General features: G+C 69.9%; 37 protein-coding genes and 5 pseudogenes (1 of these 42 running past the window's edge). 21 read left to right on the top strand and 21 right to left on the bottom strand.

What is annotated here, in order from left to right; translation table 11 throughout:
- Together ACFU95_RS39820 and ACFU95_RS39815 are read right to left on the bottom strand one after the other, a co-directional pair.
- On the bottom strand, positions 1-1,685 hold the 5' portion of the coding sequence (locus tag ACFU95_RS39820; protein ID WP_383838930.1) for an alpha-1,4-glucan--maltose-1-phosphate maltosyltransferase. It extends 436 nt beyond the left edge of the window; the window shows 1,685 of its 2,121 coding nt (coding positions 1-1,685); the start codon lies at positions 1,683-1,685; the stop codon falls past the left edge of the window.
- A gap of 264 nt (positions 1,686-1,949) precedes the next feature.
- Positions 1,950-3,152, bottom strand: a complete 1,203-nt coding sequence (locus tag ACFU95_RS39815; RefSeq protein WP_383838927.1) for a S8 family peptidase — start codon at positions 3,150-3,152, stop codon at positions 1,950-1,952.
- Positions 3,153-3,494: 342 nt separating this feature from the next.
- Between ACFU95_RS39815 and ACFU95_RS39810 the strand changes: the two genes are divergently transcribed.
- The 4 genes from ACFU95_RS39810 to ACFU95_RS39795 all read left to right on the top strand — a co-directional run bounded on the left by ACFU95_RS39810 (position 3,495) and on the right by ACFU95_RS39795 (position 17,366).
- Positions 3,495-6,113, top strand: coding sequence for a glycosyltransferase family 1 protein (locus tag ACFU95_RS39810; RefSeq protein ID WP_383838924.1), 2,619 nt, complete (start codon positions 3,495-3,497; stop codon positions 6,111-6,113).
- Between the two features lie 448 nt (positions 6,114-6,561).
- Complete coding sequence (locus ACFU95_RS39805; RefSeq protein WP_383838938.1) at positions 6,562-10,278, top strand: LamG domain-containing protein; 3,717 nt, start codon at positions 6,562-6,564, stop codon at positions 10,276-10,278.
- A gap of 101 nt (positions 10,279-10,379) precedes the next feature.
- Positions 10,380-16,910: a deaminase domain-containing protein gene (locus ACFU95_RS39800; protein ID WP_383838921.1), complete on the top strand. Its 6,531-nt coding sequence runs from the start codon at positions 10,380-10,382 to the stop codon at positions 16,908-16,910.
- 114 nt (positions 16,911-17,024) lie between these two features.
- Positions 17,025-17,366: an ankyrin repeat domain-containing protein gene (locus tag ACFU95_RS39795; RefSeq protein WP_383838918.1), complete on the top strand. Its 342-nt coding sequence runs from the start codon at positions 17,025-17,027 to the stop codon at positions 17,364-17,366.
- Positions 17,367-17,446: 80 nt separating this feature from the next.
- Here ACFU95_RS39795 and ACFU95_RS39790 read toward each other — a convergent pair whose 3' ends face one another.
- The 3 genes from ACFU95_RS39790 to ACFU95_RS39780 form a co-directional block, all read right to left on the bottom strand.
- Positions 17,447-17,830: a hypothetical protein gene (locus tag ACFU95_RS39790; RefSeq protein WP_383838915.1), complete on the bottom strand. Its 384-nt coding sequence runs from the start codon at positions 17,828-17,830 to the stop codon at positions 17,447-17,449.
- Between the two features lie 181 nt (positions 17,831-18,011).
- Positions 18,012-18,212, bottom strand: a complete 201-nt coding sequence (locus ACFU95_RS39785) for a DUF397 domain-containing protein (protein ID WP_383838912.1) — start codon at positions 18,210-18,212, stop codon at positions 18,012-18,014.
- A gap of 3 nt (positions 18,213-18,215) precedes the next feature.
- Positions 18,216-19,103, bottom strand: a complete 888-nt coding sequence (locus ACFU95_RS39780; protein ID WP_383838910.1) for a helix-turn-helix domain-containing protein — start codon at positions 19,101-19,103, stop codon at positions 18,216-18,218.
- A 194-nt stretch (positions 19,104-19,297) separates the two neighbouring features.
- On the opposite strand from ACFU95_RS39780, the pseudogene ACFU95_RS39775 reads away from it, so the two are divergent.
- The 3 genes and pseudogenes from ACFU95_RS39775 to ACFU95_RS39765 all read left to right on the top strand — a co-directional run.
- A pseudogene (locus ACFU95_RS39775) lies at positions 19,298-19,654 on the top strand (ATP-binding protein); the annotation flags it as partial.
- A 117-nt stretch (positions 19,655-19,771) separates the two neighbouring features.
- Positions 19,772-20,020: a hypothetical protein gene (locus ACFU95_RS39770; RefSeq protein WP_383838935.1), complete on the top strand. Its 249-nt coding sequence runs from the start codon at positions 19,772-19,774 to the stop codon at positions 20,018-20,020.
- Positions 20,017-20,261, top strand: a pseudogene (locus ACFU95_RS39765) (hypothetical protein). Before ACFU95_RS39770 ends, ACFU95_RS39765 begins: the two are co-directional and overlap by 4 nt.
- 22 nt (positions 20,262-20,283) lie before the next feature.
- On the opposite strand, the gene ACFU95_RS39760 reads toward ACFU95_RS39765, so the two are convergent.
- The 8 genes from ACFU95_RS39760 to ACFU95_RS39725 all read right to left on the bottom strand — a co-directional run bounded on the left by ACFU95_RS39760 (position 20,284) and on the right by ACFU95_RS39725 (position 34,569).
- Positions 20,284-20,793 carry a DUF1990 family protein gene (locus ACFU95_RS39760; RefSeq protein ID WP_383838907.1) on the bottom strand — a complete coding sequence of 170 codons (510 nt, stop codon included), beginning with the start codon at positions 20,791-20,793 and terminating at the stop codon, positions 20,284-20,286.
- A 71-nt stretch (positions 20,794-20,864) separates the two neighbouring features.
- Complete coding sequence (locus ACFU95_RS39755; RefSeq protein ID WP_383838904.1) at positions 20,865-22,520, bottom strand: M4 family metallopeptidase; 1,656 nt, start codon at positions 22,518-22,520, stop codon at positions 20,865-20,867.
- Positions 22,521-22,730: 210 nt separating this feature from the next.
- The gene (locus tag ACFU95_RS39750; protein WP_383838902.1) at positions 22,731-24,776 is read right to left on the bottom strand and encodes a M4 family metallopeptidase; all 2,046 of its coding nucleotides are present in this window, start codon (positions 24,774-24,776) and stop codon (positions 22,731-22,733) included.
- A 360-nt stretch (positions 24,777-25,136) separates the two neighbouring features.
- Positions 25,137-27,182, bottom strand: coding sequence for an NAD(+) synthase (locus tag ACFU95_RS39745; protein ID WP_383838898.1), 2,046 nt, complete (start codon positions 27,180-27,182; stop codon positions 25,137-25,139).
- 53 nt (positions 27,183-27,235) lie between these two features.
- Positions 27,236-28,948: an ABC transporter ATP-binding protein gene (locus tag ACFU95_RS39740; protein ID WP_383838933.1), complete on the bottom strand. Its 1,713-nt coding sequence runs from the start codon at positions 28,946-28,948 to the stop codon at positions 27,236-27,238.
- A 173-nt stretch (positions 28,949-29,121) separates the two neighbouring features.
- Positions 29,122-30,834 carry an ABC transporter ATP-binding protein gene (locus tag ACFU95_RS39735; protein WP_383838896.1) on the bottom strand — a complete coding sequence of 571 codons (1,713 nt, stop codon included), beginning with the start codon at positions 30,832-30,834 and terminating at the stop codon, positions 29,122-29,124.
- Between the two features lie 40 nt (positions 30,835-30,874).
- Entirely contained in the window at positions 30,875-32,728 is a 1,854-nt protein-coding gene (locus ACFU95_RS39730) for an ABC transporter ATP-binding protein (RefSeq protein WP_383838893.1), read from the bottom strand.
- A complete protein-coding gene (locus ACFU95_RS39725; RefSeq protein ID WP_383838890.1) occupies positions 32,725-34,569 on the bottom strand; it encodes an ABC transporter ATP-binding protein in 1,845 nt (614 codons plus the stop codon). The genes ACFU95_RS39730 and ACFU95_RS39725 overlap by 4 nt, the downstream gene beginning before the upstream one ends.
- 207 nt (positions 34,570-34,776) lie before the next feature.
- On the opposite strand from ACFU95_RS39725, the gene ACFU95_RS39720 reads away from it, so the two are divergent.
- From ACFU95_RS39720 to ACFU95_RS39705, 4 genes are read left to right on the top strand one after another with little or no spacing between them, the layout of a single operon-like run.
- Positions 34,777-35,694 carry an ABC transporter ATP-binding protein gene (locus ACFU95_RS39720; RefSeq protein WP_383838887.1) on the top strand — a complete coding sequence of 306 codons (918 nt, stop codon included), beginning with the start codon at positions 34,777-34,779 and terminating at the stop codon, positions 35,692-35,694.
- Positions 35,691-36,440, top strand: a complete 750-nt coding sequence (locus ACFU95_RS39715; protein ID WP_383838884.1) for an ABC transporter permease — start codon at positions 35,691-35,693, stop codon at positions 36,438-36,440. The genes ACFU95_RS39720 and ACFU95_RS39715 overlap by 4 nt, the downstream gene beginning before the upstream one ends.
- A 25-nt stretch (positions 36,441-36,465) precedes the next feature.
- Positions 36,466-37,728: a sensor histidine kinase gene (locus ACFU95_RS39710; protein ID WP_383838881.1), complete on the top strand. Its 1,263-nt coding sequence runs from the start codon at positions 36,466-36,468 to the stop codon at positions 37,726-37,728.
- Positions 37,721-38,368 (top strand): response regulator, encoded by a 648-nt coding sequence (locus ACFU95_RS39705; RefSeq protein WP_383838878.1) that lies wholly within the window; start codon positions 37,721-37,723, stop codon positions 38,366-38,368. Before ACFU95_RS39710 ends, ACFU95_RS39705 begins: the two co-directional genes overlap by 8 nt.
- Here the strand turns inward: ACFU95_RS39705 and ACFU95_RS39700 are convergent.
- Positions 38,365-39,791: pseudogene (locus ACFU95_RS39700) on the bottom strand (sulfatase). The gene ACFU95_RS39705 and the pseudogene ACFU95_RS39700 overlap by 4 nt on opposite strands.
- Before the next feature lie 89 nt (positions 39,792-39,880).
- Positions 39,881-42,136 (bottom strand): glycogen debranching protein GlgX, encoded by a 2,256-nt coding sequence (gene glgX, locus ACFU95_RS39695; RefSeq protein ID WP_383838875.1) that lies wholly within the window; start codon positions 42,134-42,136, stop codon positions 39,881-39,883.
- Between the two features lie 245 nt (positions 42,137-42,381).
- Here glgX and ACFU95_RS39690 point away from each other — a divergent pair, with 245 nt between their 5' ends.
- The 6 genes from ACFU95_RS39690 (at position 42,382) to ACFU95_RS39665 (ending at position 49,119) form a co-directional block, all read left to right on the top strand.
- Entirely contained in the window at positions 42,382-43,620 is a 1,239-nt protein-coding gene (locus ACFU95_RS39690) for an Ig-like domain-containing protein (protein ID WP_383838872.1), read from the top strand.
- Positions 43,621-43,790: 170 nt separating this feature from the next.
- The gene (locus ACFU95_RS39685) at positions 43,791-45,041 is read left to right on the top strand and encodes an Ig-like domain-containing protein (RefSeq protein WP_383838870.1); all 1,251 of its coding nucleotides are present in this window, start codon (positions 43,791-43,793) and stop codon (positions 45,039-45,041) included.
- Positions 45,042-45,296: 255 nt separating this feature from the next.
- The gene (locus tag ACFU95_RS39680; RefSeq protein ID WP_383838867.1) at positions 45,297-46,064 is read left to right on the top strand and encodes an enoyl-CoA hydratase/isomerase family protein; all 768 of its coding nucleotides are present in this window, start codon (positions 45,297-45,299) and stop codon (positions 46,062-46,064) included.
- Between the two features lie 308 nt (positions 46,065-46,372).
- Positions 46,373-46,879, top strand: coding sequence for an ATP-binding protein (locus tag ACFU95_RS39675; protein WP_048583319.1), 507 nt, complete (start codon positions 46,373-46,375; stop codon positions 46,877-46,879).
- 298 nt (positions 46,880-47,177) lie between these two features.
- Positions 47,178-48,359, top strand: a complete 1,182-nt coding sequence (locus ACFU95_RS39670; protein ID WP_383838863.1) for a YncE family protein — start codon at positions 47,178-47,180, stop codon at positions 48,357-48,359.
- Positions 48,360-48,477: 118 nt separating this feature from the next.
- Complete coding sequence (locus ACFU95_RS39665; protein WP_383838860.1) at positions 48,478-49,119, top strand: ADP-ribosyltransferase; 642 nt, start codon at positions 48,478-48,480, stop codon at positions 49,117-49,119.
- On the opposite strand, the pseudogene ACFU95_RS39660 reads toward ACFU95_RS39665, so the two are convergent.
- Positions 49,073-49,417 (bottom strand): annotated as a pseudogene (locus tag ACFU95_RS39660) (GNAT family N-acetyltransferase); the annotation flags it as partial. The gene ACFU95_RS39665 and the pseudogene ACFU95_RS39660 overlap by 47 nt on opposite strands.
- 163 nt (positions 49,418-49,580) lie before the next feature.
- On the opposite strand from ACFU95_RS39660, the gene ACFU95_RS39655 reads away from it, so the two are divergent.
- On the top strand, positions 49,581-50,495 hold the full coding sequence (locus tag ACFU95_RS39655; protein ID WP_383838858.1) for a MerR family transcriptional regulator: 915 nt from the start codon (positions 49,581-49,583) through the stop codon (positions 50,493-50,495).
- Positions 50,496-50,553: 58 nt separating this feature from the next.
- A complete protein-coding gene (locus ACFU95_RS39650; RefSeq protein ID WP_048583324.1) occupies positions 50,554-50,772 on the top strand; it encodes an EF-hand domain-containing protein in 219 nt (72 codons plus the stop codon).
- Positions 50,773-50,822: 50 nt separating this feature from the next.
- On the opposite strand, the gene ACFU95_RS39645 is transcribed toward ACFU95_RS39650, so the two are convergent.
- Together ACFU95_RS39645 and ACFU95_RS39640 are read right to left on the bottom strand one after the other, a co-directional pair.
- On the bottom strand, positions 50,823-51,611 hold the full coding sequence (locus ACFU95_RS39645) for an ABC transporter ATP-binding protein (protein ID WP_383838854.1): 789 nt from the start codon (positions 51,609-51,611) through the stop codon (positions 50,823-50,825).
- Positions 51,608-53,299: a 2-isopropylmalate synthase gene (locus ACFU95_RS39640; protein ID WP_383838851.1), complete on the bottom strand. Its 1,692-nt coding sequence runs from the start codon at positions 53,297-53,299 to the stop codon at positions 51,608-51,610. Before ACFU95_RS39640 ends, ACFU95_RS39645 begins: the two co-directional genes overlap by 4 nt.
- Before the next feature lie 238 nt (positions 53,300-53,537).
- Between ACFU95_RS39640 and ACFU95_RS39635 the strand changes: the two genes are divergently transcribed.
- On the top strand, positions 53,538-54,215 hold the full coding sequence (locus ACFU95_RS39635) for a FadR/GntR family transcriptional regulator (RefSeq protein WP_383838849.1): 678 nt from the start codon (positions 53,538-53,540) through the stop codon (positions 54,213-54,215).
- A 29-nt stretch (positions 54,216-54,244) separates the two neighbouring features.
- Here the strand turns inward: ACFU95_RS39635 and ACFU95_RS39630 are convergent, their stop codons facing one another.
- Positions 54,245-54,802 carry a glycoside hydrolase family 25 protein gene (locus ACFU95_RS39630; RefSeq protein WP_383838846.1) on the bottom strand — a complete coding sequence of 186 codons (558 nt, stop codon included), beginning with the start codon at positions 54,800-54,802 and terminating at the stop codon, positions 54,245-54,247.
- A 118-nt stretch (positions 54,803-54,920) separates the two neighbouring features.
- Here ACFU95_RS39630 and ACFU95_RS39625 point away from each other — a divergent pair, with 118 nt between their 5' ends.
- Positions 54,921-56,030: a serine hydrolase domain-containing protein gene (locus tag ACFU95_RS39625; protein WP_383838843.1), complete on the top strand. Its 1,110-nt coding sequence runs from the start codon at positions 54,921-54,923 to the stop codon at positions 56,028-56,030.
- Here the strand turns inward: ACFU95_RS39625 and ACFU95_RS39620 are convergent.
- Positions 56,017-57,384 (bottom strand): L-serine ammonia-lyase, encoded by a 1,368-nt coding sequence (locus ACFU95_RS39620; RefSeq protein WP_383838840.1) that lies wholly within the window; start codon positions 57,382-57,384, stop codon positions 56,017-56,019. The two genes, ACFU95_RS39625 and ACFU95_RS39620, sit on opposite strands and share 14 nt — an antisense overlap.
- Positions 57,385-57,467: 83 nt before the next feature.
- Positions 57,468-57,671 (bottom strand): annotated as a pseudogene (locus ACFU95_RS39615) (serine hydroxymethyltransferase); the annotation flags it as partial.

The raw sequence follows: 57,671 nt of genomic DNA, 5'->3' as shown, positions 1-57,671 counted from the left end.
TGGAGGTACTCCTCGCTGCCCTTGCGCAGGGGGGTGTTCTCGCAGAGTTCGTAGCCGCTGTAGATGCCCCAGGCGGGGGAGAGGGTGGCGGCCAGGACGGCGCGCAGCTCGAAGGCGGGGCGGCCGCCCTGCTGGAGGAACTCGTGCAGGATGTCGGGGGTGTTGGCGAAGAAGTTCGGCCGCATGTAGGAGGCAGCCTCGCCGGAGAGTTCGGTGAGGTAGTCGGTGAGTTCCTGCTTGCCGTTGCGCCAGGTGAAGTAGGTGTAGGACTGCTGGAAGCCGATCTGGGCCAGGGTGTGCATCATCGCGGGACGGGTGAACGCCTCCGCCAGGAAGATCACGTCCGGGTCGGTGCGGTTGATGTCCGCGATGACCCGCTGCCAGAACACGACCGGCTTGGTGTGCGGGTTGTCCACCCGGAAGATCCGCACGCCGTGGCCCATCCAGTGCCGCAGCACCCGCAGCGTCTCGGCGATCAGGCCGTCCAGGTCGGCGTCGAAGGCGATGGGGTAGATGTCCTGGTACTTCTTCGGCGGGTTCTCCGCGTAGGCGATCGTGCCGTCCGGGCGGTGGTGGAACCACTCGGGGTGCTTCTGTACCCAGGGGTGGTCGGGGGAGCACTGGAGGGCGAAGTCGAGGGCGATCTCCAGGTCCAGCTCGCGGGCCGTCGCCACGAAGTGGTCGAAGTCCTCGATGGTGCCCAGGTCCGGGTGGATCGCGTCGTGGCCGCCCTCCGGGGAGCCGATCGCCCACGGCACACCGACGTCGTCCGGACCGGCCGAGAGGGTGTTGTCCGGGCCCTTGCGGAAGGTCGTGCCGATCGGGTGGACCGGCGGCAGGTAGACCACGTCGAAGCCCATCGCCGCGATCGCCGGCAACCGCCGCGCCGCCGTACGGAACGTGCCGTGGGGCTGCCGCGGCGTGCCCTCCGAGCGCGGGAAGAACTCGTACCAGGAGCCGTGCAGCGCCCGCTCCCGCTCCACCAGCAGCGGCAGCGCGTCCGACGCCGTCACCAGATCCCGTACCGGATACCGGTCCAGCACCGCGTCGACCTCGGGTGTCAGCGCGGCGGCCAACCGCCAGGCGGCCGGCCGGTTCTCGTCCCGCAGCGCCCCGACGGCCGCCAGGATCACCGGCCGTCCCTCGCTCTCGGGCACTTCGGCGGCCGCGCGCTCGTACAGCCGCGCGCCCTCCTCCAGAACCAGTTCCGTGTCCATCCCGGCCGGGATCTTGATCTGGGCGTGGTGCCGCCAGGTGGTGACCGGATCGCCCCAGGCCTCGACCCGGTAGGTCCAGTGGCCGGGCTCGCCGGCGGTGACGTCGGCGCCCCAGCGGTCGGTACCCGGCGCCAGCTCCCGCATCGGCGTCCAGGGGCCGGGACGGCCGTCCGGGTCGGTCAGCACGACATTGGCGGCCACGGCGTCGTGTCCCTCGCGGAACACGGTCGCCGAGACCTCGAAGGTCTCGCCGGTCACGGCCTTCGCGGGCCTGCGCCCGTGCTGGACGACCGGGCGGACGTCGAGGACGGGTATGCGCCCGACACCGCCGGCCGTGTCGCTCGCGGAGGGTCGCTCCGGGGCCGGCGGTCCTGGGTCGGCGGTGACGGCGCGGGGGGCTGTGCGGGCTGGGGGTGCCGCGGTGCGCGACGTCGGGGGTGAGGACGACTGGTGGTGCATGGCGGGCATGACCGCTCCTGTCCGCGTCAACTTGGGTGGGCGGATGGCTGTGGGGAGGTGGGTCCTGCGTGGTGACTTGTGTAGCTGTTGCGACTTCGCCGCGTGCGGGCGCGCCCGGGGGCGCACAAGCGGGGTGTACCGGAGGAGCCTTCCCACCCTATTCGGGTACGCAATCCGGCACTTTGTTAACTACTCACGCGTATGTCTACACACAAGACCGGCCCCGTTCCTCAGGAACGGGGCCGGTGCCCGCACTTGGCCGGTAAGTGGCCGCTACGAGCCCGGTACCTGGAGGAGTTTGTTCGGCGAACCGAGCCCCCGCCCGGAGACCTTGCCGGACACGGCTTGTGCCACGACCGCCTTGGACACCTGTGCGGGCCGGGCCTTGGGATGGTCGGCCAGATAGAGCGCGGCCGCGCCCGCCGCGTGCGGCGACGCCATCGACGTACCGGAGTAGGTAGCCCTGCCGGTGTCGTTCGCGTACGACGCGGAAGTGATCCCGACGCCCGGGGCGAACACGTCCAGGACCGGGCCGAAGTTGGAGAAGCCCGCCCGTGCGTCCTTCTTGTCGGTGGCGCCCACGGTGATGGCCTCCTTCACCGCCGCGGGGGAGTACAGGCCGGCGGGCAGTCCGTCGTTGCCCGCCGCGACCGTGTAGGTGACGCCGGACGCGATGGAGTTGCGCACGGCGGCGTCCAGCTGCGCGTTGCGGTAGCCGCCGAGGCTGACGTTGGCGACCGCCGGCTTCCTCGCGTTCCTGGTCACCCAGTCGATGCCCGCGATGACCTGGGCGGTGGTGCCGCCGCCGGCGTCGTCGAGGACGCGTACGGCGACGACCTCGGCGTTCTTGGCGACGCCGTACCGCTTGCCCGCGATCGTGCCGGCGACATGGGTGCCGTGGCCGTTGCCGTCGCTCGCGGTCCGGTCGCCGCCGACGAAGTCCCAGCCGTAGCTCGCCCGGCCGCCGAAGTCCTTGTGCGAGACGCGGATGCCGGTGTCGATCACGTACACCGTCACTCCGGCGCCCGCGGACTCGGGCCAGGTGTAGCTCCTGTCCAGCGGCAGGTTGGCCTGGTCGATGCGGTCCAGCCCCCAGGACTGCGGGCTCTTCTGGTGGTGCTCCAGGGTCACGCGGGTGTCCTGGACGACCGAGGCCACCCGGGAGTCCGCCGCGAGCCGCCTGGCCTGTCTCTCGTTGGCCCGGACGGCATAGCCGTTGAGGACCGTGCCGTAGGTGTGGCTGATTTTCGCCCCGTACTTGTCGGCGAGGCTCTTTCCGGCCGCCGACGGTGCCTTCGTTCCCCCCTTGAGCGTCACCAGGTAACTGCCGCTGACGGAGCCGGGGTCCCCGGCGCCGAGTATCTGCCCCTCCGGTACGGCGTGCGCGGGCATGGTGGTGGCCGACAGCGCGGCGACACAGGTCACCGCGGTCAGACCACCTGCCCGGCGCAGACGCCGTGTGCGCGTCCGTGCCATGGTGTGAGTTCCCCTCCTCAACTCGGCGTGCGCGGCCCTGGAGCACGGGGGGCACCCCGCTCGGGCCGGTGCGCCACAGTCACCCTCTCGTGAGGTGAGAAGTCGTCACAAGGACGCCTACGGGGGCGGAATCGGCCATATCGTCCATGGGGGGCGTGTAAAGGTTGCGGCGTATTTCGGACGGAGCGTGCGCCTTCGTCTCCGCTTGATGCCTGCTGACACCCCCTGACACACACAAAAACGCACGGTGGTTACGAAGCCCCGCATACCGATACCGTCGGGGACGATGACGGGACCCACACCGCCGTGTGTCCCCTGCCACGCGCTGCCCGAGGTGGAACCGTGAAGGCGATCCGTCGATTCACCGTCCGTCCTGTCCTCCCCGCACCCCTCCGGCCTCTGAGCGATCTCGCACGCAATCTGCGCTGGTCCTGGCATGCGGAGACCCGCGACCTCTTCCAGTCCGTCGACCCCGAGGGATGGGCCGCCTCGGGCAACGACCCCGTACGGCTGCTGGGCAGCGTGTCGCCCGGACGGCTCGCGGAGCTGGCGGAGGACCGCGACTTCCTGAGCCGGCTGACTGCCGTGGCCGGTGACCTGGGCGACTACGTCACCGGCGCCCGCTGGTACCAGGAGCAGTCCGCCGAACTGCCCGCCGCCGTCGCCTACTTCTCGCCCGAGTTCGGCATCACGGCCGCCCTGCCCCAGTACTCCGGCGGCCTCGGCATCCTCGCCGGCGACCACCTCAAGGCGGCCAGCGACCTCGGCGTGCCCCTGGTCGGGGTCGGGCTCCTCTACCGGCACGGCTACTTCCGCCAGACCCTCTCCCGCGACGGCTGGCAGCAGGAGCACTACCCGGTCCTCGACCCCAACGAGCTGCCGCTCGCCCTCCTGAAGGAACCCGACGGCACCCCCGCCCAGGTCTTGCTCGCCCTGCCCGGCGGCAGGTCGCTGCACGCCCGCGTCTGGCTGGCCCAGGTCGGCCGGGTGCCGCTGCTGATGCTCGACTCGGACGTCGAGGAGAACGACCTCGGCGAACGCGGGGTGACCGACCGGCTCTACGGCGGCGGCAGTGAGCACCGGCTGCTCCAGGAGATGCTGCTGGGCATAGGAGGAGTGCGGGCGGTCCGGACGTACTGCCGCCTGACCGGTCACCCGGCCCCCGAGGTCTTCCACACCAACGAGGGACACGCCGGCTTCCTCGGCCTGGAGCGCATCGCCGAGCTGTGCGCCGGGGGACTGGACTTCGACTCGGCGCTGGAGGCCGTCCGGGCGGGCACCGTCTTCACCACCCACACGCCCGTCCCGGCCGGCATCGACCGCTTCGACCGCGAGCTGGTCGCCCACCACTTCGGCCCCGCCGCCGAACTCCCGGCCATCGAGGTCGGGCGCATCCTCCAGCTCGGTATGGAGACCTACCCCGGCGGGGAACCGAACCTCTTCAACATGGCCGTGATGGGCCTGCGCCTCGGCCAGCGCGCCAACGGCGTCTCGCTCCTGCACGGAAACGTCAGCCGCGAGATGTTCTCGGGACTGTGGCCGGGATTCGACCCCGACGAGGTCCCCATCACCTCGGTCACCAACGGGGTGCACGCCCCGACCTGGGTCGCGCCCGAGGTCTTCCGCCTCGGCGCCCGCCAGATCGGCGTGCAGCGCACCGAGGACGCGATGACCGTCGGCGGCTCGGACCGCTGGGACGCCGTCGCGGAGATCCCCGACCAGGACATCTGGGAGCTGCGCCGGAACCTGCGCGAGCAGCTGGTGACGGAGGTGCGCCGGCGGCTGCACGCCTCCTGGCGGCAACGCGGCGCGGGGACCGCCGAGTTGGGCTGGATCGACGGGGTCCTGGACCCCGACGTCCTGACGATCGGATTCGCGCGCCGGGTCCCGTCGTACAAGCGCCTCACGCTGATGCTCCGTGACCGTGACCGCCTCATGGATCTGCTTCTGCACCCGGAGCGCCCGGTCCAGATCGTGGTGGCGGGCAAGGCGCACCCGGCGGACGACGGCGGAAAACGGCTCGTCCAGGAGCTGGTGCGCTTCGCGGACGACCCGCGGGTCCGCCACCGCATCGTCTTCCTCCCGGACTACGGCATGGCGATGGCGCAGAAGCTGTACCCCGGCTGCGACATCTGGCTGAACAATCCCCTGCGTCCGCTGGAGGCCTGCGGCACCTCCGGCATGAAGGCGGCGCTGAACGGCTGTCTCAACCTCTCCGTCCTGGACGGCTGGTGGGACGAGTGGTTCCAGCCGGACTTCGGCTGGTCGATCCCCACGGCGGACGGCACCGGCACGGATCCCGACCACCGCGACGACATAGAGGCGGCGGCGCTCTACGACCTGCTGGAACAACGCGTCACCCCCCGCTTCTACGAGCGGGGCCAGGACGGGCTCCCGGACCGCTGGATCGAGATGGTCCGCCAGACCCTCACCCTGCTCGGCCCCAAGGTCCTGGCGGGCAGGATGGTCCGTGAGTACGTGGAGCGCCTCTACACCCCGGCCGCGCACGCCCACCGGGCGATGACCGCGGACGCGGCGCGTGAGCTGGCGGGCTGGAAGACCCGGGTGCGTTCGGCCTGGCACGGTGTCACGGTCGACCATGTCGAGACCTCGGCGGCGACGCCCACCGCGGAACTCGGCTCCACTCTCAGCCTCCGGGTCCGCGTCGGACTGGGCGACCTGGGGCCGGAGGACGTGGAGGTCCAGGCGGTCTCCGGCCGTGTCGACTCCCAGGACCGCATCGCGGACGGGTCGACGGTCCCGCTGAAGCCGGTGGGCAGCCCCGACGGGGAGGGGCGGTGGGTCTACGAGGGGCCACTGGCCCTGGACCGGACGGGACCGTACGGCTACACGGTCCGGATCCTTCCGGCGCATCGGCTGCTGGCGTCGGGGGCGGAGCTGGGGTTGGTGGCTGTGCCGTCGGAGGGGGTGGGGGAGGGGGCGGGGGTCTTGCTTCGGTAACGGTCCCTGCCCGCCGTAATTCGGATGCAGCGTGTAGCCAGCGGCAAGAGTGAGATTCTTGCCGCTGGCTCATTCTTTTCTGTCGAGCCCCTGTGCTGCGGCTCCTGTCATGGCAGAAGCCGATTCAATTATCCCGACCATGTGCACGAGGGAAGCCTCTCGCTGGATCGGCTGAATGCTTTCTGTGTGTTTCAACTCCTGATTACTGAACGTGCCCGCCGCTGGCGCGGTGGCGCAGCATCCCCCTCGGGTGCGTGATCCGAATCACATTGACGTGAAAGATAAAGAGATCGTTAACTCGCTCCACCTGTGAGCAATCTGTAACTACGGGGTGGGGTTGTGGGGTTGGAGCGGGGAAAACGTCGTGCCCGTGTACGAAGATGCGGGACGCATGGTGCGGTCGGAGGGGTTTCTGTTCCTCGCGGCGCTGCTGTCGCTTCTTCCGGCAATGACCATTGCGGCTTCCGGTGAATCTCAAGCCGCGGAACCGCTGTCCGTCCTGACCGAGCAATCCGCTTCTGAGCGAGCGGCAGCCACAGGTGAGCCCGTCGAAGTAACCGCGGCGCGTACCGAGTACAGCAGCACGGTCGCCAACCCGGATGGCACATTCACCCTGACACAGTCGACGCGCCCGCAGCGTGCCCGGGCCGGGGACGGCACGTGGCAGGACATCGACGTCACGCTCGAGAAGCGGTCGGACGGCAGCGTGGGACCGAAGTCCGCTGTCGTCGACATGTCGTTCTCCGGTGGCGGCAGCGGTTCCGGGTTGCTGCGCCTCGGGCGGGACGGGCAGGAGTTGAAGCTCGGCTGGCCCGCCTCCTTGCCGGAGCCGATCCTGGACGGTGCCACGGCCACCTATGCCGATGTGCCCATCAAGGGCGTGGACTTGCAGATGACGGCGGAGGCCGAGGGCTACCGCGAGGTGCTGGTGGTCAGGATGGCCGATGCAGCGGCAAGCCCCGAGCTGGAGAAGATCAAGCTCACCGCGACGGGAGACGGGCTGAGCGTGGCTCCTGGCGAGGGCGGCGGACTGCGCGCCGTTGACGCGGACGGCAATGCTGTCTTCCGCGGACCGGCGGGCCAGATGTGGGATTCATCGGGAACGGAAGCCGCAGCACTCCAGCCCCAGTTCCTGTCGACCGGAGCCAAGGAACCTCAGACCGAGCAGGGCGCCGCTGGCGACCCGGCTCATCCTGACGAGGGAGACGTCACAGCGGAGCTTCCCGTGACGGTGGGCGACGGCACGGTGTCCGTTCAGCCGGACCTGGAGCTACTGCGCGGCGAGGAGACCGTCTACCCGGTGTTCATCGATCCCTCGGTGGGATTGGGCGTCTCGGAGTGGACGAAGCTGTCGTCGGACGGTGACAAGTTCTGGAAGTTCAGCGAACCCAAGGGCGTGGGCCGTTGTGGTGTCGCCGACGGGTACGCGTGCAGCACCGGCGGCTACACCGACCGCATGTACTTCGAGTTCGGTCCCGGCGCGCTGGCCGGCAAACATGTGCTGGACGCGACGTTCCGCGCTCGTGAAACCTGGTCCTTCAACTGCAGCCCCTACTGGGTGGATCTGGAGCGCACCGACAACATCAGCGAAGGCACCCGCTGGCCGGGCCCCAAGCAGCTCGACCAGATGGGCGACCGCTATGTGTCGGCGGGCCGCGGTGATCTCTGTAGTCCCGAACAGCCCGACGCATGGGTCGAGTTCAATGACAACGCTGATGAGCCGGACGAGAACCTGGCTTCCACGGTCCGTGCCTTCGCGGCCGGCAAGTTCCCCAGGCTGACGCTGATGCTGCGAGCCAAGGACGAGAGCGAGCCGCGGGCCTGGAAGCGATTCGACAACAACGCCGAGCTCAAGGTCTGGTACGTGCACACGCCAGGCGTCCCCACCTCGGTAGGTGCGATTCCCGGCACGGGGAACACGGCCACGTGCCGGCCGGCATCGGATCCGTTGACGGTGACAGTGGATACACCGACCGTTCAGGCTCGGGTGCAGACGAAGGTCGAGCAGAATCAGGGAGAAGAAGAGGGCTATCTGCAAGCCGAGTTCGTGATGCAGCGTTCCAGCACGGACACGACATCCGGAACCTGGTCGCAGGTGTGGAGCGACTACAGGCCGGACTCGGGCTGGGACCCCGACGGCACTCTGGAGAAGGTGACCACGACCAAGCGGGCGGACGGCGGCCTCTACCGTTTCAGGGCCCGCACGCAGTCGCACTGGAGCTACAACGGCAAATCCGGCGACCTGTTCTCCCCGTACTCATCATGGTGCTACCTGCGCATCGACTCCACAGCGCCCAAGACGCCGACCATCACGTCCAATACGCCGTACACCGAGTGTCTGGTCAACGCCTGTGCCCCGCACGGCGGGCCGGGTGTCGCAGGCTCCTTCACCTTTGGACCGAACGCCGCTGATCGCGATGTGAAGGCATACCGCTGGCGATTCATGAGCAGCAGGGCCGACGGCACGAAGCAGGTGAACGCGAAGACGACCAACGCCCCGGTGACTGCCACAGACGTCAAGCCTGGTCTGGCGGGCACCCAGACGTTGTCGGTCGAGGCGAGTGACCTCAAGCTCGACAAGGGCGGGCGCGTGCGCTGGGGGCCGCCGGCCTACTTCACGTTCAAGGTGGACCTGGCTCCGGAGGCGAGCGGTCGCTGGCACTTCGCTGAGCTCAAGCCAGGCTCCGGGACCATGACCGCGGCGGACACGGCGACCGTGGGCGTGCGTCACCACGCGACCTTGGTCGGCGAGGCCGGTACCGGCGGTTCGACAAGGGCACGCAGAGGCGCGGGCGACTATTCCCTGCGCCTGAACGACGACACCGGTGTTCCGGCTCAGCAGACCGGATACGCGGCCACCGCGTCGCCCGCCGTGAACACGCAGGACTCTTTCACGGTCTCCGCCTGGGCGTACTTGACCGATGCATCGGCCAACCGAGTCGTGCTCTCGCAGGCGGGCACCAAGACCACCGCTTTCGCGCTGTATTACTCCGCTGCCAGCAAGAAGTGGGTCTTCAATCGGGCGGACAAGGACCAGTCTGGACCTGTGTTCATACGTTCGTTCGCCGATGCGGCCAATCCACCGCTTCACGTCTGGACGCATCTGGTGGGTGTGTTCGACACCCAGAACGACGCGGACAAGGGCAACGACACCATTCAGTTGTTCGTCAACGGAAAGCCCCAGGGCAGTCCCGTAACGCTCGCCGATTCGGCGCCGACGTACGAGCCCTGGGCGGCGACCGGTGGGCTGCAGTTCGGCCGCGCCATAACGGCCGCTACGGGTGCGGACCACTTCTTCGGGCTGCTGGATGAGGCCGCCGTGTGGCAGGACGCCCGCAGCCCGGAACAGGTCAGGTTCGAGGATCGCCTGGAGACGGCCAGCCTGCCGGCCAACGAACTGGTCGCGCATTGGGACGCCACCATTTCCTCGGGCACGCGGGTCGCCGAAAGCCCGGAAGATCCCGACAACCCCACCAGTACGACATTCCCCTACGGCCGCGGAGGGCTGGCGCTCTCAGGTTCGGGTGCACGCTTGACCGGTGACGACGCCACATCACTCGTGCTGGACGGCACGGCTGGATACGCGTCGGTGGACGGACCGGTTGTCGACGAGACGGGCTCGTTCACCGTCTCGGCCCGGGTGCGGCTGAACAAGGCGCTGTTGGACACCAAACCGGTCGGCTACCGGGGCATGGTGGCCGCTCAGGCGACGGCAGCGGGCAAGGAGTCGTCGTGGGCCCTCTGGGTGGAAAAGGCAGCGGACGGTGTCTGTCAGTGGAAGTTCGGACGCACGGCGGTCGACTCTGCCGGGAAGGTCATCGACACCGCTCTCGCCCCCGCGCAGGAACCGGTGGGTGACCGGGAGTTCGACACCTGGGTCGACGTGACCGGAGTCTTCGACGCCACACAGGACTTCGCCGCGGACGACGGATCCCAGCGCTTCGGTGTGGCGCAGTTGTACGTCGGTCCGTTCGCCCAGCAGGGGGAGGACGATCCTGGTCTTTCCGCAGCGCAGCAGGGCACCGGCACTCTGTCGGCAGGGAACGGGTCCGCTGACGCCACTACCGGTCACTACCTGCCGGGCGATCTGGCGAAGCTGCGCGTCTGGGCCGGCGCGATGACGGCAGGCCAGGTCAGTCTTCAGGTCGCGGAGCCTTCGACCTGAACGGTCGGCTCAGCCGCGCCGTTCTCCGCCCCCACCTTCTTCGGACCTTGAACGACGTGCGCCCCAGTCATCGCACCGGGGCGCACGCGAGGAGACGTGTGATGAACAAGTTCGCCTCCCGCCCGCCGCGATCGGGCCGCCGCCTCATAGGCAGCGGTCCCGCCTGGATCCGCCGTATCGCGTCGGCAACGGCTCTCGTCCTGGTGCCGGGTCTGCTGACCCCGGTGGCTTTCGCCGCCGATACCGATCCGCTGGGCGAGCCGAGCCTGAAGGCTCCGCGCGCTGCCAAGGTCTCGCCTTGGACGGTGAAGGCGAACAAGACGAACGCGGCGATCGTCGCGCAGTCAGCCAAGGCCGACGAGGCGGCGGCACGACGGGCCCGAGACGCCCAGAAGCAGGAGGTCGCCTGGCCGACAGGCGGCACAGCGACCTTGACCTTGTCCGGCGCCAAGCCCGCCACGGCCAGACCAGGCCGGCTACCCCTCACGCTCTCACCGCCCCGGTCCGACAAGGGCAAGAAGAGTCCGGTCACCGCGGCCAAGCTGACGGTCAGGGTCCTCGACCAGAGGGCCACACGCAAGCTGGGCATCAAGGGAGTTGCCCTCGCTGTCACGGGGCCCAAGCGCGGGGGAAGCGCCCGCCTGAGCATCGACTACTCCGCCTTCGCATCCGCCTACGGCGCCGACTGGGCGGGGCGCCTGCGGCTGGTGCAGTTCCCCGAGTGCCTGCTCGATCACGCCTCCAAGGGAGCATGCCGGACTCCCAGGACTCTCCGGTTCACCAACGACCGGCGCACCACGACGCTGACGTCGACGCTTGCCTTCGCCTCCTCTCCTTCGTCCCCGCAGCCGATGGTGCTTGCCCTGGCAGCTGGTACGAAGTCCGGCGGCGGTGACTACAAGGCGACCCCGTTGTCGGCCTCCTCGACCTGGGAGGCGGGCGGCTCGTCCGGCTCGTTCACCTGGTCGTACCCGGTCCGAGTGCCCCCGGCAGCGGCCGGCCCCTCGCCCGACCTGTCGATCTCGTACGACTCCGGAAGTGTCGACGGGCGCACCGCCACGACGAACAACCAGGGCAGCCAGCTCGGCGAGGGCTTCGACCTGACCTCGTCCTACGTCGAGCGCAAGTACGGCTCCTGTGACGACGACGGCCAGGACGACAAGTTCGACCTGTGCTGGAAGTACGACAACGCCTCGCTTGTGCTGAACGGCAAGGCCACCGAACTGGTCAAGGACGACACCGACGGAAAGTGGCGGCTGAAGAACGACGACGCCTCCACCGTCACGCACTCCACCGGAGCGGACAACGGCGACGACGGTGACGACATCACAGGCGGCAAGGGGGACGGCAAGGGCGAGCACTGGACCGTCACGACCGGTGACGGTACGAAGTACGTCTTCGGCCTGAACAAGCTCGACGGCGCGAGTGCCGACGACCGCACCAACTCGGTGTGGACCGTTCCGGTCTTCGGTGACGACACCGACGAGCCCGGCCACAGCAGCGGCTCGGCCTTCTCCGGCCGGGACAAGAAGCAGGCCTGGCGGTGGAATCTCGACTACGTCGAGGACACCCACGGCAACGCGATGTCGTACTGGTACACAGCCGAGCGCAACAACTACGACAAGCTCGGCGACGACACCACCGGCACCGCCTACACCCGCGGCGGCTACCTGAAGGAGATCCGCTACGGCCAGCGTGCCGGAGCCCTCTTTTCCGGATCCCCGTCCGCGTCCGACAAAATCGTCTTCAGCTACGCGGAGCGCTGCACGGCTTCCGGCACCGGGTGCGACTCGCTGACCGAGGACACCCGGGACAACTGGCCGGACGTACCGTTCGACGCGGTGTGCAAGGACGGCGACAAGTGCACCGGCAACGTCGGCCCGTCGTTCTTCACGCGCAAGCGCCTGACCACCATCACGACGTACGCGTGGAACGCCGCGGCTGCCACCCCCGCGTTCGAGCCCGTCGACGCGTACACACTCCAGCAGCAGTATCTCAACCCCGGCGAAACGGGTGACTCCACCCAGTTCGCGCTGTGGCTGGACGAGATCAAGCACACCGGCAAGCGCGGCTCCGACCTCGCTCTCGACCCGGTGAAGTTCACCCACGTCTTCCTGCCCAACCGGATCGACGGCGCGGCCGACGACGTTCTCTCCCTCGACCGGCCGCGTCTGCGGACCGTCACCTCCGAGACCGGCGCGCAGACGATCGTCACCTACGCCGAAGCCGACTGCGTGGCGGGGCAGACCATGCCCAGGGTCGACGAGAACACCAGACGTTGCTACCCGGTCTACTGGTCGCCCAACGGCGAGGAAACCCCGATCCTCGACTGGTTCCAGAAGTACCCGGTCACTTCGGTGTCCACCACTGACCTCCGCGGCGGCTCGGAGGCCGTCCAGCACACGTACCAGTACTCCGGCGGCGGCGCCTGGCACTACAACGACGACCCGATGACCCCGGCCAAGGAACGCACTTGGTCCATCTGGCGGGGCTTCGGCAAGGTCACCCACCTCACCGGTGACAGTGACAGCGCCCAGCTCAAGACCGTGACGGTCTATCTGCGGGGTATGGACGGGGACCGCGTCCTGGGCGCGGATGGGAAAACTCCCGATCGGGATGCTCGAAAGACCGCCGAGGTCACCGGCATCAAGGCTGCCAAGATCACCGACTCCGACCAGTACGCCGGTTTCGCCCGCGAAACGGTCACCTACAACGGCACGACCGAGGTCACCGGCACGATCAACGACCCGTGGTCACGCAGGACGGCGACGCAGCACAAGTCGTACGCCGACACGGAGGCGTACTACGTCCGCACCGCGGCCAGCCACACCCGCACCAACATCACCAGCGGCGTCGCGCCACGCGACCGAGTCCGCACCATCGCCACCACTTACGACGGCTACGGCATGGCATCCACCGTCGAGGACCGTGGCGATGACGCCGCCGACGGCGACGAGAGATGCACCCGCAACACCTACGCCCGCAACGACATCGCCGGCATCAACTCCCTGGTCTCCCGCGTGCAGGTCGTCGCCGGACTCTGCTCGGCCACCGACCTGGACCTGCCGACCGACTCAAGCCGCCCCGGCGACGTCATCTCGGACACGGCGACCGCGTACGACTCCAAGACGTACACGAGCACGCAGACACCGACCAAGGGTGAGGTCCAGTGGACGGGGCGGGCCAAGGCCTACGCCGCGAACGGCACCCCGAGTTGGCAGAAGACCGCGACGACCGACTACGACTCTCTCGGCCGTCCCAGGATGGTCAAGGACACCAATGACCTGACCGTCTCCGACACCACGTACACGCCCACAGCGGCTGGGCCACTGACCTCGACGGTGGCCAAGGACGCCAAGACCTACGGCACCACCACCTCGGTGGACTTCGCGACCGGCGCGGCACTGAAGGTCACCGACCCCAACAACAAGGTCACCGAGAGCGAGTACGACAGCCTCGGTCGCCTGACCAAGGTGTGGCTGCCCAACCGACTCAAGGTGCTCAACAGGACCCCGAGCCACGTCTACGGCTACAACATCATCAGCTCGGGCATGTCCTGGGTCTCCACCGGCACACTCAAGGGCGACGGCTCCGGCTACAACACCAGCTACGAGTTCTACGACTCGCTGCTGCGCAGCCGCCAGGTGCAGACGCCGACGCCGATCGGCGGTCGGCTGGTATCCCTGACCCTGTATGACGACCGTGGTCTCGCTGTCAGCGCCCAGGGCGACATCTGGGACAACACCTCGGCCCCTTCCGGGAGCCCGGCGCAGACCGAAGGCTCTCAGGCACCGACCCAGACCGACACCACCTATGACGGTGCGGGCCGCGCGACCAAATCGGTGACCAAGAACTACGGCGTAACACGCTGGACCATCGACACCACGTACACCGGAGACACCACGGCGACCAGCGCGCCGAACGGAGGCCAGGCCATCGCGGCCGTCACCAACGCCCTGGGCCAGGTGACCGAATGCCGCGAGTACGCCGGCCCGAAGCTAGCCGGCACCGCCTACACGACAACTGGCTACACCTACACGCAGTCCGGCGCGCAGGAGACGATCACCGGCCCCGACAAGGCCAAGTGGTCCTATGGGTACGACCTGTTCGGCCGCCAGATCACGGCGACCGACCCTGACAAGGGCACGAACGCCACCGAGTACAACGGCCTCGATCAGGCCGTCAGCACGACCCCGAACAAGGACAACACCAAGAAGCTGCTGTACGAGTACGACGTACTCGGCCGCAAGACAGGTATGTGGCAGGTCGACAAGACGGACGGCAACAAGCTCGCCGCCTGGACGTTCGACGGTCTCGCCAAGGGCCAGCAGGACACCGCGGTCCGCTACGACGGCGGGGTGACGGGCAAGGCCTACACCCAGAAGGTCACCGCCTACGACAGCCTCTACCAAGTCACCGGCAGCCAACTGACCCTGCCCGACAGCGACCCGATGGTCGAAGCGGGCGTCCCCAAGACGTTCGCCTTCACCACCGGCTACCGCCTGGACGGCACGATCAGCCAGGCCTCGCAACCCGCGGTCGCCGGCCTCGCTTCCGAGACCGTCTCCTACACCTACAACGCCACCGGCCAGCAGCTCACCTCCAAGGGCACGACGGGCTACCTCCAGAGCGCTACGTTCTCCCCGCAGGGTGACCTCAACCAGCTCCAACTGGGCGTGCAGGGGGGTGACTCGGCCAAGAAGGCCTACCTCAACTGGGAGTACGAACCAGGCACGCGGCGACTCACCCGCTCGTTCGTCACGGACGACGTGCACGGCTATATGCCGCAGGAGCTGAAGTTCACCCAGGACGACGCCGGTAACGTCATGTCGATCTTCGACGCCACGACGCAGGGAGGTGCGACGAAGGCGGACTACCAGTGCTTCGCCTACGACGGCTACAGACGTCTGTCCGAGTCCTGGACTCCCAAGACCGGCGACTGCGCCGCGACCGGCCGCACCACCGCCAACCTCGACGGCGCCGCGCCTTACTGGACCTCGTACACGTACACCGGCGGGGGCCAGCGAAAGACGGAGACCAAGCACGCGGCTTCGGGCGACAGCGCTACTACTACCTACACGTACGACGCCACGACCGACACCAAGCCCCACACACTGGACAAGACCACGGGTGCGGCGACCGGCGACTACACGTACGACGCGGCCGGCAACACCATCTCCCGTCCGGGCGCGACAGCCAAGCAGAGCCTGGCCTGGAACACCGAGGGCAAGCTTGCTGGGCTCACTGAGGGCACGAAGGAGACCAGCTACCTCTACGACGCCAGTGGCGAACTGCTGATCCGCAGGGCCAAGGGCGACGGCGACACGGTCCTCTACCTGGGCGGTACGGAGGTCCGCCTGACGGTCAAGGGGACGACGAAGACCCTGTCCGGCACGCGTTACTACACGGCCAACGGCCAGACGATCGCCGTGCGCACTGCCGTTTCGGGCACATCGGGCACGAAGCTCAGCTTCCTGGCCGCCGATCACCACGGCACGTCGAGCATCGCCCTCGACTCGAGCACATACGCGGTCACGAAGCGCTACAGCACTCCGTTCGGGGCGACGCGTGGCACGAAGGCCACCAACTGGCCGGACGACAAGGCGTTCCTGGGCAAGCCGGCGGATGACTCGACAGGGCTGACGCATGTGGGCGCCCGCGAGTTCGATCCGGCGATCGGTCAATTCATCAGCGTTGACCCCCTGCTTGAGCTTGACAGGCACCAGACTCTCAATGGTTACAGTTACGGCGCTCAGAGCCCAGTCACCGAGTCCGACCCGACCGGTATGGGGCTTGCCTGCGGAGGCGAATTCCCGGCTTGCCCGACGCATCCTGACGGGACACCGGGCAACGGGCAACCCATCGAGACCGTCGACTCCTCCGAGCCGGGGTGTAACAGCAATTGCGGCACGGCCAATACTGACAGCTCCGGAACGGCCTACTCTGCGCAGCCCGCCCCGAGCCCGAGCCCGGGCCCTGAACCAGTCCCCGGTCCCTACGGTGGCCCGTACCTGGCGCCTACGTCGGTATGGAAGGAGCTGGCGCTCGCGGCGTGCAGCTGGGTTCCGGTGTTCGGGGTTGGTTGCGACGCCTACGACGTTCAGCGCTCATACGATGAGGGAGACAAGCTTGGTGTAGGACTTGGGGCCGTCGGCCTTTTGCCGTTGGGAGATTTCGGCAAGCTAGGTAAGCAATTCGACAGGCTTCAGGACGCGTGGAAAAGCGCGCAGCGAATTCGTGACATTGACCCCAAGGCGGTGGTTGATGCTTTTCGGGCCACTGGTCGGATAAAGAAGTCAATGAACGTAGCTGCAGCTACAGTCGATATCAGAGGGGTGGATCCCATGCTTCTCGTCGCAACAAGCGGCCGAGAGACGCGCGCGGGTATGATTCCGGGCCCCGGTGACGCTGTGGGAGGCTACCCGCAGCGGTACATCCCCGTTGGGCGTGATTCTGACTCGGAGCAGAAGATTTTCAACTATCTTGCCGACAAGCTGGGGCCGCCCAACGGCTATGCGTCAGGAACGGTTCGGCTCCACTCCCAAAGGGACGTGTGCACCTCATGTAAGGGTGTACTCAATTCATTCCGGAGTGACTATCCGAACGTTAGGGTGGTCGTGACAGAAGGGTGACGTAGTTTCGCCCAAGAGTCTGTTTGTCAGGTTCAGCAGACAGGCAGACTCTTGGGGTGATTCCTCACTGTGTTATTCTGGCAAGGAATTGAAGATAGGGTCTGGAGTGACGTAATGGAAATGTCTCTGGCTAGGCTGGCTCTGGAGCAGGATGACCTTCCGGAGTTGCGACGATTGCTTGATTCCGGGTGGGATATCCATGAGGAGACCAACGGTTTTACGTTGCTTCACGCTGCAGTTGATGGTGAAATCGATGGGCATGTGCAAACAGGTGAGCCCCTGCATGTTGACGCCACCGCGCTCCTCCTTTCCAAAGGCGCTGACCCGACGCGGGGTTCCCATGGAGGCGGAGGAGTGTCGGCGCATCATATGGCATTGGTGAGCGGGCATTGGCTGGCCGTCGAGTTGTTCGAAGCCTGGTTGCGATGGAATGGTGACGGCGGCACATTCAAGTAAACCGAAGGTGGTGTGCTCCTGCCGCTAATGGGCTGTCCCGTAACTACTGGTCACGGCGAGCCGATAACGCCGACCGTCGGTCAGCCGAAGAGGAGGTCCACGTCTCTCTCGATGCATAGCTGCAGGACGACCACCAACTGGCGGGCGTCGTCGATGTGTCGCTGGAGAAGCGGGTGGACGCTTCCCTCCTGCGGCTGGTCGACGATCTCCTGTAGGCGGGGCACGATCGCGGCACACTGCGTCGGCGTGAGGTCAGGGCCGTCGTCGTCGGGATGGTTGAGGAGTGGTGCCGGCGTGGTGGACACCTCGTTCCAGGGGTGCTGCCCACCGAAGCCGAGCATGTCGTCGAGTGCGATTCCCTCGGACCGCGCCAGCCACCGCCGAAATGCTCCGAAGCCTGTGTAGGACCAGGACACATCCGGGCTGCTGGCCTCGTCGTCTCCTGGAAACAGAACGAGCCCCACGATGTCCTCCTCGTTGACCGGGCACACAGGTTCGGCCTCAGGAAGGGGTTACGGCAACTGAAATGATCTCGCTGTGGTTGGTGCAATCACGGCGTCTGAGTCGTCCTGGATGGGCCCACGAAGGTCGCATGATATCGACCTGCCGAACCCGACGGGTGGTGAAGGGATATCTACTGTGCACTCACAACGTGGCCCGGCTCAAGTAGCCTTTTGAGAGTGTTGCTTGGAAGGCCGCCCATGTCGTAGGTCGGATGCTTATGTGGGGTCCGTTTATCTGCTTGGAGTCCCGTATGGCGACGGTAGTGGGGATGTTGGTGGCGACCTCGACGCACTCGGCCGCGTCGTCGCTGTAGCTGGCCTTGCGGTACTTGAATTCGGTCACGGCTCACAGCTCCTTGCGTAGTGTGTGGAGGAAGGCCACCGACTCCCGCTCGTCGAGCGAGCGCTCGGTGATCTTCTCGAACAGCTCATCGTAGGCGGCTGCGCCCTGTCCACCCTCGACCCATCGCTGGGCGAAGGGAGCCTCCACGTAGACGACGTCCATGGCTCCGGGAGCGGCAAACGAGATGATGTTGAACGAGCCGTTGAGTCCCGAGTGCGTACCGGCGCTGAAGGGGAAGACGCGGAGATCCACACTTGGTAGGTCGGCCACCTTCAGCAGTTCTTCGAGCTGGCCTGTGGCGGTCGCGGCGCTGCCGGGGAAGTTGTGGAGAACTGCCTCGTAGATCACTACTCGCAATGACAGTGGCGGGTCGTCGTAGAGGCGCCGTCGGCGAGCGAGCCGAGCCGCGATGAACTTGTCGTCCGGCTCAGGGCTCTTGGTCATCCTGGCCGCAGGGCTCTCCCTCAATGCCCGTACGTACTCCGGCGTTTGGAGGAGCCCTGGGATGAACGCGGGCTGCCAGGCCCTGATGGTCGTCGCCGCGCTCTCCAGTGCGACGTACTCCTGCATGACGCCAGGGAGGTTGAAGTCGTCCCACCAGCCCTTGGCTTTGCGGCGCTCACGGTCGACCCTGGCCAGTTCGAGGAGGCCGCCTACCGCACTGAGATCGTGGACGCCGTACAGCTCGCACAGGGCTCGAATGTCCGGGTCGCGGACAGGCACCCAGCCGCCCTCCATCTTGGCGACCTTGGCGGTTGAGGAGGAGAGCGCCTTCGCGGCCTGTGGCTGTGTGAAGCCGGCTGCGGTGCGCAGCCTGAGGAGTTCGGCCCCGAGCCTGCGCCCGAGGACGCTGGACGTGCTGTTTCCCTGCCGTGCCTGACTTGCTGTCACCTGGCCCTCCTTCGGTGCTGTGCGCGGCCAGTCTGCTGTGCCTGACGGCGGAGTAGCAAACCTGATCGGTGGATATCTACCGGGAAGAGGTTGAATGAATCGCCGTCGGGTCGCTACGTTGCGTGGTGAACCGATCGCCGTGCGGCGTCAGTTGATGCCTGACGCTGTGCCCGCCCTGCCCGGAGGTGACCGACATGGTCGCGCCCCAAGTGTCCGAAGTCCCGCTCCAGTACGACCGCCTCGACTGCACCCCGTTCCCCAAGAGCGTCACCCTCGCCCGCCGCCGCGCCCATCGCCTCCTCATCGACTGGGGTCATCCCGAACTCGCCGCGGACGCCGCGCTGTTGGTCTCCGAGCTGGGCGGCAACGCCGTGCTGCACGGCTGCCTGCGCGACCGGTTCTTCAGAGTGGAGCTCACCCTCACCGAGCGAGCCGTACGCATTGATGTCACCGACCCGAAGGGTGAGTTACTGCCGAGCCCGCGTGCCGCGGCAAAGGACGACATGTTCGGACGGGGCCTGCTCATCGTGCGCGAGGTCGCCGACCGCTGGGGCGTGAGCGAGCTGGCCGTCGGCAAGTCCGTGTGGTGCGAGCTGGATGTCGTGCAGCGGACCGCCCCCGCCGACTGCCGTGACGCCTGCGAAGCTCCGCCACCGAGGAGGACGACCATGGCCGAACCGTTGAAGACCTTCGTCGGCGGCGTCGAGGTCGAGGTTCCCAACAGCATTCCCGACATCCGCGCGGCCCTCCCGAAGGAACGGCGTGAGGAGTTCGACCGGGCCATCAACGAGGCCGGGGTGCAGGAGATCCACGCCGTCATGAGGCACTGGATGCTGGAAGCCGTTCCCGATCAGGAGGCCGATGCGCTGCTGGAGCGCCTCGCGGCGGACGAGACCGAGAGGCGCGGCGTCGCTTGAGCTACCGCATCACGTATGCGCCGCCCGCGCCGACGACACTTTGGCCAAGATGCCCAACGCCGACGCGTTCAGGGCGGCCATGGACGGGACCATCGGGCGCAATCCGTACGGACATGGCTCGACTGCTGTCAGGGGAGAGCGGGATCGGTGTGAGGCAACGGTGCTTGGCGCCATCGTGCTCTACTACGTCTCGGGATCCGTACTGACTGTGACCGCGGTCAGGCTCGTCCACGGACTGTGAGTAGAGCGACTGAGTCGGCCCCTCAACCTGCCTCCGCCCCACCGCACAACCGCCGCAACACCACCCCACAGCGCCGCGCATACGCATGCTGCAGGCCGCGCGTAGCCGCCCCGCCCGCCCGCGCGTACCACTTCGCGCCCCGGCTGAAGGCCCGCACGGTCAGCCACACCGTCCCGTCGCCCGTCCGGTCCACCTCGAAGGCCTCCTCGCCGCACTCCGGGTGGCCGGAAAGCGTCCCGTACGCCCAGCCGATGCGCCGGTGCTCCTCCACCGTCCACACCACCCGGCACGGCGCCTTGATCAGGCCGGCGAGGGTGACCGTGACGTCGACCTCGGGGGCCGCGCGGTCGGACGAGGCGTCGATGCCGACGCCCATCGCGCGGTGCATCTCCCAGGTCATGACCGCTTCCGCGGCTCTGCGGAAGACCTCCTCGCCCTCGCCTATGCGGGTGCGCACGTGCAGGGGATGGAAGCCGGGCGGGCAGAAGCCGTTCTCCCGGGTCGCGCCGACGGCGTCGTACGTGAAGGACATGGGTCCCAAGCGTAAGGCGGCACCCGGGGATGCCTTCGTCCCGGGTGCCGCCCCTGTCGACTACGCCTGCGTCAGCTGACGTTGATCGCCGACCACGCGGCCGCGACGGCCTTGTACTCCGTGCTGCTCGTGCCGCCGTACAGGGCGGACGTCGCGCTCAGGGTCGCCGTGCGGGCGGCCTTGTAGTTGGTCGTCGACGTCATGTACTCGGTCAGCGCCTTGTACCAGATCGCGGCGGCCTTGGTGCGGCCGATGCCCGTGACCGTGGAGCCGTTGGACGTCGGGGAGTTGTAGCTCACCCCGTTGATCGTCTTGGCGCCGCTGCCCTCCGAGAGGAGGTAGAAGAAGTGGTTCGCGGGGCCGGACGAGTAGTGGACGTCCAGGCCGCCCAGGGAAGACGACCAGCTGTCCTTCGAGCCGCCGTCCTTGCTGGGCTTGTCCATGTAGCGCAGCGGGGTGCCGTCGCCGTTGATGTCGATCTCCTCGCCGATGAGGTAGTCACCGACGTCGGAGGAGTTGTTGGCGTAGAACTCGACCGCCGTGCCGAAGATGTCGGAGGTGGCCTCGTTCAGGCCGCCCGACTCGCCGGAGTAGTTCAGACCCGCGGTGTTGGAGGTGACGCCGTGGGTCATCTCGTGGCCGGCCACGTCCAGCGAGGTCAGCGGGTTGGTGTTGCCCTCGCCGTCGCCGTACGTCATGCAGAAGCAGCTGTCGTCCCAGAACGCGTTCACGTAGGCGTTGCCGTAGTGGACGCGGGAGTAGGCGGCCTTGCCGTCGTTCTTGATGCCGCTGCGGCCGAAGGTGTTCTTGTAGTAGTCCCAGGTCTCCTGCGCGCCGTAGGCCGCGTCGACGGCGGCCGTCTGGTTGTTGGAGGCGCTGCCGGTACCCCAGGTGTCGTCCGCGTCGGTGAACAGCGTGCCGGCGGAGGAGCTGGTGCTGCGGGCCTTGTCGTACGTCTTGTGGCCGCCGCGCGTGGCGTCGGTGAGGTTGTACGTCGAGCCCGACTTGGTCGTGCCGAGGGTGACCGTGCCCGAGTAGAGGCTCTTGCCGGTGCCGGTCTCGATGCCCTGGTACTCGAACAGCTTCTTGCCGGTGGCCGCGTCGGTGATGACGTGCAGCTCGTTGGGGGTGCCGTCGTCCTGGAGGCCGCCGACGACCGTCTCGAAGGCGAGGGTCGGCTTGCCGTTCGCGGCCCAGATCACCTTGCGGGGCGCCTGGTCCGCCTCGGTCTTCTCCGAGCCGGCCGCCTTGGCCAGCTTCACGGCCTGGCCCTCGGCCTTGGCGGCGGAGATGGCCGGCTTGAGCGAGGCGACCTTGATGGTGGCCTTCGTCGCTCTGGTGACGCCCTTGGCCGCGCCGGTCGCCGACTCGTGGACGACCAGGTCGCCGCCGAGGACGGGCAGACCGGCGTAGGTGCGCTCGTAGCGGGTGTGGACGGTGCCGTCGGCGTCCTTGACGACGTCCTTGACGACCAGCTTCTCCTGGGAGCCGAGGCCTATGCGGTCGGCGGTCTCGGCCGCCTCGGCCTGCTGGTCCTTGATGAGGGCGCTGCGGGCCGCGGGCGCGAGCGCGACCGGGACGGCGAGCGGGGTGGCCTTGGTGCCGGCGTCCACGGGGGCCGCGGCCGAAGTGCCGGTGGCCAGCCCGGTGGTGAGCAGGGCTCCGGCCGCCACGGCGGTGGCGATGGCCAGAGTGGTCCGCTTGTGACGCGCGTAGAGGGGGGTCACACGAGCTCCTTTTGTGGGGGAATTGCTGTGGTGCTTGTGCGGCGGGTGAGGGAAGCGTGACACCTGGGGCGCGTACATGTCAGGAGTGGGTCGTGATGTTGGTCAAAACTTGACCATCCGGCAAAGTTTCAGAAATGTGAACGGGCGCCGCCCCGGCGGGAGTTGAACCCACCGAGACGACGCCCTGACCTGAGCGGACCCCGAACGGGCCTACGGGAAAGTCAGCTTCCAGCTGTTGATGTAACCGGTGTCGATGGCCGCGTTGTCCTGGACGCGCAACTGCCAGACGCCGTTGGCGACTTCGGAGGACGCGTTCACCGTGTAGGTGGTGTTCAGGTTGTCCGCGCTGCCGCCGGTGCCGTACGCCTTCAGCGTGTACGCCGTGCCGTCGGGGGCGACCAGGTCCACCTTGAGGTCGCCGACGTAGGTGTGGACGATGTCCACGGCGACCTGGAGGTTGGAGGGCGCGTTTCCGGTCCGCCCGGACACGGTGATCGGGGAGTTCACGGCCGCCCCGTTGTCCGGAATCGATACGTCCGTTCCGCTCTCGAAGGACGTACCGCCGCCGCCGCCGTCGGAGCGCGCGCCCACGTTCACGCCCGCCCAGGCGTCCTGGACCGCCTTGTACTCGGGGCTCGTGGTGCCGTACAGCTCACCGGTCGCCGCGAGGGTGCCGGTGCGGGCGCCCGAGTAGTTGGTAGTGGACGTGAACTTGGTGGTCAGCGCTCGGAACCAGATCTTCTCCGCCTTGTCCCGGCCGATGCCGGTGACCGGAAGGCCGTCAGAGGTCGGCGAGTTGTAGGTGACACCGTTGATCGTCTTGGTGCCGCTGCCCTCCGACAGGAGGTAGAAGAAGTGGTTCGCCGGGCCCGACGAGTAGTGCACGTCGATCGAGCCGATGCCCGAGTACCAGGCGTCCTTCGAGGAGCCGTCCTGGCTCGGCCGGTCCATGTAGCGCAGCGGGGTGCCGTCGCCGTTGATGTCGATCTCCTCGCCGATGAGGTAGTCGCCCACGTCGGAGGAGTTGTTCGCGAAGAACTCGACGGTCGAGCCGAAGATGTCGGAGGTGGCCTCGTTCAGACCGCCGGACTCGCCGGAGTAGTTCAGGCCCGCGGTGTTGGAGGTCAGCCCGTGGGTCATCTCGTGCGCGGCCACGTCGATCGACGTCAGCGGGTTGGCGTTGCCCGAGCCGTCGCCGTACGTCATGCAGAAGCAACTGTCGGACCAGAACGCGTTGACGTAGTTGTTGCCGTAGTGGACCCGGGAGTAGGCACCGACGCCGTCGCCCTTGATGCCGCTGCGGCCGTGCACGTTCTTGTAGTAGTCCCAGGTGAGCGCGGCACCGTAGTGCGCGTCGGCGCCCGCGGACTCCAGGTTGGACGGGCTGCCGTTGCCCCAGACGTCGTCCGCGCCGGAGAAGAGGGTGCCGGTGCCGGAGGTGCCGCGGTTGAGGTTGTACGTCTTGTGCCCGCCGCGCGCGCCGTCGGTGAGGTTGTAGGTCGACCCGGACTGCGTGGTGCCGAGGGTGACCGTGCCGGAGTACACCGTGTTGCCGGTGCCGGTCTCGATCGCCTCCCACTCGTACAGCTTCTCGCCGGTGGTGGCGTCGGTGATGACGTGCAGTTCCTGCGGGGTGCCGTCGTGCTGGAAGCCGCCGACGACCGTCTCGTACGCCACGGTCGGCGTGCCGTTCGCGGCCCAGATCACCTTGCGGGGAGCCCGGTTGACGTCGGGGCTCTTGGCCTTCTCCGCCTTCGCCGCGGCCAGCGCCTGCTTCTCCGCCTTGGCGGCGGGGACGGCGGCGGCCGTGGTGGCCGGCTTGATGGCGGTGCGGGTGGCCTTGACGACGTCCTGGGTCGTGCCGGACTTGGCGGTCTCGACGACCAGGTCGCCGCCGAGGACGGGCAGACCGTCGTACGTCCGCTCGTAGCGGGTGTGGAGCGTGCCGTTGCCGTCCTTGACGACGTCACGGACGACCAGCTTCTCCTTGGCGCCGAGGCCCAGGTCCTTGGCGGTGTCCGCCTTGGTGGCGTTGGCCTCGCGTATCAGCGCGGCGCGCTGGGCGGGGGACAGCTTGACGGACTCGGCGCCCGGTATGACCTTGCCCGCGGCCGACGGTGCCTTCTCCGGGGCTGCGGTGGCGGCGCCCGACTGGACGGCCGCGGCGATCAGGGCGGCGACGCCGACGAGGGCGACGGCGGCGACCCGACGGTTCGTGCTGTGGGGGGTGCGTCTGTGGGAGGAACTGTCTCTCAACACTGACTCCTTCTGCGCGGCCGCGGATCACGCGGCCAGGGGAGACCGGCCGGCGGGTGGGCCGTCCGGGCAGAGCGAGGTAGTACGCAGAACGACGTGCGCGTGCTGGAACGGACGTGCGCGTGCGGAGTTCAGCCGCGGGCACCGTCATGTGACGGTGTTGTGGGGTTGCTGTGTCGCGGCCGTGGGAAGAGTGGCAGGTGACTGCGGTTTCTGTCAGGACCGCGTCAGGACTTTGGCCGGAAATCGTTCGTTGTCCGGGAGTTCATGTTCGGTATACGGACCGGAACGGCGTAGGCCCGCACCACCCCGAACGGGATGGGTGCGGGCCCCGGTGTCCGCGCGTCCTCGCCGTACCGCCTACTCCCCGCCGCCCGGCGCGTCGAAGCGCTCGAGATCCCGCAACCAGGCATGCGCCGTACCGTCGGACGGCGCCCGCCAGTCCCCGCGCGGGGAGAGGGAACCGCCGGCCGAGACCTTCGGCCCGTTCGGCATGGCCGAGCGCTTGAACTGTGCGAACGCGAAGAAGCGACGGCAGAAGACCTCCAGCCAGCGCCGGATCTCCGCCAGGTCGTACGCCACCCGCTTGGCCTCGGGGAAGCCCGGCGGCCAGGCGCCGGCCTCCGCGTCGTGCCAGGCGTGCCAGGCCAGGAAGGCGATCTTCGACGGCCGGAAGCCGTACCGCAGCACCTGGAAGAGCGTGAAGTCGTGCAGCGCGTACGGGCCGATCTTCGACTCCGTCGACTGCATCTCCTCGCCCGGCACCAGCTCCGGGCTGATTTCCGTGTCGAGGATCGCGGCCAGCGTCCGGCCCGTCTCCTCGTCGAACTGCTCGCTGCCGATGACCCAGCGGATCAGATGCTGGATCAGTGTCTTCGGCACACCGGAGTTGACGTTGTAGTGGCTCATCTGGTCGCCCACGCCGTACGTGGACCAGCCCAGCGCCAGCTCCGACAGGTCACCGGTGCCGAGCACGATGCCGCCGCGCTGGTTGGCCAGGCGGAACAGGTAGTCGGTGCGCAGACCGGCCTGCACGTTCTCGAACGTGACGTCGTACACCGGCTCACCGGACGCGAACGGGTGGCCCATCTCCTTGAGCATCAGCCGCGCGCTCGGCGTGATGTCCAGCTCGGCCGCGGTGACGCCGAGCGAGTTCATCAGCTTGTGGGCGTTGTCCTTGGTGTGGTCGCTGGTGGCGAAGCCGGGCAGGGTGAAGGCCAGGATGTCGCTGCGCGGACGGCCCGCGCGGTCCATCGCCCGGGCGGCGACGATCAGCGCGTGCGTGGAGTCCAGGCCCCCGGACACCCCGATGACCACCTTCGGGCCGCCGATCGACGCCAGCCGCTGCTGGAGCCCCGCGACCTGGATGTTGTACGCCTCGTAGCAGTCCAGGGCGAGACGGTCGGCGTCGGCCGGCACGAACGGGAAGCGCTCGACCCGGCGCCGCAGCCCCAGGTCCCCCGTCGGCGGGTCGAGCCGGAACCGTACCCGCCGGAAGTCACCGGTACGCCCGGCGTGCGCGCGGCGGTTGTCGTCGAACGTGCCCATCCGCTGCCGCTCCTGCCGCAGCAGGTCCAGGTCGACGTCGGCGACCGCGAACTGCTCGCCGAGCGGGAAGCGCTCCGACTCGGCCAGCAGGGCGCCGTTCTCGTGGATCATGGTCTGCCCGTCCCAGGACAGGTCCGTGGTCGACTCACCCAGCCCGGCCGCCGAGTAGACATACGCCGCCAGCAGGCGCGAGGACGCCGACCGGCACAGCAGCCGCCGGTCCTCGGCCCGGCCGACCGTGATCGGGCTGCCCGAGAGGTTGGCGAGCACGGTCGCGCCGGCCAGGGCGGCCTCCGCGCTCGGGGGCACCGGCACCCACATGTCCTCGCAGATCTCCGCGTGCACCACGAGAGAGGGGACGTCCTCCGCCTCGAAGAGCAGGTCCACGCCGAACGGCACCTCGTCGCCGCCGACCCGGATCGTCCCACCGCGCTCGTCCGCACCCGAGGCGATCTGCCGCTGCTCGTAGAACTCGCGGTAGTTCGGCGGATACGACTTGGGCGCCACGCCGAGGATCCGGCCGCGGTGCACGACCACCGCGCAGTTGTAGACCCGGTGGCGATGACGCAGCGGCGCGCCCACCACCAGCACCGGAAGCAGGTCGGCCGACCCGGCGACCACGGCCTGGAGCGCCTCCTCCACCTCGTCGAGCACCGCGTCCTGGAGCAGCAGGTCCTCGATCGAGTAGCCGGTCAGGCCCAGCTCGGGGAAGACGGCGACGGCGACGCCCTCCTCCGCGCACCGGCGGGCCTGGCGCAGAGCCGCCTCGGCGTTGGCCCGCGGGTCGGCGATGACGGTGTGACCCGTACACGCGGCGACCCGCGCGAAGCCGTGCTCGTAGATCGACCAGAAGTTCAACGGACTTCCCCAGGAGAAGCGGACAGTGCTGCCACCGAGCATAGATCGCCTGATCAGGCCCGCGCCGTTCCGGGCGAGGCGGGCCGCTCCCCGTGCCAGGACCGCCACAGCGCCGCGTACGCCCCGTCCGCCGCGACCAGCTCGTCATGGGTGCCCAGCTCGGAGAGCCGGCCGTTCTCCATCACCGCCACGCGGTCCGCGTCGTGCGCGGTGTGCAGCCGGTGCGCGATGCCGATGACGGTACGTCCCTCCAGTACGGCGGCCAGGGCGCGCTCGGTGTGCCGGGCGGTCGTCGGGTCGAGCAGCGCCGTCGCCTCGTCGAGGATCAGGGTGTGCGGGTCGGCCAGCACCACGCGCGCGAGGGCCAGCTGCTGGGCCTGGGAGCCGTCCGTGCCGTGGCCCCCGTCGCCCAGCGCCGTGTCGAGGCCGGCGGGCAGCAGCCGTACCCAGCCGTCGGCGCCGACCGCGGTGAGGGCGGCCCACACCTGCGCGTCGGTGGCGGACGGCTCGGCGATACGGAGGTTGTCGCGGACCGTGCCGAGGAAGACGTGGTGCTCCTGGGTGACGAGGACGACCTGGCGGCGCAGCTGCTCCGGGCCGAGGGCGACGACCGGGACGCCGCCGACCGTCACCGAGCCGGCGGTCGGCGCGTCCACACCCGCCAGCAGCCTGCTCAGGGTGGTCTTCCCGGCGCCGGACGGGCCGACCACGGCCAGTCGTTCCCCCGGCCGGACGGTCAGGTCGACATCGCTGAGGACCTCGCCGCCGCGGTCGTAGGCGTAGCGCACGCCGCTCACCTCGATCAGGTCGTCCGCGGGGGACGGCGAGTCGGCGTCCGTCGCCCGCGGTGCCCGCGCCAGCCCCTCCACGCGGGCGAACGAGGCGCCGCTGCTCTGCAGTTGCTCGACCCGCATCAGGATCTCGTCGAGCGGACCGACCATCTGCTGCAGATACAGCGCCGCCGCGACCACGGTGCCCAGGCTGATCGTGCCCCGCGCGTGCAGTGCGCCGCCGACGAGCAGGATCGTCGCCACGGGGACGAGATAGGCGATCTCGACCGACGGGAAGAACACCGTGCGCAGGAAGAGGGTGTGCAGGCGGGTCCGGCGGGACGTCTCCAGCGCGTCCCGGCTCGCCGTCACCCGCCGCCGCCCCAGCCGCAGTGCCTCCACCGTGCGGGCGCCGGACGCGGTCGCCGCGAGGATCTCCGCGACGTCCGAGGTGGCCGCGCCCTCGGCGAGGTAGCCGGCGCGGGCGCGGCGCAGATACCAGCGCAGCACCGGCCACAGGCCGGCCAGGCCGAGCAGCCCGCAGGCGCCGAGCAGGGGGTCCAGGGCGAAGACCGCGCCCAGCAGGAACAGGACCTGGACGGAGTTGATGAGCAGCTCGGGCCCGACGTCGCGCAGGGTGGCGCCGACGGCGGCCACGTCCGCGGTGCCGCGCGCCGTCAGGTCTCCGCTGCCGGCCCGTTCGACGACCGACGCGGGCAGGGCGAGCGTGCGGTCCACGAACTCCTCGCGGACGCGGGCGAGGGTGCGTTCGCCGAAGCGGTGGCCCACGTAGCGGGCCCAGCGGGCCAGCAACAGCTGGGCTGCAGCCGCTATCAGGATGGCCAGGGCGAGTTTGTCCACGGCCGATGTGCCGCCGCCGCGTCTGACTTCGTCGATGATGCGGCCCACCAGCCAGGGGCTGGCCAGGCCGGCGATCGCTGCGAGGGAGTTCAGGGCGAGTACGGCTGTGAAGGCTTTGGCGTCGGCTCGGATCAGGCGGACTGTGGCGCGGCGGACGTCTCGGGGCTCAGCGACGGGAAGGGTTGTGCGGCTATGAGCTCGGGACTTGGGGTTGTTTGCCGGGTGCGGGTGCTTTGTGGCTTGTCGCGCCCCGCGGCGGAGCCGCCTATTGATACGGCCCCGCGCCCCTTTGGGGAGTTTGGCTTCCGTCACCTGGCAAGCTCCTCGGCGTTCTCGTCCCGGGACACCAGGGTTCGGTAGCCCGGCTCCCCTTCCAGCAACTCGCGGTGGGTTCCTGTGGCCGCCACCTTGCCGTCGACCAGGTAGTGGACCGTGTCCGCCCGGTCCAGGACCAAGGGGGATGTCGTCGTCACCAGCGTCGTACGGCCCCCTCTCGTCGCGTGCAGACGTTCGGCGACCCGCGCCTCCGTGTGGGCGTCCAGCGCCGACGTGGGCTCCACGGCCAGCAGCACCTCCGGGTCCGCCAGCAGTGCCCGGACCAGGCGGACGCGCTGGCGTTGGCCGCCGGAGAGGTTGCGGCCCTGAGCGTCGATCGGGGTGTCGAGGCCGTCGGGAAGGCCACGGACGATGTCCTCGGCGACCGCCGTGTACACCGCTTGAGTGATCGCCGGCTCGTCCCGGTCCGCGTGCCCGGCCACCAGCTCCCGCAGCGTGCCCGCGAACAGGTCGGCCTCATGGTCGGCGACCAGGATGTGCGCCCGGACCTGCGGTAACGCGATCTCGCTCAGGGGTACTTCGCCCCAGGTCGCCGCCGACGGGACGTAGTACCCGAGGCGGTCGACGACGCCCGCGGCGTCGGCCGGCAGCGCGGCGGCCAGTGCGGTGAGCCGCCCCGGCGGCACGCGCACCCCGGACTCGGGGTCGTGCAGCGCCGCCGGCTCCGCGGGCGCGTCCCGCGTGCCGGTGTCCGCCATCGGCTCCAGCCGCAGGAACCGTACGACCCGCCGCGCCGCCACCACCCCACGGCTGACCTGGTAGCCGCACTCGATGAAGAACGCCACCGGCCCCACCAGCACCGCGACATAGCCGTACACCGACACCAGCTCGCCCACGGTGATGTCGCCCTGGGCCGCCAGCCGCGCCGCCAGCCAGGTCACCACGGCCAGGAAGAGCGTGGGCAGCCCCACGCCGAGTGCCTGCACCCAGCTGGTCACCGCCCCGACCCGGTACCCCTGCGCCCGCAGCCGCTGCGAGTCGCGCCGGAAGGCGTCGGCGACCAGGCCCTTGCCGCCGAGGCCGTTGAGGACGCGCAGGCCGCCCGCGAGGTCGGCGATCCGTGCGGTCAGGACGCCCTGCCGCTCCCGGTACTCCGTCTCCGTACCCTGCAACCGCCCCAGCAGCGGCCCGACCAGCACACCGACCAGCGGCATCCCGAGCAGCACCACGACCGCGATCGGCACCGACACCGACACCAACAGCCCGGCGACCACCAGATAGGCGACGACGGCACCGACGCCGGGGCCGACGACGGTCAGGGACTGGCTGATGGTCTGCACGTCGCCCACGCCGATCGTGACGACCTCCCCGGCCCCGATCCGGCGCGGCAGCGTGGCACCCAGTCGTACCGCGTGCCCCATCAGCACCTTGACCGTGCGGAAGTTGCTGTCCATCCGCACCCGCGTCATCGTGCGGTGCCGCATGATGCTCAGCCAGGCGTTGAACGCGCCCACCGCGAACAGCGCACCCGTCCACCCCACCAGCGCGCCGTAGTCACCGCCCGCCAGCCCCTCGTCGACGGCACGGGACATCAGGTACGGGGTCGCCGCCAGCAGCACCATCCACACGCTGGAGATCAGCGCCCCCATCGAGGACCGCATGGCCTGGCGCCTGACGAGCCACCACAGATACCGCCATCCGCCACGACAGTCGGGTGTCCCCGGATCCTCGTACGCGTCGATCATCGTTGCCCGTGCCCCGTCCGTCGTCCCTCGTGCCGTCCACCTACGCCAGACTGTCCCGCCACGCCCGGTGCAGATCCGCGAACCTGCCCGTCCCCGCGATCAGCTCGGCCGGTGTGCCGTCCTCTACGATCCGCCCGTGCTCCATGACCAGTACCCGGTCCGCGATCTCGACCGTGGACAGGCGGTGGGCGATGACGACGGCCGTACGCCCGTGCAGGACCGTCGACATCGCGCGCTGCACGGCCCGTTCGCCGGGGATGTCCAGCGAGCTGGTCGCCTCGTCGAGGATCAGCACCGCCGGGTCGGCCAGCAACGCCCGCGCGAACGCCACGAGTTGACGCTGACCGGCGGAGATCCGGCCGCCCCGCTTGCGTACGTCGGTGTCGTAGCCGTCGGGCAGGGAGCTGATGAAGTCGTGCGCCCCGATGGCCTTCGCGGCCTGCTCGATCTCCTCGCGGGTCGCGTCCGGCCGCCCGATGGCGATGTTCTCGGCGACCGTGCCGGAGAACAAAAACGCCTCCTGCGTCACCATCACCACGCCGCGCCGCAGTTCGGGCACGGCCAGTTCGCGCACGTCGACGCCGTCCAGCAGGACCCGGCCGTCGGAGGGGTCGTAGAACCGGGCGAGCAGCTTGGCCAGCGTCGACTTGCCCGCGCCGGTGGAGCCGACGACCGCGACCGTCTGCCCGGCCGGCATCGTGAGGTCGAAGCGGGGCAGCACCTCGCCGCCGGTGCGGTAGCCGAACCGGACGCCGTCGAAGACGACCTCGCGGCCGGGGTGCTCCGACTCCAGTGCCGGCAGCTGCCGGGGTGCGGACGGCTCGGGGACGGACGGGGTCTGCGCCAGCAGCCCGGCGATCTTCTCCAGGGAGGCCGCCGCCGACTGGTACGAGTTGAGGAACATGCCGAGCCGGTCGATCGGGTCGTACAGCCGCCGCAGGTACAGCACGGCCGCCGCCAGCACTCCGAGGGCCAGGGTGCCGCCCGCCACCCGGTAGGCACCCCACAGCACGATCCCCGCGACCGCGGTGTTGGCCACGAGCCGGGAGCCGACGACATAGCGGGCCATCTCCAGCAGCGCGTCGCCGTTCGTCCGCTCGTGGCGGGTGTTGAGGACCCGGAAGCCGGCGTCGTTGGCGGCCTCGCGACGAAAGGCGCGCACCGGGCGGATGCCGTTCATCGTCTCGACGAACTTCACGATCACGGCCGCGATCGCGGTGGACCGCAGGGTGTACACGCGTGCCGCGCGCCGCCGGTAGAGCCGTACGAGGAGGTACAGCGGCACGAAGGAGGCCAGCGCGACCGCACCCAGCCCGAGGTCCAGCCAGAGCAGCAGGGCCGAGATGTAGACGAACGACAGGATGACGGTGACGAGTTCCTGGAGGCCCTCGTCGAGCAGCTCGCGCAGGGACTCCACGTCCGTGGTGGAACGGGAGATCAGCCGCCCCGAGGTGTAGCGCTCGTGGAAGTCGACGCTCAGGGCCTGGGCGTGGCGGAAGATGCGGCCGCGCAGGTCGAGCAGCACGTCCTGGTTGACGCGGGCGGAGAACAGGATGAACGCGTACTGCAGTACGCCGGAGGCCAGCGCGCACAGCAGATAGCCCACGCCCACCGCGACCAGCGGCCCGAGGTCGTCACGCCGGAACGCCGGGACGGCCGAGTCGATGGCGTACGCCACCAGCAGCGGGCCCGTCTGCACGGCCGCCTGCTGGAGCAGCAGCAGAAGCGTGGTGACGGCGACGCGGGCCTTCATCGGGGCGAGCAGGGAGCGCAGGAGGGCGGTGGTGGCGCCCGGGGGAGTGGGCAGGACGTCGCGGTCGAAGGGGTCGTCGGGCCCGCGGGGTTCCTCGGCCGGCTGGTCCTCGCCCGGTGCGGTGGCGGTTGTCGCTGTCATCGGTCGGCCTCCTCGGTCCCGGCCATGAGGTGGGCGTACTCGGCGTTGCCGCGCAGCAGTTCGTGATGGGTGCCGACGGCGGCGATACGGCCGTCGCTGAGCAGGGCGACGCGGTCCGCGAGGAGCACGGTCGACGGGCGGTGGGCGACGATCAGGGCGGTGGTCTGCGCGAGTACGTCCCGCAGGGCGGCCTCCACGGCGGCCTCGGTGTGCACGTCCAGGGCGGACAGGGGGTCGTCGAGCACGAGGAACCTGGGCCGGCCGACGACCGCCCGCGCGAGGGCGAGGCGCTGGCGCTGGCCGCCGGAGAGGCTGAGGCCCTGTTCGCCGACCTGTGTCCCGGTGCCGTGGGGCAGGGCGTGCGCGAAGCCGGCCTGCGCGACGGCCAGCGCCCGCTCCAGCTCGGGCTCTCCGGCCCCGTCGGCGGTCCCCATGAGAACGTTGTCGGCGACGCTGGCCGAGAAGAGGGTGGGCTCCTCGAAGGCGACGGCGACGAGTTCGCGCAGCGATTCCCTGGACATGGCGGTGATGTCGTTGCCGTCGAGGGTGATGTGACCGGACGTCACCTCGTGGAGGCGGGGGACGAGGGCGGTCAGGGTCGTCTTGCCGCTGCCTGTTGCGCCCACGAGGGCCATGGATTCGCCGGGGCGGATGTGGAGGTCGATGCGGTCGAGGGTGGGTGGGGAGTCTTCGGGGGCGTCGGGATAGCGGAATCGGACGTTGTGGAAACGGATGCCATCGTTGTCGGCTGTAGGGCTGTGGGGGTTGATCGCGCCCCGCGGCGGAGCCGCATGATGACCCAGCCCCGCGCCCCTTCGGGGCGCTTCCCGTTCCGGCGTTTCGTCCATCACCTCGAAATACCGCTCAGTCGCGGTCGCCGCCTCCTGGCTCATCGCCAGCAGGAAGCCGATCGAGTCCACGGGCCAGCGCAGCGCGAGCGCCGTCGACAGGAACGCCACCAGGGTGCCCGCCGACAGCTCCCCGTCCGCCACCTGAACGGTGCCCAGCACCAGGGCCGCCCCGATGGCCAGCTCCGGCAGCGTCACGATGACGCCCCAGATCGTCGCCAGCAGCCGGGCCTTGTGCAGCTCCGTGCCGCGCAGCGTCCGTGACAGGTCGCGGAACGCCCGCGCCTGGCTGCGGTGCCGGCCGAACCCCTTGATGATCCGGATGCCGAGCACGCTCTCCTCGACGACCGTCGTCAGATCGCCGACCTGGTCCTGTGCGCGGCGCGCCACGGAGGCGTACCGCTTCTCGAAGACCACACAGGTGACCATCACGGGCACGGCCGGGATGAGGATGACCAGCCCGAGCGTCCAGTCCTGGACCAGCATGATGATCACGCCGACCAGGATCGTCACGCTGTTGACCAGCAGGAACGTCAGGGGGAAGGCGAGGAACATCCGCAGCAGCATCAGATCGGTCGTGCCCCGCGACAGCAGCTGCCCCGACGCCCACCGGTCGTGGAACGCCACCGGCAGCCGCTGGAGATGCCGGTACAGCTCCGCCCGCATCGATGCCTCGACCCCGGCCAGCGGGCGCGCCACCAGCCACCGCCGCAGCCCGAACAGCAACGCCTCCGCGAACCCGAGCAGCAGCAGGAAGAGTGCCCCGAGCCACACGCCGGCCGGGTCCCGGTCGGCGACGGGCCCGTCCACCATCCACTTCAGGACGAGCGGAATGACCAGCGTCAGACAGGAGGCGACGACCGCCACGGACGCGGCGGTGAGCAACCGCACCCGCACGGGCCGCACATACGGCCACAGCCGCAGCAGCGTCCGTACGGCGGATCGGTCGGATCGGTCAGGGCTTTCCTCGGCGGTCGCACGTGTCGTCACCATCACTTGCGAGCCTACGGATCGCCACTGACACTGCCCACCGAGTTTTGGCCGGTCCGCGATCGGCCGCTGGACCTACGACCTGCGCGTTCGAGGGGTCGTACAGCGCGCGACGGCGGGGGTCGTAGCGTGCCGTCAACCGATCGGCCGATGCGGCTTCCAGCGCGACGGCCGATGTGCGGGACCTCGCCGCGCCGCGACCCTGATGCCATGTCCGTCATCGAAGTCACCGATCTGCGCAAGTCGTACGGCGGCCGGACCGTCGTCGACGGCGTCTCCTTCACCGTCGACGAGGGCGAGATCTTCGGCATCCTCGGCCCGAACGGCGCCGGCAAGACCACCACCGTCGAGTGCGTCGAGGGCCTGCGCGTCCCCGACGCCGGCCGCGTCCGGGTGACCGGCCTCGATCCCGTCGCCGAGCACGAGGCCACCCGCCGGGTGCTCGGCGCGCAGCTCCAGGAGAGCGAGTTGCAGGCCAAGCTCACCGTCCGCGAGGCGCTGGAGCTGTACAGCGCCTTCTACCCGAACCCGCTCGACTGGCGGCCGCTCGCCGAGCGCCTCGGTCTGACCGACAGGCTCACCACCCGGTTCGGCAAGCTCTCCGGCGGTCAGAAGCAGCGGCTGTTCATCGCGCTCGCCCTGGTCGGCAACCCTCGGGCCGTCGTCCTGGACGAGCTGACCACCGGTCTCGACCCGCGCGCCCGCCGGGACACCTGGGAGCTGATCGAGGACATCCGCGCGAACGGCGTGACCGTCCTCCTCGTCACCCATTTCATGGAGGAGGCGCAGCGACTCTGCGACCGGATCGCCGTGATCGACAAGGGGCGGATCGCCGCGCTGGACACCCCGGCCGGGCTGATCCGCCGCTCCGCGGGCGGCACCGTCATCAGCTTCACGCCGTCCGCCCCGCTGGACGAGCGCGACCTGAACGCGCTGCCCGCGCTCGCGTCCGTCGAGCACAAGGACGGCCGGATCACCCTCTCCGGCACCGACGAGACCGTCAACGCCGTCATCACGCTGCTCGCCCGCACCCACATCACGGCCCATCAACTCCGCGTCACGGACGCCACGTTGGACGACGCCTTTCTAGACCTGACGAAGGACACCCCGAAGGAGACAGCGGCATGAGCGCGGCCCTGGTCAACACCGCCGTACTGAAGAGCGAGGTCCGGCTCTTCCGCCGGGAGCCCGGCGCTCTGTTCTGGATGCTGGGGTTCCCGACCCTGCTGCTGGTGATCCTCGGCTCGATCCCGGCCTTCCGGGAGACCGACCCCGCCTTCGACGGGCTGCGTCCGATCGACGGCTATGTCCCGGTGGCCGTGCTGCTCGGCCTGATCGTCGGCGGGATCCAGGCGATGCCCCAGGCCCTCACCGGCTACCGGGAGCGCGGCATCCTGCGCCGGATGTCCACCACCCCCGTCCGGCCGGCCGCCCTGCTGTCCGCACAGATGCTCCTCTTCGGCGGGGCCGCCCTGGTCTCCGCGCTGTTCGCCCTGGGGGTCGGGCGGCTCGCCTTCGACGTTCGGCTGCCGCGGCAGGGCTTCGGCTACGCCCTGGCCCTGCTCCTGGCTGTGCTGGTCGCCCTCGCGCTGGGCGCCGTGATCTCTGCGCTGTCCCGGACCACGAAGATCGTCGGCGCCATCGGGTCGGCCGTGTTCTTCCCGGCGATGTTCTGCGCGGGCGTGTGGATGCCGGTGCAGACCATGCCGGACGTCCTGGCCCGCTGCGTCGGCTACACGCCCTTCGGCGCGGCGGCCGAGGCCCTGAACCAGGCGGCTGCGGGGGACTGGCCGGGCTGGGGCCATCTGGGCGTGCTCGTGGCCTGGACGGCGCTGCTCACGGCCGGTGCCGCGCGCTGGTTCCGCTGGGAGTAGGGGACGGGCCGTGCAGACTGGTGGCATGACCGCGGCGGACACGGACATCGAGCGGCGCTGGGAGCAGATGCACACCCTGGGGCCGTACGGGCTGCTCGGCGTCGGCGTCGTCCTCTCGGCCGGCGCCGCCGACCTGATGGACGGCCCCGCCGACTGGTACGCCTCCGGGGCCCTGGTCGTCGCCGCGATCGTGCTCCAGCTGTGGTGGAACGGCACCCGCCACCGGCGGGCCGGCCGGGGCCGGACGCCCTCCCCGGCCGGGACGGCGTACTACGTCCTACGCTGGGCGATCGCCTTCGCGCTCACCTGGATCAACCCGCTCTTCGGCTTCTACGCGGCAACCGGTCTGATGGACGCCGACGAACTGCTCCCGGGCGGGTGGCGGCGGCTCGGCGTGTTCGGCGCCGCGGTCACCATGGCCGGTTCGCAGTCCGGGGGACTGCCGCCGAAGAGCACCGGACAGTGGTTCCTGTTCGGCGGACTCGTCGTCGTCAACACCGTCCTGCAGCTGGTTGTCGCCCACTTCATCGAGCAGGAGGAGCGGCGCTCCCGCGAACGTGCCGTGACCATCGCCGAACTGGAGCGCACCAACACGGCGTTGCAACAGGCGCTCGACGAGAACGCCGCCCTGCACTCCCAACTCCTCGTCCAGGCCCGGGAGGCGGGCGTCTCCGACGAGCGCCGACGCCTGGCCGCCGAGATCCACGACACCCTCGCCCAGGGCCTGACCGGCATCATCGCCCAGCTCCAGGTCGTCGCTGGCGCCTCCGACCTGCCCACCGCCCGCACCCACCTCGACCGCGCCTCGGCCCTGGCCCGCCACAGCCTCGGTGAGGCCCGCCGCTCCGTGCACAACCTCGCCCCCGTCGCCCTGGAGAACGACGGACTGCCGCAGGCCCTCAAGAGCACGGTCGCCGAATGGGCCGAACGGACGGGCGTACGCGCCGAGTTCACGGTCACCGGCACCACGGAACAACTCCACGACGAACTGTCGGCGACCCTGCTGAGAATCGCCCAGGAGGCCCTCTCCAACGCCGCCCGGCACGCCCGCGCGAACCGGGTCGGCGTCACCCTCACCTTCCTCGGCGACGAGGTCATCCTCGACATCCGTGACGACGGCCGGGGCTTCGCCCCGCAGGCCCTCCCCGAACGCAGCCACACCGGCGGCTTCGGCCTCGCCGGCATGCGCGCCCGCGCCGAACGCATGGCCGGTTCCCTGACCGTCGAGTCCGAGCCGGGACAGGGCACGGCCCTGTCGGCTCGCGTACCGTTGGTGCGCCATGACTAGCGACGAGGCGTCCATCTCCCTGTTGATCGTCGACGACCATCCCGTCGTACGCGACGGCCTGCGCGGCATGTTCGAGTCCGCACCCGGCTTCCGTGTCCTCGGCGAGGCCGCCGACGGGGCGGAAGCGGTCGAGAAGGCCGCCGTCCTCGACCCCGACGTGATCCTCATGGACCTGCGCATGCCGGGCGGCGGCGGGGTCGACGCGATCGCCGAGCTGACCCGGCGCGGGGCCCGTGCCAAGGTCCTCGTACTGACGACCTACGACACGGACACCGACACCCTCCCGGCGATCGAGGCGGGCGCGACCGGCTACCTGCTCAAGGACGCCCCGCGCGACGACCTGTTCACGGCCGTACGCGTCGCCGCCGAGGGCCGCACCGTCCTCTCCCCGGCCGTCGCCTCCCGCCTGGTCTCCGCCGTCCGGACACCGCGGACACCCGGCAACGAGCCCCTCTCCGCCCGCGAGCGCGAGGTACTCGTCCTGGTCGCCAAGGGCACCTCCAACCGCGAGATCGCCCGCGAACTCTTCATCAGCGAGGCGACCGTCAAGACCCACCTCACCCACCTGTACGCCAAGCTGGGCGTCAAGGATCGGGCGGCGGCGGTGGCCACGGCGTACGAGCGGGGGATCCTCGGCTAGCCGGGGTAGGGCAGCAGACCGGCGGCGATCCGCTCCCAGGACGCCTTCAGCTCAGCCAGCAGCTCAGGCCGGTCGGGCGCCAGGTCGGCCTGCTCACGCTGGTCGGCGGCGAGGTCGTAGAGGTGGTCGGTGCCCTTCTCGTCCCGGTAGTACTTCCAGTCGCCGCGCCGCAGGGCCCGGTTGGCCCGCACCCGCCAGAACAGGTCCCGCTCCGGCAGCTCCGCGCCGCGCAGCAGGTAGTCCGCGAGGCTGCTGCCGTCCAGCGGATACGCCGGGTCGGGCCGCGCACCGCCCAGCTCCAGCAGCGTCGCCGTCCAGTCGGGGGAGAAGACCGGCTCGTCGCTGACCTGCCGGCCGTCGATGCGGGCGGGCCAGCGCAGGATCGACGGCACCCGGATGCCGCCCTCCAGCAGCACGAACTTCTCCCCGCTGAGCGGCCAGTTGTAGGAGTAGCGCTCCCCGCCGTTGTCGCTGGCGAACAGCACGACGGTGTTCCGCTCCTGCCCCGACCGGCGCAGGGCGTCCAGCACCTCGCCGACGGCCGCGTCCAGGCTCTCCACCATCTGCGTGTACTTCTCGACCGAGCCGCCGTCGTAGTGGTTGAGCGCCCGGCTCACCTCGGCCTGAGACCTGGCGGCCCGGATCTTCGCCTCGATCTCGGCGCCGGTCTCCTCGTCGCCCTCCGCGAGCCAGGGCCAGTGCGGGGTGGTGAAGTTGAGGTTGAGCAGCCAGGGCGTGTCGTGGCCCCGGCTCACGTACTCGACGGCCCGCTCGGTCAGCACGGTCGTGTAGTACCGCAGGTCCTTGTACTCGGCGTCGCCCTCGTAGAGGTCGTAGGTGCCGAGCTGGCCGAGCTTGGAGTAGTACTCCAGGACGCCGCCGAAGTTTCCGAAGAACTCGTCCCAGCCCGACCTGGTGGGGCTGTGGTCCGGCAGCCAGCCGCAGTGCCACTTGCCGATGAGCGCGGTGGCGTAGCCCGCCTTCTTCAGCAGCGAGGCGAGTGTCGGGTGGTTCGGGTCCAGCCCTTGCGCCTTGTCGGCGATGGGCTCGGCCAGCCCGCCGGGCGTACGGCCCGGATAGCGCCCCGTGTACAGGCTGAACCGGGTCGGCGAGCAGGTCGCCGAGCCGGAGTAGGCGTCGGTGAACCGCACTCCCTGCCGGGCCAGTCGGTCCAGGTTCGGGGTCCTGATGTGCGGGGCGCCGTAGGAGGACAGGTCGGCCCAGCCGAGGTCGTCGCCGAGGATGACGAGGATGTTGGGGCGCTTGCCGGACGCGGCGGGGCGGGGCGGGCCTTGAAGGGGCGCTCGGCGGGGGCGGCTACTACGGCTTCGGCAGCTTCGGCGGGGGTGACCGTACCGGCGACGGCGGTCACGGCGCCACCGCCGACGAGGCCGCCGAAGGCACGGCGGGATATCTCAGGCATACGCCTCAGTCGATCAGCGGGCCGGGCCCCGTGACCAGGAATCCGGCGCGGACTTCACGCGACTGAAACGCCCCCGCAGCGAACCGCCCTCAGCCGAGCACCCGCAGCAACAGGACCGCCCGTGCCGGAACCGTGATCGCCGCCCCCGCCCGGTGTTCCACGCCCGGCGCCTCCTCCTGCTCCTCCCGCGAGGTGTCGACCACCACCTCGTACCGCTCCGCCCACGGCGGCCCCGGCAGCACGAAGCTCACCGGCCGGTCCCCGGCGTGCAGCACGGCCAGGAAGCTGTCGTCGAGGATCGGCGCCCCGCGTTCGTCCCGGCCCGGGATGTCCCGCCCGGACAGGTACATGCCCAGCATGGCGGCGGGCGCGTACCAGTCCCGTTCCGTCATCTCCGAGCCGCGCGGCGTGAACCAGGCCAGGTCCCGCAGACCGTCGGCCGAGTGCGCCCGCCCGGAGAAGAAGGCCCGCCGCCGCAGTACGGGATGCCGGTGCCGCAGCTCGATCAGCCGGGAGGTCAGGTCGAACAGCGCCTTCCAGCCGGGGTCCTCCAGCAGCCCCCAGTCCAGCCAGCTGATCTCGTTGTCCTGGCAGTAGGCGTTGTTGTTGCCCCGCTGCGTCCGCCCCAGCTCGTCACCCGCGACCAGCATCGGCACGCCCGTCGACAGCAACAGGGTCGTCAGCAGGTTGCGCAACTGCCGCCGCCGCAGCGCCCGTACGCGCTCGTCGTCCGTCTCCCCCTCGGCCCCGCCGTTCCAGGACCGGTTGTCGTTCGCCCCGTCCCGGTTGCCCTCCCCGTTCGCCTCGTTGTGCTTGCGCTCGTAGGACACCAGGTCGCGCAGGGTGAAACCGTCGTGCGCGGTCACGAAGTTCACGGACGCGTACGGCCGCCGCCCGCCCCACGCGTACAGGTCGCTCGACCCCGACAGCCGGTACCCCAGATCCCTCACGTCCGGCAGCGCGCCCCGCCAGAAGTCCCGTACGGCGTCGCGGTAGCGGTCGTTCCACTCCGTCCACAGCGGCGGGAAGGCCCCCACCTGGTAGCCGCCCGAGCCCACGTCCCACGGTTCGGCGATCAGCTTCACCCGCCGCAGCACCGGATCCTGCGCGATGACCGCCAGGAACGGCGACAGCATGTCGACGTCGTGCATGGAGCGGGCCAGCGCCGCCGCCAGGTCGAAGCGGAAGCCGTCCACGCCCATCTCCGTCACCCAGTACCGCAGCGAGTCGGTGATGAGCCGCAGCACGTGCGGCTGGACGACGTGCAGCGTGTTCCCGCAGCCCGTGTAGTCGGCGTAGCGGCGCGCGTCCGGCTGCAGCCGGTAGTAGCCGCGGTTGTCGATGCCCTTCAGCGACAGCGTCGGGCCCAGCTCGCCGGCCTCCGCCGTGTGGTTGTAGACGACGTCGAGGATGACCTCGATCCCGGCCGCGTGCAGGGCGCGGACCATCCGCCTGAACTCGCCGACCTGCTGACCCGTCGTACCGGAGGCGGCGTAGGCGGCGTGCGGGGCGAAGTAGCCGATGGAGTTGTAGCCCCAGTAGTTGCGCAGGCCCTTGCGCAGCAGATGGTCCTCGTGCGCGAACTGGTGCACCGGCAGCAGCTCCACCGCCGTCACGCCCAGCTTCACCAGATGCTCGATCGCCGCCGGGTGCGCGAGACCGGCGTACGTCCCCCGCAGTTCCTGCGGTATCCCCGGGTGCAGCTGGGTGAAGCCCCGTACATGCACCTCGTAGATCACCGAGTCGGCCCACGGCGTCTTCGGCCGGCGGTCGTCCCGCCACTCGTCGTCGGGGGCGTCGTCATGGACCACGACACCCTTCGGGACGTACGGCGCCGAGTCACGGTCGTCGCGCACGGTGTCGGCGACATGCTGCTGGGGCCAGTCGCGCACATGCCCGTAGACCTCGGGCGGCAGACCGAAGTCGCCGTCCACCGCGCGGGCGTACGGGTCGAGGAGCAGCTTCGCCGGGTTCCAGCGGCCGCCGGTCCACGGGTCCCAGCGGCCGTGCACCCGGTAGCCGTAGCGCTGACCCGGCATCACACCCGGCACGAAGCCGTGCCAGATCTCGTGCGTCAGCTCGCTGAGCCTGGCCCGCGTCTCCTTCCCCTGCTCGTCGAACAGACACAGCTCGACGGCTTCGGCACCCCCCGCCCACAGCGCGAAGTTGGTACCCGCCACCCCGTCCGGGCCGACCCGGAACCGGGCCCCGAGCGGCATGGGCGCGCCCGGCCACACGGGCACGGCAGGGGCTTTGAGCCGCGCGCCGTTCACGACGGCGGCCGGGCGCCCCTCCTCAGCGGCGACCGCCCCGGCCACCGCCTCCTGCTCGGCTGCGCTCGACACCTGTCGGCCTCCCACGGCTCAGGGACCACACGCATGTGGAAGGAGAGCCCCGGCGTCCCGGTCCGCGGCTCCCCGTCGCGTCGTCCTCCCACATGTTCTGCCCACCGCGTGGCCAAGCGACCCCGGGGAAGTCGGCCGTGCCCCGACGGGGCGCGGGACCGTGCCGGCATGCGGCTCCACCGCGCGGCCCGCGGAGCGCCCCGCACTGACGTTTCCCGGGGGCCGCCCCGGTCGTTGGGGTCTTCGTGAGGCACGTACAAGGGCGCGCGCGGCGCGCAGGGGCCGCATTGGCCGCCGTACTGACATGGGCAGGACTGCTGGCCGGGGCCGCCGGCTGTACTTCGGGCGGCGGTGTCGACCAGATGCTGGGCAAACCCCCGGCGCCCGAGGACGTCATCCGGGTGACGCCCGACGACGAGACCAAGGGCGCACGCCCCGACGACCCCCTGCTCGTCCGGGTGTCCAGCGGACGCCTGGAGTCGGTGAAGGTCGTCAGGTCCCAGGACGCCCAGGAGACCCCGGTCCCCGGGCACATCTCCAAGGACGGCCGGCGCTGGGAGCCCGAGGACCCCGGGCTAGCCCTGGCCGCCAGGTACACGATCGACGCGGTGGCCGTCGACGGCCACGGGCGCCGCAGCGCACGGCACACGACCTTCACCACGTACGTCCCCGACGAGCGGTTCATCGGATACGTCGCCCCGGAGCACCGCTCCACCGTCGGCACCGGAATGATCGTCTCGCTGGAGTTCAACCGGGAGATCGAGAACCGCGCCGCGGTCGAACGCGCCGTCCACGTCACGGCCGAGCCCGCCGTGGAGATCCGCCCGCACTGGTTCGGCAAGGCCCGCCTCGACTTCCGCCCCGAGCACTACTGGAAGCCCGGCACCCAGGTCACCGTCGCGCTGCGCCTGCGCGACGTCGAAGGGGCGCCCGGGGTGTACGGGCAGCAGTACAAGACGTTCTCCTTCACCGTCGGCCGCCACCAGGTCTCCGTCGTCGACGCGGCCCGGCACACCATGGAGGTCCGCCGCGACGGCGAGCTGCTCACCACCGTCCCGATCACGGCCGGCGCCCCCAAGAACACGACGTACAACGGCAAGATGGTCGTCACCGAGATGCTCGAACTGACCCGGATGAACGGTGCGACGGTCGGCTTCCGAAAGGCCGACGGCAAGAGCGAGTACGACATCCCGGACGTCCCGCACGCCATGCGCCTGACCGACTCCGGCACCTTCCTGCACGGCAACTACTGGGCGGACGCCTCCATCTTCGGACAGAGCAACGTCAGCCACGGCTGCGTGGGGCTCAGGGACGTGAAGGGCGGCGGCGCCGAGACACCCGCGGGCTGGTTCTTCGACCGCAGCCTGATCGGGGACGTCGTCGAGGTCGTCCACAGCAATGACAAAAAGGTCGCTCCCGACAATGGCCTCGGAGGATGGAATATGGGCTGGAAGGAGTGGAAGGCGGGGAGTGCGGTGAAGTAACAGGACAGGGGGGTGAGTTCCTCGACCAACCGGCTATCTGCCGATGTTGGAACTGAACGGTGACAATCGTGTGGCGTCGACGCGCATGACCATGTGGTTAATATGCGCCGATGCGCGCGGGAAACGCGTGGGGGCGCGGGCCTGACCAGGTCCGGGGAGGGGAGAAGGACTTGAACGTGCGGCCGATATCGGGGGCGTCGGTTGACGCGGTGAACGCGGGCGGCGGGCGTCGGCGCAAGGCGATGGCGGCACTGGCCGGAGCGCTGCTGCTCGCCGTCACCGCGTGCGGCGGGGGCGGCGGGTCGGACTCGGGCGCCGGCGACGGCAAGGGCAAGGGCGCCGGCACGGCGCGGGCCGAGAAGTCCCGGGCCGTCGTGACCATAGCGCCGGGAGACGGCGCGAGGTCCGTCGAGACCAGCGGCGCGCTGAAGGTGACCGCGGCCAAGGGCAAGCTGACGGACGTCGAGGTCAAGGACGCCAAGGGCACCGCGATAGCCGGGAAGATATCCGGCGACGGCGGCACCTGGACCCCGTCCACGCATCTCGCCGCCGCCACGAAGTACACGGTGCGCGCGGTCGCCGAGGACTCCGCGGGCCTGGAGGCCGCCAAGGAGGCCGACTTCACCACCCTGACCCCCGAGAACACCTTCCTCGGCACCTTCACGCCCGAGGACGGCTCCGAGGTCGGCGTCGGGATGCCGTTCTCGATCCGCTTCACCCGGGGCATCACCAGCCCCGAGGACGTCGAGAAGGCCATCACCGTCAAGACCGAGCCGGCCGTCGAGGTCGCGGGCCACTGGTTCGGCAACGACCGCCTCGACTTCCGTCCCGAGAAGTACTGGAAGGCCGGCACGAAGGTCACGGTCGACCTCAACCTCGACGGCGTCGAGGGCCGCCCCGGCGTCTACGGCGAGCAGGACAAGAAGCTCTCCTTCACCATCGGCCGCAACCAGGTCTCCGTCGTCGACGCGAAGACGAAGAAGATGAAGGTCATGCAGGACGGCAAGGTCGTCAGGACCATCCCCGTCACCACCGGCGCGCCCGGGTACGAGACCTGGAACGGCCAGATGGTCATGACCGAGAAGTTCGTGCAGACCCGTATGAACGGCGACACGGTCGGCTACGAGGGCGAGTACGACATCAAGGACGTCCCGCACGCCACCCGCCTGACCGACTCCGGCACCTTCATCCACGGCAACTACTGGGGCGGCGGCGTCTTCGGCAACACCAACGCCAGCCACGGCTGCATCGGCCTGCGCGACGTCAAGGGCGCGTGGGACAAGGGCACCCCGGCCGCGTGGTTCTTCAACCACTCGATGATCGGCGACGTGGTGGTGGTGAAGAACTCCGACGACGCGACGGTGGCTCCCGAGAACGGGCTGAACGGCTGGAACATGTCGTGGGAGAAGTGGAAGGCATAGGCCCCCTTTCGGACGTACGGCCCCGGCGCCCTGCCTCGACGCGAGGCACGGCACCGGGGCCGAGTTCGTTGGTCCCCGTGCTGTGTCTGCCTGGGGGACAACCCCCAGACCCCCGGCCGTATGTGACCGACCGCACTCCAGCCCCAGCCGTTAGTCCCCGTGCTGTGTCTGCCTGGGGGACAACCCCCAGACCCCCGGCCGTATGTGACCGACCGCACTCCAGCCCCAGCCGTTAGTCCCCGTTAACCTGCCTCCATGACCGTGAATCTCGAAGTCGCCGAAGGCGTCGGTACCCTCCGTCTCGACCGCCCGCCGATGAACGCGCTGGACGTCGCCACGCAGGACAGGCTCAAGGAACTCGCCGAGGAGGCGGGCCGGCGTGACGATGTGCGGGCCGTGGTGATCTACGGCGGGGAGAAGGTGTTCGCGGCGGGCGCGGACATCAAGGAGATGCAGGCCATGGACCACACCGCGATGATCCTGCGCGCGCGGGCCCTTCAGGAGTCGTTCACCGCGGTGGCCCGGATCCCCAAGCCGGTGGTGGCGGCGGTGACGGGCTACGCCCTGGGCGGTGGCTGCGAGTTGGCGCTGTGCGCGGACTACCGGATCGCCGGGGACAACGCCAAGCTGGGCCAGCCGGAGATCCTGCTCGGCCTGATCCCGGGCGCGGGCGGCACCCAGCGGCTGGCCCGTCTGATCGGCCCCTCGAAGGCCAAGGACCTGATCTTCACCGGCCGCATGGTGAAGGCGGACGAGGCGCGGGAGCTGGGCCTGGTGGACCGTGTGGTGGCGCCGGACCAGGTCTACGCCGAGGCGCACGCCTGGGCGGCGAAGCTGGCGCAGGGTCCGGCGATCGCCCTGCGCGCGGCGAAGGAGTCGATCGACACGGGCCTGGAGACGGACATCGAGACGGGGCTCGCGGTGGAACGGGGCTGGTTCGCGGGCCTGTTCGCGACGGAGGACCGGGAGCGGGGGATGCGCAGCTTCGTGGACGAGGGCCCGGGCAAGGCGAAGTTCCTCTGAGGGCCTGAGCGGGGGCTCGGTGAATTCTGGCCCGAAACTCCGCTGAACCACTTGCAATTGACAGGACGTCTGATCCGGGTCCCTCGATGGGGCGGTTTATGGCAGCCTTAAGGCAACCTTAAGCGTGCCTTGTCGAGGGAGCCTGTCGATTGCCTCCAACGGACCCTTCGTCGCAGGTCAAACGGGCTGCCGACAGCTCCGAACTGCCCCTGTCATATGCCAACCGAGCCGTACGGAATGAGCGCTTCCGGGGGGTGTATTCCTCGGGAACGGCCCCGGGGGACCCCGTGGGCGGCCATGATGGGGGCATGGCGGGGCTGGAGGGTATCGAACAGCCGCGGGGACACGGCCGTGCTTCTCTTGCGGCGCGCTGGTCGCCGGCGGTCGAGGACGAAGCTGCTGCGAAGGTGCTGGAGCTGTTCGGCAATCCTACGGAGGCCGAGGTTCCGCTCCCGTCCCGCCCGGAGTCCGCTGCCACGGCGCGTCGTCTGGCGCAGGTGGTGGTCCTGCGCCAGTGGGGTCTGACCCCGAAGATGACGGAGGACGCGGTCCTGCTCGTCTCGGAACTGGTCGGCAACGCCGTCCGCCACACCGGCGCCCGCGTCTTCGGCCTCCGTATGCGGCGCCGCCGCGGCTGGATCCGCATCGAGGTCCGCGACCCGTCCCGCGGCCTGCCCTGTCTCATGCCGGTCCAGGAGATGGACATCAGCGGCCGGGGCCTGTTCCTGGTGGACAAACTCTCCGACCGCTGGGGCGTGGACCTGCTGCCGCGGGGCAAGACGACCTGGTTCGAGATGAGGGTGGCCGACCGCTGACGGTCGCCTCCGGCGGTTGAGCCGAAGTGCTCGGCGCGCAACTCCCCCTGGCCGTGAGGGCTGATGCGGGGCCGTGCATTTCAGCCCGTCCGGCGTTTGAGGACGAGGCCCTTCGGGCCGAAGCGGGGGTCTGGGGGCGGAGCCCCCAGGGGTGGGACGGGTAGGGGCGGCGGGGGCGAAATCCGCTGGGGACGGCGACCCGCGCGAAGTGGTTATCGGGCAAATCGCACAATTTCTGACGTAATGCTCATTAAATGGTCGCAGTCGCCGCCCCCCAGCCACCCCGGAAGAACTGCCGATGAACCTCATGCACCGCACCCTCCTCGCCGGCGTCGGTCTCGTCGCGCTCGCCGCCTGCGGCACCGAGTCCGCCCGGGACAGGAGCCGTTCCACCGAGCCCCGCGGCACCCAGGCCGCCATCCCCGCCCCGGCGAAGAAGGACACCGTCAAGGGCCTGCCCGGCATGCCCCCCGTCCTCGACCCGAAGGACGTGTACGCCGCCGACCGCCCGAACAAGCTCTCCCCGGTCGTCAAGGACTTCCCGTCCCGCGTCTACGTCCCCAACACCGAGTCGGACACCGTCTCCGTCATCGACCCGAAGACGTACGAGATCATCGAGACCATCCCCGTCGGCCGCCAGCCCCAGCACGTCGTCCCGTCCTGGGACCTGAAGACCCTCTGGGTCAACAACAACCGGGGCCACACCCTCACCCCCATCGACCCGAAGACCGGCAAGGCGGGCAAGGAGGTCGAGGTCCACGACCCGTACAACCTCTACTTCACGCCCCACGGCAAGTACGCCGTCGTCATGGCCTCCCTCGACCGCGAACTCGTCTTCCGCGACCCGCACACCATGAAGCGGATCAAGACCGAGCCGGTCACCTGCTACGGAGTCAACCACGCCGACTTCTCCCTCGACGGCCGCTACTTCATCGTCTCCTGCGAGTTCAGCGGCGAACTGCTGAAGGTCGACACCCAGAAGATGAAGGTCGTCGGGCAGCAACGGCTCCCGTTCGAGGGCGCCATGCCCCAGGACGTCAAGATCTCGCCCGACGGCAAGCGGTTCTACATCGCCGACATGATGGCCCACGGCATGTGGGTCCTGGACGGGGAGAAGTTCGACGAGCCCACCCTCCTGCCCACCGGCAAGGGCTGCCACGGCCTCTACGTCAGCCGTGACTCCCGCGAGATGTACGTCTCCAACCGCGGCGAAGGCAGCGTCTCCGTCTTCGACTTCACCGAGAACAGGCTCACCAAGAAGTGGCACCTCCCCGACGGGGGCAGCCCCGACATGGGCGGCGTCTCCGCCGACGGCAAGGTGCTGTGGCTGTCCGGCCGCTACGACTCCGAGGTGTACGCCATCGACACCCGCACCGGAAAGCAGCTCGCCCGCGTCCCCGTCGGCAGCGGCCCGCACGGCCTCGCCGTCTACCCGCAGCCGGGCCGCTACTCCCTGGGCCACACCGGCATCTTCCGCTAGCGGACGGCCGGTTGCACCCGTTGGCCCGGCCGACCCGGTTGACCAGTGGTCAGCGGACACGCCGCCAGACGGGTGAAGATCCAGGGCGCACCGCCGCAGGCCCGCAATCGTGCTCCTTATGATCACAACTCGCCTGCGGCGGCGCGTCGCTGCCGCCGTCCTGTCCCTCTCGGCCGTCCTCGCCACGACGGCCGCCACGGCTCCCGCGTCCCCCGCCACGGCTCCCGTGGCCGCAGTCAGGGCCGCGGCCCTCGCCGCCGCTCCCGCCCCCGCCGCCTGTCCCGTCCAGTTCGACGACAGGATCAAGGCGGCCGTCGACCGCCGCGTCGAGGTCGACCGCATCACCCCCGACCCGGCATGGCGCACCAGCTGCGGCACGCTCTACCGCGCCGACGGCCGAGGCCCGAACATCGTCTTCGAGGAGGGCTTCAAGCCCAAGGACGTCGTGAACGGCCAGTACGACCTGGAGAGTTACGTCCTGGTCAACCAGCCCTCCCCGTACGTCTCCACGACGTACGACCACGACCTGTACAAGAACTGGTGGAAATCGGGCTGGAACTACTACATCGACGCCCCCGGCGGCATCGACATCAACAAGACCATCGGCGACACCCACAAGTGGGCCGATCAGGTGGAGGTCGCCTTCCCGGGCGGCATCGCGCGGAAGTACATCATCGGCGTCTGTCCGGTGAACAAGACGACCAAGGTCGAGATCATGAGCGGCTGCCAGAGCAACCCGCACTTCGAGGCCTGGCACTGAGCAGCAGCTCCGCGCCCACCGGCCGGTAGCCGGCCGCCTGGAACGCCCGCACACCGCGGGCGTTCCCCGGCGCGACCTGCGCCCACAGCGGCTCGGTGACGAGCTGCCGGGCCGCGCTCACCAGCAGCCGCCCCAGCCCCCGATGCCGTACGTCCTGCGCCACCTCCACCGAGACCTCCAGCCGCCCGGCGACCCCGCGCCCCATCACCAGCACGCCGCCCTCGGCCGCCCACGCGCGCGCCTCGTCCCGCCGGCGCCGGGCGTAGCCGATCCGGGCATGGCCGGCGTCCTCGATCTCGCTCCATCAAGGCGGCCAGGAAGCACGACGGTCGTACGGCCGTCCGAGGGCGGGAAGACACGCCGCGCCGCCGCCTCCAGAATGTCCCGCAGGATCTCCGCCATGACAGCACCTCCCCGCGCTCCTTGAGTCTCCACCCACTGGAAGGCCCACACTCCCGGACATGATCGAAGACGGCACCGGACTCTTCACCATCGGCGAGCTGGCCCGGGCCACCGGACTGACCGTCCGGACCATCCGCTACTGGTCCGACGAGGGCGTCCTGCACCCGGTGACCCGCTCCTCGGGCGGATACCGCCTCTACGACGCCGAGTCCGCCGCCCGCCTCGAGCTGATCCGGACCCTGCGCGAACTGGGCCTGGGCCTGGACGACGTACGGCAGGTGGTCAGCGGCGAGAAGGACGTGGCGTCGGTCGCGGCCGCGCATGTCGCCGCGCTGGACGTACAGATCCGATCCCTGAAGGTGACCCGGGCGGTGCTGTCGACCGTGGCGCGACGCGGCTCGACCGCGGAGGAGACGACCTTGATGAACAAGCTGGCACGACTGTCGGCCGCCGAGCGGCGACGGATTCTGGAGGAGTTCGTGGACGACATGTTCCACGGACTGGACACAGCGGATCCGGTGATCCGCGACCGGATGCGGGAGATGGCCGTGGACCTGCCGGACGAGCCGACGTCCGAGCAGGTCGACGCCTGGGTGGAACTCGCCGAGCTGCTCCAGGACCCTCGGTTCCGGGCGCGGATGCGCAGGGTGGCCGAGTTCAACGCCGCCGGACGTGGGCCCGAGGAGCCCGCCGGGGCGTCGATGTGGTTCTCCCGGAAACTCGTGCACCTGGCCGCCGAGGCACGCGGGCAGGGCATCGCACCGGACTCGCCCGAGGCCGGGCGGATCCTGCGGGACCTGCTCGGCGACGCCGACCCGGCCGCCGTACTCGAACGTCTGCGGTCCAGCGTGAGTGACGAGGTCGCCCGCTATCGCGAGCTGCTGTCCCTGGTGAAGGGCCGCGGGCCCGCCTCGGCGCACCGCGCGGAGTTCGCCTGGGTGGTCGCCGCGCTGGAGGCGCGGGCGGGCGGTTAATCTGACCTGCGGCAGCAAGCCAGCACAACACGACAGACGTGAGAAAAGGGGCGGACCGGTGGCGCACATCGACATCGAGGAAGCACGCAAGCAGTTCGAGCGCATCGATGCGGACGGGGACGGCGCCATCACCGCCGCCGAGTTCAAGTCCGCCCTGGCCCAGGGCGGCGACTGGAACGTCACGGAGGCGGTCGCCGAGGCGATCATCAAGAGCCGTGACCTGAACGGCGACAAGCTCCTGTCGTTCGACGAGTTCTGGGCGTTCCTGAGCAAGTGACGCGGACAGGGGGCGCCCGTCGGACCCCATGGCGGACGGGCGCCCCTTCGTCATGTCCGGCCCCGGATCGACACCGTCCAACGGCCGCCGTGACGCCCCAGGGCCAGCGGCAGGTCGAAGCACCTGCCGACCTGGTCGCCGGTGAGGACCTCGGCCGCCGGGCCCTGGGCGAGTGCTCGGCCCTCGCGCAGCAGCAGGGCGTGTGTGGTGCCGGGCGGCAGCTCCTCCAGGTGGTGGGTGACCAGGACCGTCGCCAGCCGGGGGTGGGCCCGGCGCAGTTCGTCCAGCGCCTCGATCAACCGCTCCCGGCCCGGCAGATCCAGACCGGTGGCCGGTTCGTCCAGCAGCAGAAGCCGCGGCTCGGGCATGAGGGCACGCGCGATCAGGGTGCGGGCACGCTGCCCCTGCGAGAGCGTCGGCCAGCGTGCGTCACGGTGCCCGGTGAGACCGAGCGTCCGGATCAGCCGCTCGGCGCGCTCCTCCTGACCGGGCGCCGCACGCCACCGGGGCAGCGGCTCCACCGAGTTGGTCAGCCCCGTCAGCACGACCTCGCGCACCCGCAGCGGCGACCGGAGCGGATGGCGGGGATCGACGTGACCGACGTACGAGCGCAGCTCGCGCAGATCGACCCGGCCCAGCCGGCGCCCCAGCACCTCCATGGTGCCCCGCGTCGGATGGACGAGCGCGCCGAGCAGGCTGAGCAGCGTGGACTTGCCCGCGCCGTTCGCGCCGAGGAGCGCCCAGTGCTCGCCGGCCCGGACGCTCAGCGAGACCTCCCGGAGGATCGGCTTCCCCTCGCGCACCACATGGACGTCCTCGGCACGCAGCACCTCCGTCATCGCGCCGCCCGGTTCACCGCGGACACCACCGCCCGGACCGCGGCAGCCGGGCCCCGGCCCAGACCGGCGCCCCAGGCCGTGACGCCGTTCACCCGGCACTCGGCGTAGGCCGCGGTCCCGTCCCCGGCCGGGTGCTCGGCGTAGTCGACGACGTCGACGGCGAACCCGGCGCCGCCGAGGGCGTCGACGAACGCGGAGAGCGGGCCCGTACCGGTGCCCTCGTGGTCGCCCGCGCGGTCCCCGGCGCGCAGGGTGCAGACGAAACGGTGCTCACCGCCGGTGTCCCGCTGCACGGACCAGGCATCCAGGGCGAGCTCCCCCTCCTCGACGACGTACGTCGACCGGAACAGGTCATGCAGCTCCTTCGGCGTGATCTCCCGCCCGCTGTCGTCCGTGGCCTCCTGGACGACGGCGGAGAAGCCGGCCCGCATCCGCGGCGGCAGGTCCAGGTCGTGGTGGACCCGCAGCAGATACGCCGTTCCGCCCTTCCCCGACTGGGAGTTGACGCGGATCACCGCCTCGTAGGAACGCCCGATGTCGGCCGGGTCGATCGGCAGATAGGGCACCTCCCAGGGCACCTGCGCCTCTCTCACCCCCGCCTCGGCCGCCCTGCGCGCGTGCCGGGCCAGGCCTTTGCTGATCGCGTCCTGGTGGGTGCCGGAGAAGGCCGTGTGGACGAGGTCGCCGGCGTACGGATGCCGCGGGTGCACCGGCAGGCGGTTGCAGTCCTCGACGATTTCCTTCACCGCGTCGATGTCGCTGAAGTCGACCATGGGGTCCACCCCTTGCGCGTACAGGTTCATCGCCAGGGTCACCAGGTCGACGTTGCCCGTGCGCTCGCCGTTTCCGAACAGACAGCCCTCGACGCGCTGGGCGCCGGCCAGGACGGCGAGTTCGGCGCAGGCGACGCCGGTACCGCGGTCGTTGTGCGGATGGACGGAGAGGATCACCGAGTCCCGGCGGGCGAGAGAGCGGTGCAGGTACTCGATCTGGTCGGCGTACACGTTGGGCGTCGCGATCTCGACGGTCGCCGGGAGGTTGTGCGTGACGGGCCGGTCCGGGCTCGCGTCCCACAACTCCGTCAACCGGTCGCACAGTTCCAGCACGAAGTCCGGTTCGGTCAGGTTGAACGTCTCGGGGGAGAACTGGAAACGGACACCGTCGCCCGCCCGCCGCGCCATCCGCTCGGCCGCCTCCCGCACCGTCCGCCACACCTCACCGCGGTCCCGGCCGAGGACGACGTCCCGCCACACCGGAGACGTCGCGATGTACAGGTGCACGACGGCCCGCGGCAGCCCGGCGATCGCCTCGAAGGTCCGGTCGATCAGATCCGGCCGGGCCGGGGTGAACACCACGGGCGTCACGTCGTCGGGTACGGCGTCCGAGGCCACCAGGTGCCGTACGAAGTCGAACTCGGTGCGGCCGGCGGAGGGATAGCCGACCTCGATCTCCTTGAAGCCGGTCCCGACCAGCAGATCGAAGAAGCGGCGCTTGCGCGGGGTGTCCATCGGCTCGGCGAGCGCCTGGTTGCCGTCGCGCAGGTCGACGGGGACCCAGAGGGGGGCGCGCTCGACACGGGCGGAGGGCCAGGCCCGGTCGGTGACCGGGACGTGCACCCGGTCCTGGAACGGGCGGTAGCGGTGGTGCGGCATGGGGCTCGGGCGCTGGGGGTTCCACACGGACGTCATCGAAAGGTCTCTGCCTTCGGCTCGGCCGGACGGTGACCGGCAGCACGGCGTCCCGCGGCGGAGTGCCGGTCGCGTCAGGCCCCGCCGCGGCAGCCGAGAAGAAGGAGACCGCGGAACGTCATGGACGGCACGCTATCCACTCCTCAGCTCCTCAGACAAGTAGAATTCTGCTGACTCCTCGGACAAGCGACCCGACTCCTTCGGCAAGGAGCGACTCCCAGACAGGTAGGTGCATACCGTGCCGCTCGGTGCCGTCCGCCCCAGCCCCCTGGTCGAACAGGCCGCCGAGCGCCTGCGCGAGCAGATCACCGACGGCCACTGGCCCGTCGGCACGAAGCTGCCCGGCGAGACCACCCTGGCGAAGGAACTCGGCGTCGGCCGCTCCACCGTCCGCGAGGCCCTGCGCGCACTGGCGGGCGCGGGCCTCGTCCAACCGCGCCAGGGCGCCGGCGTCTTCGTCATCGCCACCGAGCCCGCCGAGGACTGGCCCACCCGCCTGCGCCGGGCCGCGGTGAAGGACGTCTACGAGGTCCGCATGGCCGTCGAGGTCCAAGCGGCCCGCCTGGCCGCACACCGTCGTACCCCCGAGGACGTCACGGCACTGGAGAGGGCACTGGAGGCCCGCCGGACCGCCTCCGCGGGCGACGACGTGACCTTCGTCGACGCCGACATCGCCTTCCACGCGGCCGTGATCGCCGCCGCCCACAACCCCGTACTCGCCGACCTCTTCACCCAGTTCACCCCCGTCCTGCGCGAGGGCCTGACCGAACTCCTGACCCTCACCGGCCTGCGCACCCACGACCCCAACACAGCCGACGACGCCCACGCGGCACTCGTGCGCGCGGTCGCGGAGGGGGATGCGGAGGGGGCGGTGGAGGTGGTGCGCAGGGAGTTGGAGGATCCGTTCGGGGGGTAGGGGCAGGGAGTCAGGAGGATGACTGGTCGTCAGGCGTTCTCGGCCCATTCGCGCAGGGCGGCCTTGCCGGCGAAGTCGGCCACGTTCTTGTCCAACGGGTTGTCCGTGTACTGGTGGAAGCGCCACTTGGCCTGGATGCGCGGCTTGCCCGCGGTCACGTAGTCGGCGATCCAGAGGCCGTCGCCGGAGTAGGACGTGGTGTCCACATTGAGCCAGTAGTTCCGGTTGCAATAGAGGACTACCGGATTGTTCGGCCGCTTCTCCTTCACCTTGCGGATGAACAGATCCTTCTCCGCGTTGCTCGCGTGCGTCCCCTCGCTCGTCGTCTCCCAGTCGACCGCGAGGATGTCGCCCGCCCGCTCGGGGGCCTTGCTGACGAAGTAGTCCGCCTGGGCCGAGAGGTTGCCGGGCCAGAGGAAGTGGTAGAAGCCGACGACCAGGCCGGCGTCGCGGGCGCGTTTGGTCTGGGCGGCGAGTTTGGGGTTGATGTAGGAGCGGCCCTCTGTCGCTTTGATGAAGACGAAGGAGATGCCGTCGGTGTCGTAGGACGAGGACTGGTAGGCGCTGACGTCGATGCCGCGGATCATGGGGGAACTCCCTGAAGTGCTGGTGGGGGGAGAGGAGTTGGGTGGGGTGTATGCCCCACACTGGCATGGCTGACGCGTACCTGACGTGAAATTGTCAACATTCGTCGAGAGGGCGCACATGGCGGTGTTCCTGGAGAGCGGCGACCGGGTCGGCGACCCCTGGGAGGGCGTGGACGAGGCGGCGCTGTCGCGGGCCGTGCGGGCGCAGGCGGGGCGGTCGGTGGCCGGTGTCGGCGACATGGCGTCGTATCTCGCGGACCAGGTGTCGGATGCCGCGCACCGGGAGGTCGTCGGCCCGCTCCTCGACGGGCGGGGGGCCGGCGGGGTCGTCCTGCGGGGCGGTGCGGTGCTTGCTTCCTGGGGCGATCCGGCCCGGGTGGAGATGGCCTTCAGCGCGACGAAGAGCGTGCTGTCGCTGGTGGCGGGTGTCGCCTTCGACGACGGGGCGTTGCGTCTGGACGAGCCGGTGGTGGAGTCGGTGGGTCTCGCGGAGTTCGACACCCCGCACGGGCGCGGCATCACCTGGCGGCATCTGCTGGAGCAGACCAGCCAGTGGGAGGGCGAGCTGTGGTCCAAGCCGACGTGGGTGGACGCGCAGAGCACCCGTGAGGGCACGGAGTCGGCGGGCGGGCCGCCCGGCGTCGGCTGGGCCTACAACGACGTGCGGGTGAACCTGACGGCGCTGGCGCTCACGGTCCTGTTCGGCCGTGCCCTGCCGGAGGTCCTGCGAGAGCGCGTCATGACGCCGATCGGTGCCTCGGACGGCTGGTCATGGCACGGTTACGCCAGCTCGGTCGTGGAGATCGACGGGACCGAGGTACCCGTCGTCTCCGGCGGCGCCCACTGGGGCGGCGGCCTGTGGATCAGCGCCCTGGACCTGGCCCGTGTCGGCCGGCTCTGCCTGCGGGGCGGGGCCTGGGGCGGGCGGCAGGTCGTCTCGCGTCGCTGGATCGAGGAGCTGTGGACGCCCTGCCGGGTCAAGCCCGAGTACGGCCTGTCCTGGTGGCTCAACGACCGGGGCACGGTGTGGCCCGGGGCCCCGCGCACGGGCCGCTGCGCCCGCGGCAACGGCGGCAGCCATCTGCTGTGGGTGGATCCGGCCCGCGATCTGGTCATCGCCTCGCGCTGGGGTGCGCGGGTCGAGCGCCTCCTTGCGGAGGTGTCGGAGGCGGTGCCGGTGGCAGCACCGGGACGGCGGCCCGGTGCCCCGCCCGTCAGCACTCGATGATGTTGACCGCCAGCCCGCCCCGGGCCGTCTCCTTGTACTTCACCGACATGTCGGCGCCGGTGTCCTTCATCGTCTTGATGACCTTGTCCAGGGACACCTTGTGCGAGCCGTCCCCCCGCATCGCCATCCGCGCCGCCGTGACCGCCTTGACCGCGGCCATGCCGTTGCGTTCGATGCACGGGATCTGGACGAGGCCGCCGACCGGGTCGCAGGTCAGACCGAGGTTGTGTTCCATGCCGATCTCGGCGGCGTTCTCGACCTGCTCGGGGGAGCCGCCGAGCACCTCCGCCAGCGCGCCCGCCGCCATCGAGCAGGCCGAGCCGACCTCGCCCTGGCAGCCGACCTCGGCGCCGGAGATGGAGGCGTTCTCCTTGAAGAGCATGCCGATCGCGCCCGCGGCGAGCAGGAAGCGGACCACGCCGTCCTCGTCGGCGCCGGGCACGAAGTTGATGTAGTAGTGCAGGACCGCCGGGATGATGCCGGCGGCGCCGTTCGTCGGGGCGGTGACCACGCGGCCGCCCGCCGCGTTCTCCTCGTTCACGGCCATCGCGTACAGCGTGATCCACTCCATGGCGAGCGCCTTCGGGTCGCCCTCGGAGCGCAGCTTGCGGGCCGTGTTCGCCGCTCGGCGGCGGACCTTCAGGCCGCCCGGCAGGATGCCCTCGCGTGCCATCCCGCGGGACACGCACTCCCGCATGACCCGCCATATCTCCAGCAGGCCCGCCCGGATCTCCTCCTCGGTGCGCCAGGCCCGCTCGTTCTCCAGCATCAGCGACGAGATCGACAGGCCGGTCTCGTTCGTCAGGCGCAGCAGCTCGTCGCCCGTGCGGAAGGGGTACTTCAGGACCGTGTCGTCCAGCTTGATGCGGTCCTCACCGACCGCGTCCTCGTCGACGACGAAGCCGCCGCCCACCGAGTAGTAGGTCTTCGACAGCAGCTCCGCCCCGGACGCGTCGTACGCCCAGATGGTCATGCCGTTCGCGTGGTAGGGGAGTGCCTTACGGCGGTGCAGGACCAGGTCGTCGTCGAAGGAGAACGGGATCTCGCGCTCGCCGAGCAGCCGCAGCAGGCCCGACTCCTTGATCGCCTCGACCCGCTCGTCCGCGGTCGCCACGTCCACCGTGCGCGGCGAGGCGCCCTCCAGGCCGAGCAGCACCGCCTTCGGGGTGCCGTGGCCGTGGCCGGTGGCGCCCAGGGAGCCGTACAGCTCGGCTCGCACGGAGGCGACGGAGTCCAGCAGAACCTCGTTGCGCAGGCGGCGGGCGAACATGCGCGCCGCGCGCATCGGGCCGACCGTGTGGGAGCTGGACGGGCCGATGCCGATCGAGAACAGGTCGAAGACCGAGATGGCCACGGGGGACTCCTCAATACGGGGTGGAACAGGGCGTGGGGTGTCCCGCTCACCTACGAGTGTGCGGGACACCCCACAAAAAGGGACTACTTGTTCAGACCGGGGTACAGCGGGTGCTTGTCGGCCAGGGCCCGCACCCGGGCCTTCAGTGCGTCCGTGTCGTAGGACGGCTTGAGCGTCTCGGCGATGACGTCCGCGACCTCGGTGAAGTCCTCGGCGGTGAAGCCGCGGGTGGCCAGGGCGGGGGTGCCGATGCGCAGGCCCGAGGTCACCATCGGCGGGCGCGGGTC

Origin of the sequence: Streptomyces sp. NPDC057623 (assembly GCF_042800355.1) — a bacterium.
GTDB lineage: Bacteria > Actinomycetota > Actinomycetes > Streptomycetales > Streptomycetaceae > Streptomyces.
The sequence above is the reverse complement of the archived record's forward strand: the minus strand, read 5'-3'. Positions and strand labels throughout refer to the sequence as shown.

Excerpts from the sequence above, each read along its gene's own strand:
- ACFU95_RS39815 (WP_383838927.1), bottom strand. The coding sequence starts at position 3,152 with ATGGCACGGACGCGCACACGGCGTCTGCGCCGGGCAGGTGGTCTGACC.
- ACFU95_RS39805 (WP_383838938.1), top strand. The coding sequence starts at position 6,562 with ATGACCATTGCGGCTTCCGGTGAATCTCAAGCCGCGGAACCGCTGTCC.
- ACFU95_RS39800 (WP_383838921.1), top strand. The coding sequence starts at position 10,380 with ATGAACAAGTTCGCCTCCCGCCCGCCGCGATCGGGCCGCCGCCTCATA.
- ACFU95_RS39795 (WP_383838918.1), top strand. The coding sequence starts at position 17,025 with ATGGAAATGTCTCTGGCTAGGCTGGCTCTGGAGCAGGATGACCTTCCG.
- ACFU95_RS39770 (WP_383838935.1), top strand. The coding sequence starts at position 19,772 with ATGGCCGAACCGTTGAAGACCTTCGTCGGCGGCGTCGAGGTCGAGGTT.
- ACFU95_RS39760 (WP_383838907.1), bottom strand. The coding sequence starts at position 20,793 with ATGTCCTTCACGTACGACGCCGTCGGCGCGACCCGGGAGAACGGCTTC.
- ACFU95_RS39735 (WP_383838896.1), bottom strand. The coding sequence starts at position 30,834 with ATGATCGACGCGTACGAGGATCCGGGGACACCCGACTGTCGTGGCGGA.
- ACFU95_RS39730 (WP_383838893.1), bottom strand. The coding sequence starts at position 32,728 with ATGACAGCGACAACCGCCACCGCACCGGGCGAGGACCAGCCGGCCGAG.
- ACFU95_RS39725 (WP_383838890.1), bottom strand. The coding sequence starts at position 34,569 with ATGGTGACGACACGTGCGACCGCCGAGGAAAGCCCTGACCGATCCGAC.
- ACFU95_RS39720 (WP_383838887.1), top strand. The coding sequence starts at position 34,777 with ATGTCCGTCATCGAAGTCACCGATCTGCGCAAGTCGTACGGCGGCCGG.
- ACFU95_RS39715 (WP_383838884.1), top strand. The coding sequence starts at position 35,691 with ATGAGCGCGGCCCTGGTCAACACCGCCGTACTGAAGAGCGAGGTCCGG.
- ACFU95_RS39710 (WP_383838881.1), top strand. The coding sequence starts at position 36,466 with ATGACCGCGGCGGACACGGACATCGAGCGGCGCTGGGAGCAGATGCAC.
- ACFU95_RS39705 (WP_383838878.1), top strand. The coding sequence starts at position 37,721 with ATGACTAGCGACGAGGCGTCCATCTCCCTGTTGATCGTCGACGACCAT.
- ACFU95_RS39680 (WP_383838867.1), top strand. The coding sequence starts at position 45,297 with ATGACCGTGAATCTCGAAGTCGCCGAAGGCGTCGGTACCCTCCGTCTC.
- ACFU95_RS39675 (WP_048583319.1), top strand. The coding sequence starts at position 46,373 with ATGGCGGGGCTGGAGGGTATCGAACAGCCGCGGGGACACGGCCGTGCT.
- ACFU95_RS39670 (WP_383838863.1), top strand. The coding sequence starts at position 47,178 with ATGAACCTCATGCACCGCACCCTCCTCGCCGGCGTCGGTCTCGTCGCG.
- ACFU95_RS39665 (WP_383838860.1), top strand. The coding sequence starts at position 48,478 with ATGATCACAACTCGCCTGCGGCGGCGCGTCGCTGCCGCCGTCCTGTCC.
- ACFU95_RS39655 (WP_383838858.1), top strand. The coding sequence starts at position 49,581 with ATGATCGAAGACGGCACCGGACTCTTCACCATCGGCGAGCTGGCCCGG.
- ACFU95_RS39645 (WP_383838854.1), bottom strand. The coding sequence starts at position 51,611 with ATGACGGAGGTGCTGCGTGCCGAGGACGTCCATGTGGTGCGCGAGGGG.
- ACFU95_RS39640 (WP_383838851.1), bottom strand. The coding sequence starts at position 53,299 with ATGACGTCCGTGTGGAACCCCCAGCGCCCGAGCCCCATGCCGCACCAC.
- ACFU95_RS39630 (WP_383838846.1), bottom strand. The coding sequence starts at position 54,802 with ATGATCCGCGGCATCGACGTCAGCGCCTACCAGTCCTCGTCCTACGAC.
- ACFU95_RS39625 (WP_383838843.1), top strand. The coding sequence starts at position 54,921 with ATGGCGGTGTTCCTGGAGAGCGGCGACCGGGTCGGCGACCCCTGGGAG.